The 49,802-nt window shown below is 45.5% G+C and carries 37 protein-coding genes and 1 pseudogene (1 of these 38 cut by a window edge); 22 read left to right on the forward strand and 16 right to left on the reverse strand.

Features of this window, described 5'->3' with window-relative positions:
• A protein-coding gene (locus tag L4C44_RS09045) for an arginine deiminase-related protein (protein ID WP_372385534.1) crosses the window boundary here: on the forward strand, positions 1-546 show its 3' portion. Its footprint begins 429 nt before the window's first position; only the last 546 of its 975 coding nucleotides appear in the window; the start codon falls outside the window, past its left edge; it ends in the stop codon at positions 544-546.
• 166 nt (positions 547-712) lie between these two features.
• Here the strand turns inward: L4C44_RS09045 and L4C44_RS09050 are convergent, their stop codons facing one another.
• From L4C44_RS09050 to L4C44_RS09060, 3 genes are all read right to left on the reverse strand, one after another.
• Positions 713-1,345, reverse strand: a complete 633-nt coding sequence (locus tag L4C44_RS09050) for an esterase/lipase family protein (RefSeq protein WP_327784637.1) — start codon at positions 1,343-1,345, stop codon at positions 713-715.
• 182 nt (positions 1,346-1,527) lie between these two features.
• Positions 1,528-3,150 carry a phosphoethanolamine transferase gene (locus tag L4C44_RS09055; protein WP_372385536.1) on the reverse strand — a complete coding sequence of 541 codons (1,623 nt, stop codon included), beginning with the start codon at positions 3,148-3,150 and terminating at the stop codon, positions 1,528-1,530.
• 226 nt (positions 3,151-3,376) lie between these two features.
• Entirely contained in the window at positions 3,377-3,949 is a 573-nt protein-coding gene (locus tag L4C44_RS09060; RefSeq protein ID WP_171732682.1) for a porin family protein, read from the reverse strand.
• 189 nt (positions 3,950-4,138) lie between these two features.
• Here L4C44_RS09060 and L4C44_RS09065 point away from each other — a divergent pair, with 189 nt between their 5' ends.
• Positions 4,139-4,678 carry an isochorismatase family protein gene (locus L4C44_RS09065; protein WP_171732683.1) on the forward strand — a complete coding sequence of 180 codons (540 nt, stop codon included), beginning with the start codon at positions 4,139-4,141 and terminating at the stop codon, positions 4,676-4,678.
• Here L4C44_RS09065 and L4C44_RS09070 read toward each other — a convergent pair.
• Together L4C44_RS09070 and L4C44_RS09075 are read right to left on the reverse strand one after the other, a co-directional pair.
• A complete protein-coding gene (locus tag L4C44_RS09070; protein ID WP_017062019.1) occupies positions 4,675-5,538 on the reverse strand; it encodes a MurR/RpiR family transcriptional regulator in 864 nt (287 codons plus the stop codon). The two genes, L4C44_RS09065 and L4C44_RS09070, sit on opposite strands and share 4 nt — an antisense overlap.
• A gap of 192 nt (positions 5,539-5,730) precedes the next feature.
• A complete protein-coding gene (locus L4C44_RS09075) occupies positions 5,731-7,005 on the reverse strand; it encodes an amino acid deaminase (protein ID WP_428804915.1) in 1,275 nt (424 codons plus the stop codon).
• 176 nt (positions 7,006-7,181) lie between these two features.
• On the opposite strand from L4C44_RS09075, the gene L4C44_RS09080 reads away from it, so the two are divergent.
• From L4C44_RS09080 to L4C44_RS09110, 7 genes are all read left to right on the forward strand, one after another.
• The gene (locus L4C44_RS09080; RefSeq protein ID WP_428804916.1) at positions 7,182-8,615 is read left to right on the forward strand and encodes an N-acyl-D-amino-acid deacylase family protein; all 1,434 of its coding nucleotides are present in this window, start codon (positions 7,182-7,184) and stop codon (positions 8,613-8,615) included.
• 104 nt (positions 8,616-8,719) lie between these two features.
• Positions 8,720-9,112, forward strand: coding sequence for a RidA family protein (locus L4C44_RS09085; RefSeq protein WP_061016111.1), 393 nt, complete (start codon positions 8,720-8,722; stop codon positions 9,110-9,112).
• Between the two features lie 206 nt (positions 9,113-9,318).
• On the forward strand, positions 9,319-10,833 hold the full coding sequence (locus L4C44_RS09090; protein ID WP_146491172.1) for a sodium:solute symporter family protein: 1,515 nt from the start codon (positions 9,319-9,321) through the stop codon (positions 10,831-10,833).
• Between the two features lie 92 nt (positions 10,834-10,925).
• A complete protein-coding gene (locus tag L4C44_RS09095; protein ID WP_372385544.1) occupies positions 10,926-11,873 on the forward strand; it encodes a sugar kinase in 948 nt (315 codons plus the stop codon).
• Between the two features lie 19 nt (positions 11,874-11,892).
• On the forward strand, positions 11,893-12,522 hold the full coding sequence (locus tag L4C44_RS09100; protein WP_146491170.1) for a bifunctional 4-hydroxy-2-oxoglutarate aldolase/2-dehydro-3-deoxy-phosphogluconate aldolase: 630 nt from the start codon (positions 11,893-11,895) through the stop codon (positions 12,520-12,522).
• Positions 12,523-12,696: 174 nt separating this feature from the next.
• Positions 12,697-13,392: an oligogalacturonate-specific porin KdgM family protein gene (locus tag L4C44_RS09105; RefSeq protein WP_428804917.1), complete on the forward strand. Its 696-nt coding sequence runs from the start codon at positions 12,697-12,699 to the stop codon at positions 13,390-13,392.
• 77 nt (positions 13,393-13,469) lie between these two features.
• Positions 13,470-15,920, forward strand: coding sequence for a family 20 glycosylhydrolase (locus L4C44_RS09110; protein ID WP_428804918.1), 2,451 nt, complete (start codon positions 13,470-13,472; stop codon positions 15,918-15,920).
• 119 nt (positions 15,921-16,039) lie between these two features.
• Here the strand turns inward: L4C44_RS09110 and L4C44_RS09115 are convergent, their stop codons facing one another.
• The gene (locus tag L4C44_RS09115; RefSeq protein ID WP_428804919.1) at positions 16,040-18,103 is read right to left on the reverse strand and encodes an ATP-binding protein; all 2,064 of its coding nucleotides are present in this window, start codon (positions 18,101-18,103) and stop codon (positions 16,040-16,042) included.
• Positions 18,104-18,311: 208 nt separating this feature from the next.
• Between L4C44_RS09115 and L4C44_RS09120 the strand changes: the two genes are divergently transcribed.
• The 4 genes from L4C44_RS09120 to lhgO all read left to right on the forward strand — a co-directional run bounded on the left by L4C44_RS09120 (position 18,312) and on the right by lhgO (position 24,536).
• Positions 18,312-19,652: a sigma-54-dependent transcriptional regulator gene (locus L4C44_RS09120; RefSeq protein ID WP_428804920.1), complete on the forward strand. Its 1,341-nt coding sequence runs from the start codon at positions 18,312-18,314 to the stop codon at positions 19,650-19,652.
• Between the two features lie 321 nt (positions 19,653-19,973).
• Positions 19,974-20,987, forward strand: coding sequence for a TAXI family TRAP transporter solute-binding subunit (locus L4C44_RS09125; protein WP_372385549.1), 1,014 nt, complete (start codon positions 19,974-19,976; stop codon positions 20,985-20,987).
• A gap of 127 nt (positions 20,988-21,114) precedes the next feature.
• Positions 21,115-23,292 (forward strand): TRAP transporter permease, encoded by a 2,178-nt coding sequence (locus L4C44_RS09130; protein ID WP_428804921.1) that lies wholly within the window; start codon positions 21,115-21,117, stop codon positions 23,290-23,292.
• A 26-nt stretch (positions 23,293-23,318) separates the two neighbouring features.
• Positions 23,319-24,536: an L-2-hydroxyglutarate oxidase gene (gene lhgO / locus L4C44_RS09135; protein ID WP_428804922.1), complete on the forward strand. Its 1,218-nt coding sequence runs from the start codon at positions 23,319-23,321 to the stop codon at positions 24,534-24,536.
• Between the two features lie 88 nt (positions 24,537-24,624).
• On the opposite strand, the gene L4C44_RS09140 is transcribed toward lhgO, so the two are convergent.
• From L4C44_RS09140 to L4C44_RS09180, 9 genes are all read right to left on the reverse strand, one after another.
• On the reverse strand, positions 24,625-25,398 hold the full coding sequence (locus L4C44_RS09140) for an ADP-ribosyltransferase (RefSeq protein ID WP_428804923.1): 774 nt from the start codon (positions 25,396-25,398) through the stop codon (positions 24,625-24,627).
• 15 nt (positions 25,399-25,413) lie between these two features.
• Positions 25,414-26,163, reverse strand: a complete 750-nt coding sequence (locus tag L4C44_RS09145) for an ADP-ribosyltransferase (protein ID WP_146491163.1) — start codon at positions 26,161-26,163, stop codon at positions 25,414-25,416.
• A gap of 12 nt (positions 26,164-26,175) precedes the next feature.
• Positions 26,176-28,773, reverse strand: a complete 2,598-nt coding sequence (locus L4C44_RS09150; RefSeq protein WP_428804924.1) for a hypothetical protein — start codon at positions 28,771-28,773, stop codon at positions 26,176-26,178.
• 217 nt (positions 28,774-28,990) lie between these two features.
• Positions 28,991-30,883 (reverse strand): methyl-accepting chemotaxis protein, encoded by a 1,893-nt coding sequence (locus L4C44_RS09155; protein ID WP_285953093.1) that lies wholly within the window; start codon positions 30,881-30,883, stop codon positions 28,991-28,993.
• A gap of 692 nt (positions 30,884-31,575) precedes the next feature.
• Positions 31,576-33,132 (reverse strand): M28 family metallopeptidase, encoded by a 1,557-nt coding sequence (locus L4C44_RS09160; protein WP_428804925.1) that lies wholly within the window; start codon positions 33,130-33,132, stop codon positions 31,576-31,578.
• Between the two features lie 143 nt (positions 33,133-33,275).
• The gene (locus L4C44_RS09165) at positions 33,276-35,660 is read right to left on the reverse strand and encodes a M4 family metallopeptidase (protein ID WP_146491159.1); all 2,385 of its coding nucleotides are present in this window, start codon (positions 35,658-35,660) and stop codon (positions 33,276-33,278) included.
• Between the two features lie 562 nt (positions 35,661-36,222).
• The gene (locus L4C44_RS09170) at positions 36,223-36,498 is read right to left on the reverse strand and encodes a hypothetical protein (RefSeq protein ID WP_146491158.1); all 276 of its coding nucleotides are present in this window, start codon (positions 36,496-36,498) and stop codon (positions 36,223-36,225) included.
• Between the two features lie 91 nt (positions 36,499-36,589).
• The gene (locus L4C44_RS09175) at positions 36,590-37,909 is read right to left on the reverse strand and encodes a sensor histidine kinase (RefSeq protein ID WP_285953089.1); all 1,320 of its coding nucleotides are present in this window, start codon (positions 37,907-37,909) and stop codon (positions 36,590-36,592) included.
• A gap of 37 nt (positions 37,910-37,946) precedes the next feature.
• Positions 37,947-38,651, reverse strand: coding sequence for a response regulator (locus L4C44_RS09180; protein WP_146491156.1), 705 nt, complete (start codon positions 38,649-38,651; stop codon positions 37,947-37,949).
• A 279-nt stretch (positions 38,652-38,930) separates the two neighbouring features.
• Here L4C44_RS09180 and L4C44_RS09185 point away from each other — a divergent pair, with 279 nt between their 5' ends.
• Both L4C44_RS09185 and L4C44_RS09190 read left to right on the forward strand, forming a co-directional pair.
• Positions 38,931-40,025 (forward strand): alpha/beta hydrolase, encoded by a 1,095-nt coding sequence (locus tag L4C44_RS09185; protein WP_428804926.1) that lies wholly within the window; start codon positions 38,931-38,933, stop codon positions 40,023-40,025.
• Positions 40,026-40,340: 315 nt separating this feature from the next.
• Positions 40,341-41,540, forward strand: coding sequence for a diaminopropionate ammonia-lyase (locus L4C44_RS09190; protein ID WP_428804927.1), 1,200 nt, complete (start codon positions 40,341-40,343; stop codon positions 41,538-41,540).
• A gap of 184 nt (positions 41,541-41,724) precedes the next feature.
• Here L4C44_RS09190 and L4C44_RS09195 read toward each other — a convergent pair whose 3' ends face one another.
• Positions 41,725-42,216 (reverse strand): Lrp/AsnC family transcriptional regulator, encoded by a 492-nt coding sequence (locus tag L4C44_RS09195; RefSeq protein WP_086714699.1) that lies wholly within the window; start codon positions 42,214-42,216, stop codon positions 41,725-41,727.
• A gap of 295 nt (positions 42,217-42,511) precedes the next feature.
• Here L4C44_RS09195 and L4C44_RS09200 point away from each other — a divergent pair, with 295 nt between their 5' ends.
• From L4C44_RS09200 to L4C44_RS09230, 7 genes and pseudogenes are all read left to right on the forward strand, one after another.
• A complete protein-coding gene (locus L4C44_RS09200; protein ID WP_428804928.1) occupies positions 42,512-43,306 on the forward strand; it encodes a maleate cis-trans isomerase family protein in 795 nt (264 codons plus the stop codon).
• A 101-nt stretch (positions 43,307-43,407) separates the two neighbouring features.
• On the forward strand, positions 43,408-44,619 hold the full coding sequence (locus L4C44_RS09205; protein ID WP_428804929.1) for a M20 aminoacylase family protein: 1,212 nt from the start codon (positions 43,408-43,410) through the stop codon (positions 44,617-44,619).
• A gap of 171 nt (positions 44,620-44,790) precedes the next feature.
• Complete coding sequence (locus L4C44_RS09210) at positions 44,791-45,834, forward strand: TRAP transporter substrate-binding protein (protein ID WP_428804930.1); 1,044 nt, start codon at positions 44,791-44,793, stop codon at positions 45,832-45,834.
• Between the two features lie 121 nt (positions 45,835-45,955).
• Positions 45,956-46,498 (forward strand): TRAP transporter small permease, encoded by a 543-nt coding sequence (locus tag L4C44_RS09215; RefSeq protein ID WP_332409120.1) that lies wholly within the window; start codon positions 45,956-45,958, stop codon positions 46,496-46,498.
• Positions 46,495-47,838 (forward strand): TRAP transporter large permease, encoded by a 1,344-nt coding sequence (locus tag L4C44_RS09220; RefSeq protein WP_146491149.1) that lies wholly within the window; start codon positions 46,495-46,497, stop codon positions 47,836-47,838. The genes L4C44_RS09215 and L4C44_RS09220 overlap by 4 nt, the downstream gene beginning before the upstream one ends.
• Positions 47,839-47,875: 37 nt before the next feature.
• Positions 47,876-49,060, forward strand: coding sequence for a M24 family metallopeptidase (locus tag L4C44_RS09225; RefSeq protein WP_428804931.1), 1,185 nt, complete (start codon positions 47,876-47,878; stop codon positions 49,058-49,060).
• Positions 49,061-49,307: 247 nt separating this feature from the next.
• Positions 49,308-49,802: pseudogene (locus L4C44_RS09230) on the forward strand (LruC domain-containing protein); the annotation flags it as partial.

A 49,802-nucleotide genomic window follows, 5' to 3' on the forward strand; every position in this document is an offset into this window, starting at 1 on the left:
GCTCAAGGTTCTTACCTAGAGAGCACTGGCGTGATGGTGATCGACCATATCAATAAGACCATTTACGCAGCGCTTTCTCAGCGTTGTGATCGTGAAGTGTTAGAAGACTATGCGAAGCGTATTGGTTATTCACGCGTGGTTTCCTTCCAAACAGCATTACCGTCGGGTCAGCCGATTTACCATACCAATGTGATGATGGCGATTGGTGATAACTTCTGCGTGATTTGTGATGAAGTGATTCCAGAATTTGAGCGCCGCTTTGTGGTGAAATCACTTGCTAAAGACAAGCAGGTTATCTCTATCTCGATCGATCAGATGAACCGATTCTGTGGCAACATCCTACAACTTGAAACCGTAAATGGTGACAAGGTGATTGCCATGTCTCAGTCGGCTTACGATGCGTTTTCTCCCGCTCAGTTAGCTCAGCTTTCGACACACGGAAAGCTACTACCGTTTAACGTGAAAACGATCGAAGACATCGGTGGTGGTTCGGTGAGATGCATGTTGGGTGAGGTGTTCTTGCCAACGCGAGTTAATCTCCTGTAGCAAGTATAGAAAGTGTAGCAAGCGACTGACTTCAGTCATGAATTTCTGAATACCACTCTCATAGCAGAGTGGTATTTTTGTATTTATCTATCACAAATAAGAAAACAGAAATAACAAAACCAAAGCTTGATACAGGAACTAGCGCGCAAAAGCTAACGGAAAAAAGCTATGAAGCGCTCTTAAAAGCCCTGTGTTCGATGAACTGAGTTGAGAGTGCCACCACTTCCTTAGAGTACACAAGCGCGGTGTGATTAAGCTTGAGGGCGCAAGTATCTGTCGCGCCTCTTAAGTTGGCGTCTTCGAGCGTAACGGTACCATCCCCTGGGTTTCGGCCCAATACGATACGTCCAACACCAGCGTCGTAGGTACCCGTAATTACGCCAATTGGCACATCAATATCGTAGTCACCCAAACCATCACTTAAGATCATTTTGCTCGAACCAAATATAAAACCAAGACCATGATTCGACAGTGTTTTCGCGATAGTCGCGCCATTGTGTGGAGTCCCCGCGGTAATGATGCAGGTGTCGGCAAAGTCGGGTTGGTAGAACTTAAAGTAATGACGAATCAGCAAGCCACCGAGCGAGTGACCAAAGAAGTAGACCTCATCGTGTTCATCAAAACGTGCATTCACGAAGCGGTTGAGGCGTTTAGCAGCAGAAGGGAAACGCAGCGAGTTGTAAGCGAACTTGTGCGTTGTAAAGCCACGTTTTTTGAAATTTCTATCCAGATATTGCATGATCAACGCAGGCATATACAGACCATGAATTAACACTATGTGTTTGTTTTTATTATTCATTATTGCCCTCCGTCTGATGATGTTTCCAGTATATGGAGTCGCAATTCTAAACTCAACAAAACTTGCTGCGAACGGGATGTAACAGACAGAGATATTTTCAATAAAAACGACAGTTTTGGCTAGAAAAAGGGGCTCATAAATGAGCCCCATTGGTTGGAATATGTATGAGTCACTCTTTCAAGCTAGCGGCAGGAAGCGAAGATATCTTGGTTCTCTCGGTATTCTTTGGTTTGCACGTCCATCAAGCCGAGCAAAGAGTCGAACAGGTTGTCTTGCGAGAAACTCTGCTCTTTGCCTGCCTTTCTCAAGCAGGTTTGGTTTATTCCTTTTTGTTCTGCAAAGCCATCAGACATCCACATGATCATAGGAACGTGGGTTTGCTCTTTCGGTGCCAATGAATAAGGCATGCCGTGCAAGTAGACGCCGTTTTCCCCTAAAGATTCACCGTGGTCGGAAATGTACATCAGTGCAACGTTGTACTTATCGGTGAGTTTCTCTAGCTTCTGAATCGCCTGTGAGAGAAAGAAATCTGTGTACAAAATCGTGTTGTCGTAGGTGTTAACCACTTGCTCTTTGGTGCAGTTTTCAATATCTGCACGAGCGCAGTCAGGCGTAAACTTCTTATGTTCTTCTGGGTAACGCTCAAAGTACGTTGGGCCGTGAGAACCCGAAATATGATAGAAAATGATGCTATCTTGTTTAAGATCTTGAGTATCTTGCTCGAAGTTCTCTAGCATCGCCGTGTCGTAACACACATCGTTATTACACAATGGATCGCTGTTTTTGGCGACGAGCGTCATCTCTTTGATTCGATGCGCGACAGCTTTATCCCCACCATCATGCTCTCGCCAGATAGAGTGGATGCCCGCGCGGTTCATAATGTCGACTACGTTATCTTGGTTGTAGGCTTTGTCCCGATCGTAGTTGCTGCGATTCATGTTCGAGAACATGCACGGTACAGAAACCGCGGTGGCTGTTCCGCACGACTGAACATCAGAGAAAAATATCGGGTTGTAAGGCTTGGTATGAGCGTTGGTTTCTCTCTCATAGCCATAATACTGGTAGTTATACACGCGAGCAGTCTCGCCAAGTACAAACACCAATAAGGTCGGCTTGCTTGCCGTTTTTGCTTGTGGTTTGAGTTGAGCATCTAAGCCCAGTTCTTGATATGGGATGGGCTGTTTGATGTAGGTGTTATTGATGTATTTCACCGTTGATGCCACATACTCAGTCGGAATGATCATCTTTTTGATGTGCGAGTTATTGCGGCCAAACGAGACGTAATCTTTGTAAAACAGTCCTGCAATAATCGCGATGACAATCAATGAAGAGAGCAATCCAATCGACTTCCAGACAAAGAAATCTTTCCATGATTCTCGCTTAAGCTTGGTAAAGAGTAGCAGCAGTGACGGGACAATCCCCATCGCAAATAACCACAAGATGGAGTGGGTACTTACATAGCTTGCTGCTTCGCCACTATTGGTTTCGAAGACGTTCTCTATCATCCCATAGTCTACATAAATGCCGTAATTGAACATGCTGTAGCTGACGAGTGTTGAGGTGATCAGCAAGAAGATAAAAAATGGCTTGGAGAATATCGGCCAGTTGAAGACTTGGAAGATAAAATTGAAGGCAGCAAGGAAGAAGATAGGGATGGATATAAGAAAGGCAACGCTTTCAGACTTGGATGCCTGAACAATACTAAACAGCTCTTGGGTGAGAGGTAGGTTGATTACAAGCAGGTAATACACGGCCAACACAAAAGGCAGCTTGTTTATCGACATGTTTAAGCTTGGTAGATTCATAGGTCTTATTTTCCTGCGTCTCTTATCCCTTTATTTTAGTCGGGCTACCAAGAAAGCTCTAATATCAACGCATAAAGCTCAGATAGGCGGCGATAAACCGACTAAAGTGAAATGACGCGATAGGTGTGTAGAAACAAAAAATTCACTTTACTGAGTGACCTTCATGACAAGGTGGAACAGCAAAGTGAATTATTTACGTTAGGGTGTTCTACGTAGGCTCGCTACATTAGAAGTTGTAAGAACCACCTAGGCTAACACTGCTGAATGCTAGTGTCTTATCTTCGGTTTTGAATGGACCGTAGTAGTTTTCTACGCTCACAGCATCAGCTTGTGAAATTAGGCGAAGTGTTAGGTTTTCGATTGGCGTGTATTCAACACCCAGACCAAAGTGGAAACCTGTACCGCTGTCATCAGCGTAACCAGCACTCTTATTTGCGTTTAGGTCAACAGAGCTAAGACCAGCCAATACGAACGGACGAATTGTGTTGTCGAACGTGTAACCTAGGTTTGCAGATACAGAAACAGACGTCGGAGACATTTTTTCTGCACCTTTTTTGTAGTCAGCGTAATCGTTGTAGCCAAGTTCAACACCAACAATACGATTGAACTGGTAGCCACCATATAGGTTGTAACCCATGCCGTCTGAGTCTAGGTTGCCTTGACCGTCTGTATCAGAATCTTGGTACACACCAAGGCCACCACCGATGTACGCACCGCCGTTAGTGCCTGCTGCTAATGCTGGAAGAGAAACCGCGCCGATTAAGCCCAGTGCTAATGCTGATTTCGCGAATTTGTTCATTGTTCTTACTCACTCTTTAATGTCATGCAGTATCAATTATTTTTGTTTTCGGCCTTTCGACCGTTGGTGAGTATTATTCCGTAGTCTTATACGTATTACTGTATGGCTTTGTAAGCTAAATCGTTACATAGTAGAAAACATACTCATCAGATTGCTTAGTAAGTTAGGCTGCCAAAACAAGGAATACACATGCTAATGAGACAAAAGACAGGCTTGGTGGTTGTGGACGTTCAGGGCAAGCTCGCACGCCTTGTTGATGAGAGTGAGACACTTATTTCTAACTGTCGGAAGCTGATTAAGGGCGCGCAGGTTTTGGGGTTGCCCATCATTTACTTGGAACAGAATCCAGATAAATTGGGAGCAACAGTCAGCGAACTGAATGACTTATTGAGCGATGTTGAGCCAGTAACTAAATTCACGTTCAACGCGTGTGATGAGCCCAAGTTTGTTGAGGCGGTGCAAGCCAAGGATGTCGAGACTTGGCTGGTGTGTGGTATTGAAGCTCATATTTGCGTGTATCAAACCGCAATGGGGTTGTTAGAACTTGGGTGCAAGGTTCAGGTAGTTGGCGACTGTATTAGCTCGCGAACGGCACTCAACAAGGATCTGGCAATCCGTCGACTAGTAGCTGTAGGCGTGCAAATTACAGGGTTAGAAATGAGCTTATACGAGCTGGTAAAGGACTGCCGCTCGCCAGAATTTAAGCTCATTTTGTCCTTAATTCGTTAGTCACCTAGGGGCTGTCTATCGCCTCCGCCTCGGTAGGAATCAAGCGCAACCTTCAAGCGGCGTAGTTTGTCGCGAGATCGGTTCTTGTGATTGACTGCTATCCCCATAGAAAGCACATCCACTAAGGCTAACATTGCGTAGCGAGACGCCGACGGTTTGTAGATGAAGTCTGTTTCCATGTGTTTGATGGGTAGCAATATATCGGCAATCTTTGCCAGCGGTGTATCTTGTGGGGTAATTGCGATGATCTTAAGGCCATACTGCTTGGCCAGTTCTGCCGTTTCAGTGATTACTGGCGTAAAACCGGTTGCTGAGATCATCACCATCACATCATTGGCATCGGCTGTTGCGGCAACCATACGTGACATCAATCCATCGTTGTAAGAGACCACTGGGTAGCCCAGTCGGAACAGTCGATGTTGCAACTCTTGAGAAGCGATGGTCGAGCCACCACCCATGCCGATAGCAATGATTTGTCTCGCGTTATGCAGCCAGCTGACAGCGGTTTCAACGTCTTGCTCTTTGAACAAGGTGCGGTTGATGTCTAGGCTCTGCTTGATCGATTCGTAGATACCTTGATAACCCGTTTGGTCAACCGGTTCGAGAATAAAACGCTGGCCGACTGTCAGTGTTTGAGCAAGCTTTATCTTCATATCACGTACGTTGCTGCAGCCGATAGCCTTAGCAAAACGCGTAATGGTGGCTTCACTCACTTGAGCACTTTCAGCAAGCTCTGTGATGCTGGCATTGGCAGCAAAATCAATGTCGTCCATGATTAGCTTAGCCACTTTCTTCTCTGCATCACGAAGAGCGGGAAAACGCTCTGTTATCTGTGAAATGATATCTACTTCTAAACTCAAGAATCCTGATCCTTTGTTGATGGGGCTAACCGTTATGGCTTAGTTTTTAAGAACCTAGCTCGTAAGAACCAAGCTATTTAGAACTAGGCTATTTGGCATTAAGCCATTTAGCGCTAACCTATATAAAACTCAGCCTTAGCCCCGTTAGTATATCTGATTGCTTCGCTGATTCTAGCTTATCGAAAAATCGAACTAGAAGCAGGTTTCCACCCAATTAGTCACCTGATGTTCATCATCGCTGATCGCAATGTAGCGCCATTTATCGAAGGTTAAACATGGGTGTGATGTCGAGAAAGCAATCATGTCACCGACTTCAATCTCAGAAGAACCGTCTGTTTCAACAAAGGTATGCTGATCCATTACCGCGGTAGCAGTGAGCCCTTTTACTGAGATAGCTTCGCCGTTACGATAGCCGCGCTCTGCAATTGGTAAACCGGCATCGAAGGCAACATCACGCTTACCTAATCCAATCACTAACTTGGTCGGCTCTGGGCGAGAGATAACATATGCCCACACTTCAAGTGCCGACTCTAAATCACCACCCAATTCACACGCATAGCCTTGATTGGCTTGAGCTCGTTGCAACACCTTGCTTTGGGCATCTAGGTAGATCCCAGTATCGTGAATGGCATAGCAACCTGGGCGGATGATCGCCAAAGAATCGGTTAAATTTGCTAAACACTCTGCAACCACATCATACCAAGCAGAACCCGCGCCAGTGATGATAGGTTGCCCTGTAATTAGGCCATCTGATGCGAGGCTTTCTACAGAGGTTAGAGCTTGATTTAGGAAGGTACGAATGTCTTGCTCAGCATTGTCGCCATGAATCACACCTTCGTACACCTCAATACCTGCCAGCAAAAGGGCAGGTGTGTCTTGGATGATTTGCGCCAGTTCTAAAACTTCTTGAGGTGAACGACAACCACAGCGACCGCCCGGTACACCAAATTCGATCAGTACTTTTAGTGTCTGTTTGGTGTTGGCGAAATATTGGCTAAGTCGCAGCACGTTTGCCGATGAATCAACACAACAGTAAAAGTCGACATCAAACTCACTGATCAGCTGTTCAACGATCGCCATGTTGGTTTTACCCACCAATTGGTTGGCCATGATGATTCGTTTTGCACCCGCCATAGCGGCAACTTCTGCCTGTGCAGGCGTCGCTACTGTAATACCCCAAGCGCCATTTTCTAGTTGTTGGCGGAAAAATGCAGGGGTCATTGATGTTTTACCATGCGGCGACAATTTAACCTGATGGTGATCGGCGAATGATTGCATCCAATTTAGGTTATTGGTCAACGCTGATTGTTTGATAATTGCTACCGGAAGCGAAATATCTTCATCAACCAGTCGATAAACGCCGTTCTCAGTTTGTGATATTGCTCTCCCTTTTTGGCCTCTTTCAGTCAAGACGAAACAATCTTCTTGATACTTTATAACATATTTTTGTGCAGGGTTATGTTTCATTGCTGATTCCTAACATGATTTAAGTGGTTGTTATTTAATATTTAAATCTATCTTGTGTTTGTTTTGTGGTAGAAACTATCAAACAAATTAAAATATTATGTGTGTTTTGTCACTGAAAATAATCGGCTGGATTCTTAATATAGCTCCATCAACACAGTGGATTGAGAGAGTGAAAAATGTTGTTCGATACGATAATCAAAAATGTAGAGGTGTTTGACGGCACCGGCGAACAATCGTTTTGTGCCGATGTAGCAATCCGCGATGGAAAAATCGCCGAAATTGGTCAGATCGATCACGAAGATTGTGGCCAATTGGTTGAGGGAGCAGGCTTAGCATTGGCTCCTGGATTTATCGATGTACATACACATGACGATACCAACGTAATTCGTTACCCAGACTGCCTACCTAAGATCAGCCAAGGTGTCACAACCGTGATTGTTGGCAACTGCGGTATCAGTGCATCGCCAACGGTTTTGGCTGGCGACCCGCCTGATCCTATGAACCTTTTAGGCGCACAGGCTGATTTTAAATACCCAACCTTTGCGGCGTATGCGCAAGCGGTAGAGCAAGCTCAACCCGCAGTAAACGTAGCAGCGTTAGTGGGTCACACCACACTGCGTAACCAAGTGATGGACGATCTGCAACGCACTGCAAGCGAAGAAGAAATTGCAGAGATGCAAACCAACCTTGATTTAGCAATGGAGCAAGGCGCATTAGGTTTGAGTTCAGGCCTGGCTTACGCAAGCGCTAAACAAGCGAACGCTAACGAAGTGATGCAGTTAGCGAAAGTGCTGTCTAGCCATGGCGGCATCTATACCACGCATATGCGTACCGAATTTGAAGAGATCTTAAGCGCGATGGAAGAAGCGTTTGAGACAGGGCAATATGCGAAAGTTCCAGTGGTTATCTCCCACCTTAAATGTGCAGGTGCGGGCAACTGGGGAAGAACGGTTGAAGTACTCGATTTGATGGACAAGGTTTCTGAGCATCAAGATGTGTCTTGCGACTGCTACCCATACTCTGCGAGCTCTTCGACATTAGATTTGAAACAAGTGACCGATGATTTCGACATCTTCATTACTTGGTCTGAAGCAAAACCAGAACATGCAGGCAAAACGCTGAAGCAGATTGCTGATGAAATGAACCTACCCCTGATGGACGCAGCAAAAGCGCTTCAACCTGCGGGTGCGGTTTACCACTGCATGGATGAGAACGACGTAAAGCGCGTATTGAAATATAAACTAACTATGGTCGGTTCAGACGGTTTACCTAATGACCCGCATCCACACCCAAGGTTGTGGGGCACTTTCCCGAAAGTGTTAGGTCACTACTGCCGAGATGAAAAACTGTTCTCGTTGCCAGAAGCGATTCACAAGATGACTGGAATGTCGGCTCAGAGATACAACTTAGCGGGCCGAGGCGAAGTTCGCTGTGGTGCTTTTGCTGATTTAGTTTTATTTGATCCAAAGAATATTAAAGATACAGCAACATTTGAAAATCCTATTTCAGTTGCTGCGGGAATAGAAAGCGTATTTGTAAATGGTGAGTTAACTTACCAGCAAGGAAAAGTAAAAGATAATCGTTCAGGCATTTTTATTTACCGAAACTAAAGTTTAATTATCAAATTAAATTTGCGGTAAATATAAAAATGACGAATTAATTTAAATATGTTGGAACAGAACCAATATTATCTATAAAGAAGTGGAGCTAAAAAATGACTATTAAACGTTACGGTGTTGAAGGCGGTACAGGTACAGGCGGACAACATTTACCATTTGCACGCGCAACTGAAGCGGGTGGTTTCCTGTACGTTTCTGGCCAGACACCGATGACAGATGGTGAAGTGGTTGAGGGCGGTATTGTTGACCAGTCTCGCTTAGCGATCCAAAACTGTGTCGATATCATGACTGAAGCGGGCTACGGCCTAGAAGACGTAGTACACGTAAAGGTTGTGCTAACGGATTCTCGTTACTTCCAATCTTTTAATAAGGTATTCAAAGAGTTCTTCGGTGCTAACCCACCGGCACGTATCTGCATGGTCTGTGACTTAGTAGTAGACGTGAAAGTTGAAGTAGATGTGACTTGCTACCGCGCTGATCGCGTTTAGTTATAACCTAATCACAATAACCTACTTAGAGAGTATTAGAGGGTAGTCATCCCTGTTATTATCTTTTAATACTCTCACCCTACATTTATAAAAATTACTTTAATTAAAATATACAAAACAAATAAAGTAATTATATGAAATATAAAATGAATGAATCATAAATAAAAGTTCAGGAATGATCTTAATATTTCACTGAGAGGTGTCAAATGAACAGCACACTTTTTCTTACAGGCTTCGGCGTGTACGTATGTTTTTTAATTTGGTTAGGCTGGTTTGTCTCGCGTAATCAAAAATCTGGCGAAGATTTCTTATTAGGCGGCCGTGGCCTACCATTATTCTTAGTACTTGGTACAACCGTCGCGACAATGGTCGGTACGGGTTCAAGTATGGGTGCGGTTGGTTTCGGCTATGCGAATGGTTGGGCAGGCGCTCTGTACGGCATTGGTGGTGCTATAGGCATCCTATTGCTAGCTCTTTGGTTTGCTCCGGTTCGTAAGTTGAACTTCATGACCATGAGTGAAGAGCTGGCTTACTATGTAGGCGCTAACCGCATCGTGAAAAACGTGGTTGGTCTGCTTATCTTTATCGCGTCAATCGGTTGGTTGGGTGCGCACATTCTAGGCGGTGGCATGTACCTAGCGTGGATTGCTGACATCGACCTTAACCTTGCGAAAATCATTATTGCTGCGGCATTCACTATCTACGTAGTGATCGGTGGTTACACAGCGGTTGTGTGGACCGATACTATCCAAGCTATCATCCTTTTTGCTGGCTTCATCTTGATGGCGGTAATGTCTGTGGATCACATCGGTGGCATGGATAACCTTTATGCTGCGATGGACCCTGCTGCTACGAGCTTTTTAGCAATCGATAAACTGGGTCTTCTGCCTGCTGTTTCTCTGGCTGTGGTTATCGGTGTGGGTGTACTTGCAACGCCTTCATTCCGCCAACGTATCTATTCAGGCAAAGACGTTAAAACCATTCGTCGCTCATTTGTAGCCTCGGGTGTGTTGTACCTATTCTTCTCAATCATCCCTGCAATCATTGGTATGGCTGCGCACGCAATCGACCCATCATTGGATAACCCGAACTACTCATTCCCTTACGTAGCTGCAACGGTGCTTCCGGTTGGCGTTGGCATGATTGTTCTTATCGCCGGTCTTTCTGCAACGATGTCGAGTGCAAGCTCTGATGCGATTGCGGGCGTGTCTATCCTACTGCGTGATGTTTACGTGATGTTCACGGGCCGTGTACCAAATAAAGAGTCGATGCTGAACTACTCTCGCTTAGCTCTGGTTGTGGTCATTGGTTTTGCATTGCTGTTCGCCCTTACGTCAAACGACATCATTGGCTACATTACTAAGATGATTTCAACGGTAATGTCGGGCATGTTCGTGTGCGGTATGTTGGGTAAATTCTGGAAACGCTACAACTGGCAAGGTGCTCTTGCGACGCTAGCGGGTGCTTCTGTGGCTTCATTCGTAGTAATGCTAAACGCTGACTACACAGCATTCTGGGGCAACCCTGTGATTCCTTCATGTCTGTTTGCTCTAGCAGCAGGTGTCGCAGTGAGCCTATGTACTCCGGCTAACCAAGTAACACCAGAAATGGCAAAAGCGATTCTTGATGATGAGCGTGCTCTTATGGAGATGGAAATGTCTGAATCAGGTGTACTTGAAGAAGAAGCGGCACCACAACGTCCTGCAAATCAAACAAGCTAAACCTAGTCTCCACAACTGGTTTGCTTAATTCAGGCCCTGCTTAGCGGTTGGGCCTTTTCTAAAGTTAATTACCTCTATTTTTAGGAGCGGCTATGTCGGCATCTTCTCTGTTCAATATTGCTTTCTTCGGCGAATGTATGGTCGAAATAAGCGGCTCTCCATTAACCAAAAAGTTTGGCGGTGACACGCTTAATACCGCGCTTTACCTTTCTCGTTTAACTCAACATCAAAATCTATCGGTTCATTACGCGACGGGTCTGGGTAGCGATGAGTTGTCTCAGAACATGATTGATAACTGGCAGTTAGAGGGTATTCAAACCAATTTCGTTGAACGCATCCCAAACAAGCTGCCGGGCTTATACATGGTAGAAACCGACGAAACGGGTGAGCGACATTTTCATTACTGGCGTAACGATGCGGCAGTAAAATCTTACTTTCACGCTAATGATTTGAATAAGCTTGAAATCGCACTGACAGAGAAGCAAGTTGATGCGGTTTATATCAGCGGTATTAGTATCGCGATTCTGGATAACGCTTCTCGTGAGCGCTTGCTTAAAGCTATTAGCGTTTTCTCAAACCAAGGTGGCAAGGTTATTTTTGATAATAACTATCGCCCACAGCTTTGGAGCACCGAACAAGCACAACATTGGTATGCCAAGTTACTGCCGCTGGTGGATATCGCGCTGATAACCGAAGACGACGACTTGCTTGTATGGGGCAACTTAGAGAGCGTTCAGCAACGCTGCCTTCGTTTGGGTTGCCAAGAGATCGTTATCAAGCGTGGCTGTGAGCCATGCAAAATCGTTCAGCTAGAAAGCGGCAAGGTAGTAGAGTACTACGTATCAGCTACAGCTGTAGCGAACGTTGTCGATACTTGCGCAGCTGGCGATTCATTTGCAGCGGGCTATTTAGCGGCACGCCTAACGGGCGAGAGCGCTACTGAAGCGGCTGAACTCGGCCACAAACTGGCTTCAATCGTTATTCAATACTCAGGCGCAATCATCCCTATGAGCGCTATGAGCCAACTGATTAAAAAATAAAATAAAAAGCGGAACTATTATGTCTCAAGAAATGATCAACACACTTAAGCAATTCAAAGTTATCCCTGTTATCCAAATCAACAAGGTTGAGCACGCGGTTCCACTAGCCAAAGTGTTGGTAGAAAACGGCCTGCCAGTCGCTGAAGTGACATTCCGCACTGAAGCAGCAGCAGATGCTATTCGTGCGATGCGTGACGCCTACCCAGAGATGTGTATTGGTGCCGGAACGGTATTAACATCAGAACAGATCGACCTTGCAAAAGAAGCGGGCAGTGAGTTTATCGTAGCGCCGGGCCTAAACCCAAACACGGTTAAGCGTTGCCAAGAGATCGGTATGCCAATCGTTCCTGGCGTAAACAACCCAAGCCAAGTTGAGCAAGCGCTGGAACTGGGCCTTAACTTCTTGAAGTTCTTCCCAGCGGAAGCCTCTGGTGGCATCAACATGGTGAAATCTTTGTTAGCGCCATATGTTGACGTGTCACTAATGCCTACAGGTGGTATCGGCAAGCATAACGTGAATGATTACTTAGCGGTGGATCGCGTGGTGTGTTGTGGTGGCACTTGGATGGTTTCTCCGAAGATGATTGAGAACGAGCAATGGGATGAGATCGCAGTGTTGGTTCGTGAAGCCGTTGAATTGGTGAAATAGTCAAATTAAGCATTTATAAAAATAAATAATAGCTACTGAATATGAGCAGTAGCTATAAATACACTTCATACAATCAAAATAATTAATAAGAAATAAAAAGGTAGTCTCCGAATTTACATCTTTCTGCATATATCAATGTGCGATGGGTTTTTATAATCATAATATCGGTGAACTATGAAAAAATTACTTCCTTTAACACTACTAGCATTATTACCAATGACCTCAACTGCCGGGGGTTATGTCGATTTAAGGGCAGAGTATCGAAGTACGACAGATCAGTATCGAAGTCGTTTTATTGTTGGTCACCATTTTGATAATGGGTATGGTTTAGAAACACTGACGAATGTTCGACATGCAGCGGGAGCGTATGACGAAACGAAGGTGATTAATACCGAGTTTACCCATTATTACACCTATGCCATCAATGACAATTTTATGCTGAACCCTGGCCTAGTGATGAATTTTCAAGGCTCAAATACCTTCTTGATGCCTTATCTAAAGCTTAATTACAACTTTGACAATGGGCTCTTTGTACATGGTCGTTATCGTTATGACTTTTCGACCGAAGCTTTAGTGAATGACTATGGCAATGAAGAGACAGCAAAGCGAAACCGTTATGATATTTGGACGGGATACAATACAGACAAATACATGATTTCGTATGCCTTTACGTATTTCGATCAGATTACGCATCATACGACAGAGCTTGCAACCGGCGATCTAAATGCCCGCGAGCATACCGTCAAAGCAGTTTACAAATGGAAACCAACAGTGAGGCCATACGCTGAAGTGGTTGATGCGGATACGGTGCAATCTGAAAATGATAAAACGGATTGGCGTTTCCGAGTTGGTGTTAATTTCTCATTCTAAAACAACATAGCCTAGTTATTTTTGTGAATAGGCTCTGATAAATAAAATACAATGAAAGTTATATAGGAAAATTAATAATGAAAAAAACTATATTGTCACTATTGATATCCGGTTCAGTAGTTTCTCCAATGGCTTTAGCAATGGCTCCAAATACAGACTTGAATTTAATGCCTTATCCACAAACTGTGGAATTAAAATCAGGCCAAGTGAAAGTAGATGGTAATTTTAAAGTTTACATCAAAGGCTTTAATTCTGATCGCGTTGAATACACGGCGAAACGCTTTATTGATCGCCTTGAGCGTCAGACGGGTGTGCCGATTTTAAATTGGCAGGTGGATAGTGCAGACGAAGCGAACCTGATCATTGATATCGATGCGGCGCCAAAGTCTGAAGTACAGAACATCGATTCTGTTGAGTCCTACAAAATTACCACTCAGGGTGAGCAAATCACGCTGAGCGCACCAAGCCCTTATGGTGCAATTCACGGCATCGAAACCCTTTTACAGCTCGTTGAAACTACGGCGACTGGCTACCATATTCCTGCCGTAACAATTGTCGATGAGCCTCGCTTCCGCTGGCGTGGTGTTTCTTACGATACTTCACGTCACTTTATTGAATTCGATGTGCTAATTCGTCAGTTAGATGCGATGGCTTCCGCGAAGATGAATGTGTTCCATTGGCACTTCTGGGACGACCAAGGCATTCGCATTCAAACCGAATCATGGCCGCGTCTGTGGTCTGAAACCGCTGATGGTAATTACTACACCAAAGACCAAGTTCGCTACCTAGTTGAATACGCCCGTAATCTTGGTATCCGTGTTATCCCTGAGGTCTCTCTACCGGGTCACTCTTCTGCCGTGGCTCATGCTTACCCGCGCCTGATGTCTGGCGCAGAAGGTCAAAGCTATGATCAAGAGCGTGGCTGGGGCGTGTTTGAACCACTGATGGATCCGTTGAATCCAGAGCTATATGACATGCTAGGTGATGTGTTTGACGAAGTGACCGAGTTGTTCCCTGATGAGTATTTCCATATCGGCGGCGATGAGCCGAACTATGCGCAATGGAAAAACAGCGAAAAGCACCAACAGTTTATCGAAGAGAACAATATCGATGGTGAACGCGGTCTACAGTCTTACCTCAATGTAAAAGTTGAGAAGATGCTTGAAGAACGCGGTAAGAAGATGACTGGTTGGGATGAAATTTGGCACAAAGATTTGCCAACTTCGATCGTGATTCAAAGCTGGCAAGGCCATGACAGCATTGGCCGTGCGGCCAAAGAGGGCTACCCAGGGATTCTTTCTACCGGCTACTACTTAGATCAGCCTCAGCCAACCAGTTACCACTACCGCAATGACCCAATGCCAAGCGGCATTACTGTCGACGATAAGCTACACAGCGGCGAGAAGTTTGTGACTTACCAATGGCAAAAGCCTCGCTCTAAGGGCAGCCCACGTAAGGGAACACTAACTATCATTGAAGCGAAAGACGGTACTTTCCGAGCGTTCAGTGATTACAACGGCAAGTCTCGCGAAGAGATCTACATTCTTGATTATGTGCCGGGTAAAACTTTTGTCGGCCACTTTGATAACTTCATGTCTTACACGGAATTTAACTTGAACCTGAATCCGAATGGCTTTGCTGAAGGCAGTTATCAGTTGATTGGTAACGTGCGTTGGCCAACCACAGGTGAAGTGATTGCGAGCAGCGATGTAGAAGGCAGCGTGATTCCTGAGCCTAATGGCGGCTACCCTGCGGAATTAACAGATAAAGAAAAAGAGCTTATCTTAGGTGGCGAGATCACTATGTGGCTAGAGAACAAAGATAGCCTCACAGTAGAAAACTACCTATGGCCGCGTAGTTATGCGATTGCAGAGCGTTTCTGGTCTGATGCGGAACTAACGGATGAGCGCAGCATGTACAAACGTATGAAGGCTATGGATACATGGTCTGAAGTGTCGGTTGGCTTACGTCATCATGCGGACGCCGATATGCTGTTAAAACGCATTGCTAAAGGTCAAGATATTCACGATCTGCGCGTGTTAGCGAGATACACCGAACCAGCACAGTACTACGCACGTAACTGGGAGAAGTGGAACTCTACTGAACCTAAAGGCACTTTGTACAGCCAATACGAGCGCCTAAACCGATTTGTTGATGCGCTGCCAGTGGAAAGCTACGCGGTGTATGAGATGCAAGATTTGGTCAATGAAGTAGCGACAGGCAATCAACAGGCATTGGAGCAACTTGCTGAGCATTATCAGCAAGCAAAATCGGCAGCTCTCGCCGCAGAGACTGTCTTCGCAGGTAATGTGTCTTCGGTCGAGACTGTGGTTGTTGCAGAGAAAACGGCGGAAGTTGCAGACTTGGCGTTAACCTTGATTGCGAAAGCACAAGCGGGTGAAAAAGTTCGAGCAGCAGACGTGAATGCCTACCAAGCGATATTGTCTGAATCAGCGAAAATTTATGATGAATCGATCATCGCGATTGTTCGCCCGACAGAGCTACTGTTGAAGCAGTTAGCGGAGTAAGTCGTTAACGGATTAGCTAATAAGGCATACGCCAATACGCGAATTAAAACCGCCCTCATGTGGGCGGTTTTTTAGTTGTAGCACTCAAATGAAATGTGGTGTCTAAGTTATATGAGTGATTACTCACTATCGACATTTTTCAGTGTTAACGTAAATGTCATACCTTGGTCTGAATTGTTCTTCGCTATTAAGGTGCCTTGCATATCACGCACGTTGTTTGCTGTGATGGCTAATCCTAGCCCCAAGCCTTCGCCCATTTTTTTGTTGGTGTGGAAGGGTTCGAAAATGGTTTCTAGTTGGTCTTCGGATACGCCACAACCGTTATCTTGCACCTTGATGATCACACGCTCTTGTTCGGTATGAGCACTGATCACAATGGTTGCTGGTTTCTGATTTTGCGTGGCATCGATGGAATTTTTTAAGAGATTACCAAGTACCTGTCTTAGTCGCGCTTCTTCTCCTATTACTATCGAAATACTAGAGGCGACACGCACGCGGATATCGACGTTTTCTAATGCTGCTTGGTGAATACGCAGGGTTTCTTGAAGCGCGTCTGTTAGCGAAACTGGGTAAGGTTTTTCTAGTCTTTGGAAGGCGAACGACTTTAACTGGCTGGTCATGTTAGCCATTCTGTCGATGAGGCTCATTACCAAGTCCATGTTCGCTTTCAACATCTTAGTCTCGCCTCTTTCCATCAGTAACTGGTTACTTGAAAGCAGGGTTTTTAGGCCAGTAAGAGGCTGATTAAGTTCGTGAGTAATCGCACTCGACATGCGACCTAGTGCGGCAAGCTTGCTTGATTCCACCAATTCTTGCTGCGCATCTTTGAGGTCTTGTGTTCGCTCTTCTACTCGCAGTTGCAGCGTTTTATTGGCTTCCTGAACCGCGATTTCCGCTTTCTTACGTTTACTGATATCAATCACGGTACACAAGTAATAGGTCGTGGCATGCCAAGGAAAGGCGCTAATAGAGAACAACACCGGGAAGTAGCTGCCATCGCTGCGTCTTGCCATGGTTTCGACGCTGGTGATCTCGGCCAGCTCTTGGTGTTGATCTAAGTTCTTGAGCAACTGCAAGGTGGTTGAATTCGGGTTACCTGCCTCAAATAACTGCCATGCCTTAATGTTGCTGATCATCGAATCAGAAAGGCAAAAGTAGTTCTTCGCCATCAGGTTAATATCGTGGATATGACCATGTTTATCGATCAGCACCAGCCCAACGTGGGTTTTATTGATCATTCCAGACAGTCGTTTTTCTGACTCTTCGATGAGTTTTTGGATTCGCAGATTACTGAGCTTTTTCTGACGTCTTTGATAAAGAATAACCAGCAACAGCAGAATGAAAAGACAGCCAACCGCCACACTCCAGCTGATCCAGTTAGTTGTCTGGTTGAGGCTGGTTAATGGCGTCAGGTAGGTTAAACGCCAATTAAGGTCATCTAACTTAATGGATTGGATAAGGTAGTCTTTATCTTGCAGTCGCCACACGCGAATATGAGTTTGGTCATACAGCTCGCGTTTTGTTGTGCTTGGTTGTGAGTTGAACGTGTCGTTGAACCAGTCTGCGCTCAGTCGTTTATCACTCGACAGAAAAAACTGCTCGCGAGGGTTTTGAAATAAGATGGCTTCACCATCGGCGAACCATTGATCGGTCAGTAACGACAAGTCGATTTGTACCGCGACAATACCTACTATATCTGACGCTCGATAAACAGGCGCGGCAATGAAGTAATCGGGTGTCACCCCTTTATTTTTTGTCACTACAGAGATAGCACCACCTTGCTGGTAGATTTTAGACACAATCGTGCTGGCGTTCTTTTTACTCAGTTTGCTTCTTTCGACACTCGATACCAACAAATCACCTTCGCCAGAAAGTAGATACCAACCCTTGGTATTGGCGGCTTTATCCAATTGAATCAGCTGTTTCTTGATGCGTTTTTCGAGTCGTTGTTCACCATCAATGAAACGGACACTGGTCTCATCGTTGGTTACCAGATAGGGCAAATAATAGAAACGTTTAAGGGTTCGCCTTGCTTCAGCAATGTATCCGAGGAAGCGCTGTTCTGCATAGCGTTGGGCTTGTTCGAGCTTCCATTGGCTTATACCACTTTTGGTGGTTACCTGAACCAAACCAATTAATAAACAGGCACATAGGAATAACCAATATCGATTGTTATTCATCATTGGTGATTAAATCCTTTTAAAACTAGTGACTTGAGAAGGTTTTCTGTTTGCTTTTTAAGCGAATGGAGAGTGAGACAAGTTGAAGCTAACAAACATTATAAAACTGTTAAAGGAGTGTTATTCAAAGTGGGAGCTAGCTCCTTTTCGTCTGCGGATTTTTTACATACCGTGGGCGACATTATTCAGAGGTAAGTGGCGGAACCAAACCATGCAGCGTATAGCTTTGATTGAAGATGATGCAATTGTGCGTCAAGCAACTAGCCAATGGTTGCAATTAGCGGGCTTCGATGTCACCGCATTTGAGGTTGGGCAAGGTGCGTTAAACGCGGTAGAGCAGGGTGATTTCCAAACCATCATCACCGACGTTCGTTTACCTGATATAGACGGCGTTGAGTTGCTTGCGCGATTTAAGCAGTTAGTACCTGAGGTGCCTGTCATCTTGATCACTGGGCACGGTGATGTCGATATGGCCGTGAAAGCGTTACAGCAAGGCGCGTATGACTTTATTGAGAAGCCATTCGACCCCGAGCGTCTGTCTCAAACAGTATCTGAAGCGGTCGACAAACATCAAAGTGGCCAAGACAGGAACAGTCGTCAGAACTATCTGGATAACCTGAAAGGCATTGAACAGGTCCTGATTGGGCGCAGTAAAGTGATGTGTGAATTGCGAGAACAGATACAAAAAGTCGCTTCAATTGATACCAATGTGATCATCTATGGTGAAACCGGCTGTGGTAAAGAACTGGTTGCCTCTTGTCTGCATGAGTTTAGCGAGCGAAAAAGTCACCCTTTTGTACCGCTGAACTGTGGCGCGATCCCAGAAAACCTGTTTGAAAGTGAGCTGTTTGGACACGAAGCTGGTGCGTTTACTGGTGCCGCCAAGCGACGGATTGGTAAGCTTGAATTTGCCGACAAAGGCACGGTGTTTCTTGATGAAATCGAGAGTATGCCGCTGTCGATGCAGGTCAAAGTGCTGCGTACCTTGCAAGATAATGTTGTCGAACGCGTAGGTGGTAATCAGCAACAACATGTTGATCTACGAGTGGTCTCTGCCTCGAAAAGCGATCTACTTAATCACCCCGATTTTCGCCAAGACCTTTTCTATCGTTTGAACGTTGCCCAACTGCATTTACCTCCCCTTAGCGAACGAGAAGACGATGCTTTGATCCTTTTTGAACACTTTACTCAAGAAGCGAACAGCGAAACTCGAGTTGCCAGTGAGGCTGATCGTTATGCCTTGTTGTCGTATGCATGGCCGGGTAATGTGCGCGAACTGCGTAACGTGGCGATTCGTTTTGCGTTGGATGAAAGCCTGACCGTCGGCGATATTTTGGCGTGTCGCCCCAATTCTGTCACAGAGTCCACAACGGCAGGCATCCCGTTGGCGGTTCAAGTGCAGAGCTTTGAGCGAAAAGTGATTCATGATGCGCTAGTGCGTTATCAGGGGCGCATCAATGATGTGATGCAAGACTTGGATTTACCTCGTCGAACATTGAACCAAAAGATGGTGCGTTATGCGTTGAACCGAAGCGATTATGTCGATTCGTAATTGATGATGAGATTAGAAGTGTTGTCTGGAATCAATGAGCAAAAAATGGCTCATCAGATATTTATCATTTTATAAACATTGATCACGCAAATGTAACACAGTGTGACTTGGCTACCTTTAAACCGATGTTATTCGCTGCTTGGGATAAGCAAAAAATAGCTCATTGATTCGTAGTCAAATAAGCAAGAAATGGCTTGCTTCAGGTAGGTTTTTAAATAAATATCAATAAAAACAGCAACTTAAAAACTGGCATTGTGCTTGCTATCTAGCAATTGTTGTTAACAAAAATATAACGTGAATAACTCTACATGGAGAGTAATAATGAAATACAACAAGCTAGTTAAAACTTTAGCAATCGCAATGGCCTCTATTGGCCTTATCAGTAACGCCTCCGCTCAAGAAGAGCGTAGCTACATTTTAGCGACGGCCTCAACGGGTGGTACTTACTATCCAGTGGGTGTGGCTTTAGCGACATTGAGTAAAGTTAAGCTTGCGCCAAAGCAGCACTTTTCTTTGGCGGCTATCAGCTCAGCAGGATCGGGCGAGAACGTGAAACTTCTCAATGAGAACGAAGCACAGTTTGCCATTCTTCAGGGTTTGTATGGCGCGTGGGCGTGGCAAGGGCTTGGTCCATATGAGAAGTCAGGCAGTCAAAAACAACTGCGTTCAGTCTCTATGCTATGGCAAAACGTTGAGCACTTTATTGTGCGTTCTGACCTTACTGAAACGGGCACCATGAGTGATTTAGAAAATCTAAACGGCAAAAAATTCTCTATTGGTAAGAAGAACTCAGGTACAGAGAATTCAGGACGCCAGATCATGCAGGGCCTGTCGGTTAACCCAGAACAATTTAAACTCGCCTTTATGGGTTACGGCGGCAGTGCCAGCGCACTACAAAATGGCACGATTGATGGCATGAACACACCTGCTGGCGTGCCTGTTGGTGCGGTAACTCAAGCGTTTGCAGCCTTGGGTGAAGACATTCAAATCCTGTCGTTTACCGATGCGCAAATCAAACAAGCGAACGGCGATTACAATATCTGGACTAAATATGAGATCCCTGCAAACACTTACCCAGGTGTTGATAAGCCGATCACCACTATCGCTCAACCCAACTTCCTAGCGGTTCGTGAAGACATTTCTGAAGAAGACGTGTATCAGCTGACCAAAGCTATCTATGAAAACCTACCTTTCCTACAAGGTATCCACAAAGCAACCAAAGCAATGGCACTCGAGAAAGGGATCGCAGGTCTGCCTGTTCCACTTCACCCGGGCGCTGCACGTTACTACCAAGAAGTGGGCATCGATATCCCTTCTGAGTTGATCGTTAACTAGCTGTTTGCCATCAACTACCCCTTCGTGACTTAATTGCTTGGTGCACGTTCGCTTAAGAATGTGTTCGTGCCCCTCTTCACTTTATGGATTTTCTCTTCGTGTTTGCTGCGGAGAGCAGGAGTTTTCTATGAGCGATTCGCTGCAGCAGGAACTGAAAAAATTTGAACTGCCGACCCGAACGGATTTTCCGTGGGTGGGCAAAGCGATAACAACCATGGGAGTGATTCTCTCCCTATTACATATTTGGTTTAATACCTTATCGACCTTGCCAGAGCTTTGGATCTCGGCGACCCACTTCGCCGGTTTTGCGATCATTTGTGCGCTTTGGTATCCCGCCCATATCTCACTGAAAAAGAGCAAAATTGCTCTGGCGGTCGATATCGGAATTGCCTTGGCGGCTTTGGCTTGTCTTATCTACATTCCCTTTGCAGAAGATGCTTTGTATGAGCGAGGGGTTAAGTTCATCGCCAGTGATTGGTTCTTCTCTATCTTGGCGATTGCCATCGTTATTGAACTGATTCGTCGTACCATGGGTTGGTTTATTCCGGTGCTTATCTTGGTGTGTTTGAGCTATGTAGTGCTGTGGGGGCAATGGACTAGTGGCATCTTTCACTTTCCGGGTTTGAGCCTTGAAACACTGCTTTATCGAAGCTTTTATTCATCAGAAGGGATGTTCGGTTCTATCTCTAGAATCAGCTGGACCTTCGTGTTTATGTTCATCCTATTTGGCGCATTCTTAGTGCGTTCGGGTGTCGGTGATTACATCATTGATGTGTCTCGCGCAGCAGCTGGCAAAGTGATTGGTGGCCCGGGCTTTATCGCGGTAATTGGCTCAGGCTTGATGGGATCGGTGTCTGGTTCGAGCGTAGCAAATACCGTATCGACGGGTGTGATCAGTATTCCGTTAATGCAAAAGGCAGGCTTCCCTTCGCGTTTCGCGGCCGGTGTTGAAGCGGCGGCATCGACGGGCGGGCAGTTGATGCCACCAGTGATGGGTGCGGGTGCGTTTATCATGGCGTCTTACACCCAGATCCCTTATGTCGACATCATTGCGGTTTCCTTCTTACCTGCGCTTATCTACTTTTTGTCTGTGGCATTTTTCGTACGTATTGAAGCAAAACGCAGTGGCGTGCAAAAAGTTACTTCTGGCTGTGCACCTCTATTGAAGGTATTGCTGTCGGGCTGGCACAACCTGATCCCATTAGCGGTGTTGGTGACTCTGTTGGTGAAGGGCTTCACGCCGACTTACGCAGCGGGTATCTCGATTCTGTCTGTCGTAGTGGCTTCATGGTTCTCTAAAAATCACAAAATGGGTCCAAAGGCGATCATTGAAGCGCTTTCTCAAGGCGCAAAAAATATGGCGACCACGGCGGTGTTGTTGGTAGGCATTGGATTAGTTATCAACGTGATCAGCACGACCGGAATTGGTAATACCTTCTCATTGATGATCAACAGCTGGGCGAACGGCGACTTGTTGGTGATGATAGCCTTAATCGCGCTGGCATCTTTGATTCTGGGCATGGGCTTACCGGTAACCGCGGCTTACATCGTGTTGGGTACTCTGTCGGCTCCTGCCTTATACAAACTGATTGCTGAAAGTCAGTTGCTAGACTTGTTGGTTTCGGGCCAGTTACCTGAACAGGCGAAAGCTATCTTCATGTTGGCGGCGCCAGAAAAATTAGATTTACTGAATGCGCCAATGGCACTCGAAACCGCCAAAGAGATGATTGCGTTAGTCCCTGCTGATTTTGTGGAAACGCTGCTTGAGCAAAGCTTAGGCTTGGAAGCGATTAGCCTTGCTCTATTGTCTGCACACTTAATCATTTTCTGGTTATCGCAAGACAGCAACGTGACGCCACCGGTTTGTTTGACCGCTTTTGCGGCAGCGACAATTGCTAAAACGCCACCAATGAGAACGGGCTTAATGGCATGGAAGATCGCTAAAGGCTTGTACTTGGTGCCACTGCTTATCGCTTACACCAACTTGGTAAGTTGGGATGTGACCTCGGTTTTAGTGACTGGCGGCTTTGCTATTATTGGTACTTATGCATTTATTGCAGCGATTGAAGGTTACCTCGAGAGCGAAATCAATCTTGTGTTGCGCGCGGTATTGATTGCCTTAGGTGTGGCTTTAGTTTGGCCTGATGTGTCAATCGTGATTCGCCTGGTCGGTGTAGCACTGTTTGTTGCTATCTTCATCTACAGCGGTCGTAAGTACGATATCAATCAAGTGAAAAAGCCGTCGGATGAAGAGCAAGAGTCGTTGCCTCAAACCGAGCCTGATACTGTCGCTTCTTCCCTATAATTTAAAGGACTGAATGTAGGAACATTATGAACTCAATATACGACTATATTATCGTTGGTGGTGGCATTGTTGGCGTGTCGACGGCATGGCAACTGCAACAAGCTCACCCTGATAAAAGTATCCTTTTAGTCGAAAAGGAGCGTGGCTTTGCGCAGCATCAAACGGGTCACAACAGTGGTGTGATTCACGCTGGTGTTTACTACGCTCCGGGTAGCTTGAAAGCGGATTTCTGTAAGCGAGGCGTAGAGCGTACTATCGCGTTTTGTCGTCAACATGATATCCCCGTCGAAAACTGCGGTAAGTTATTGGTTGCGACCAATGAGCAAGAGGTCGAGCGCATGAATGCACTTTATCAGCGCTGCCATGATAACGATATTGATGTCGATTTGTTGGACCAAGCGCAGCTCAAACTCGCCGAGCCGAACATCACGGGCTTGGGCGCGATTTACGTCAAAACCACCAGTATCGTTGACTACAAAAAAGTCACTGAAGTGATGGCTCAGCAGTTTGTTGAGGCGGGTGGGGAGTTGAGCTTGGGCACAGAAGTTATATTGGCTGATGAGCAAGACGATGAGGTTCAGTTAACCTGCAAAGTGGATGGACAGACCTTGCAGTTGAACAGTCGATTCTTGATCACTTGCTCAGGCTTAATGGCGGACAGAATGACTAAGATGCTTGGCATTGAAACTGACTTCCAAATCGTCCCTTATCGCGGTGAATACTATCAGCTTGATGCTAAACATAACCAAGTGGTGAATCACCTTATCTATCCGATCCCTGACCCAGAACTGCCTTTCTTGGGCGTGCATTTAACACGCATGATTGATGGCTCCGTAACAGTAGGGCCAAATGCAGTTCAAGGCTGGAAGCGAGAAGGTTATGGCAAGCTTAACTTTAGTTTCAAGGACACTTGGCAGATGCTGAGCTTTGCGGGCTTTTGGAAAGTGACTGCGAATAATCTAAAAACCGGTTTGGTCGAGTTTAAAAACTCGTGGTGGAAGCCGGGTTATCTTAAATTGGTTAATAAGTACTGCCCAAGTATCACTGTGTCTGACTTCAAGCCATACCCTGCAGGTATTCGTGCTCAAGCGGTACTCAAAGATGGTACCTTGGTTCATGACTTCCTGTTTGCGGAGAGTCCAAGAAGCTTGCATGTGTGCAATGCACCATCGCCAGCGGCGACCTCAGCGATGCCTATTGGCGAATATATTTGTGGCAAGATAATGCGTAAAACAGCCAGTTAATAAATAGCCCTAGCCTCAGCAATAAAAAAGACCATCTTGATGATGGTCTTTTTTTATCAGCCGCTTACTAAATAGCAAGCACGCTACACTATAGGCAATAGAGTGAGCTACGGCTGCGAAGTGCTACTTCTTCACCGCTGTAACTGTCATAAATGTGGATATCAGGTTCCGCTTTCAGGTACCGAGCGGGGTTCTTTACTTCTCGCATCTTGATGTAGTTTTTGTTGGGTGATACTCGCTCAATCGCTTCTACTCGATAGTAAGTGTTGGGTTTAGCGAGTATTTCAGCTTCATCCGGTTTAAACGTGTAAGCATTGATCGCTCGACCTGCTGACTTTAACTCAATTTTGAATTGAGCTGCAGAGGCGCCTTCGTAAACGCCAGCTGACGAAAAGTTCTTGGCAACACTAGGCAGTGTCGATGTCGATAAAAAAGCTTTCTCATGCAGAATGTCACCGATGTTGAGCTTTTCCAGTAGCGAGTTCTTGATTGATGATCCACGGTAAACCGTACCCTTGTAGTTAGGTAGTTTATTCATCACATTCCGCATATGAAAGACTCGCGACTTTAATGTACGACCAAACATTTCCGACAGATACCCTTCAGGCTCTCCAGCTCGCATGTATTCATTGACCACGTCGTGATCCACTCGGCCGTAATTCTTGATAGCAGAGTACTCTTCACTGATCATCTTTTTTTCAGCTTTTACATGGTGCGTCGTTGCCCAATCCATCAGGTCATCCGCAATTTGTTGTTGCGCCTGATAGGAGAGTGAACGCCCTTTAAACTCAGGAAACTCCTCACTCTGTGCCGAAAAACTTGTCATTAAAGAGAGGCAAAGCACTCCAATAAATTTTTTCATTGCTTGATCCTTAGCTTATGTACAAACGAGAGAGTGCCAAAATGATGCTTCTACTTCTTCGCCTGAATAGAGGTTATATTTCTGAGTGTTTTTGACGGCAGATGCCTTCACCGTTTCCACGCCGATGTAGGTATGGGTAGAGGTTCGCTCTATCTGGGTGATTCGAAAGTGTGCATTTGGCGCAAACAGAACCTCTGCTTCTTTGCTGTATTCCGAAAGCCCTGCAATGGTGTGACCCCCTTGATTGATCTTGACTTCAAAAAGCACTCGCTTGAGCCTTTGTGGGGAGTTGGGATGCACTACCGAAAAGCGCTTAGCGACTTCTGGGAGAGTAGAGGTTGAAGTAAATGCTGGCTCGACCAACACGTCCCCCTCTTCGAGCTTGTTAAGCAGAGATAGTTTTACCCAAGTCCCTCGGTATGCGGTCCCTTTGTATTTTGGCAGCTTGTTGAGAGCCGATTTAACCGTGCGAATGTACTGCCTCGCATCCGCCCCCGCGACACCCCATGTTGAGGTGTCAGTTGCTCTTAGGTAGTCATTAGCGGTCTGATAGCCGGAAATGGAAAAGTCTTCTACTGCTTCCTTTTCATTGGCAGTTATGAAGGAGTAGCGCCAACCATTGGAAGCCTTTGACCAGTCTTTGAAGTCTTCTGCTAGCTGGGTGACCTCTTCCTCTAAACGGTTTGGCTGTTTGAGCGCATCAAACGGTTGAGAGAAGGCAGTAAAACTCAGACAACAGAGCAGCAATAAAAATCGAGTATTCATAGTGTCCGCCCTTTATTGGTATTGGTAGCTGTTAGGGCTTAAATCACATGGAATGCCGAAAGTGTTCTGATTGATCACGGCATACTTCAGAGCACCAAACATATTGAGTTGTTGTCGAGTGACTGCGTCGTACCATTCAGAGAGCGGTGAAAGCCAGTACAGGTGCTCATCTGCCGCAACATCAAGTAGTGCGCTCTTAAGGTGCGGATAGTAGATCATGCAGCTACGGCCGGGTTGATTGGTAAAGTTTTCGTTGGTGTTACTTAATTTATCGAGCTGTTGATTGAGTTCAGACGTTGGGTTAAAGATGGCGTCAATAGAGCGCTCGATACGGGCATCATAGCTATCAGGGATGATGTCTGAAATCAGGTAACGCATCAGGTGCGCAGGCAGCATCTCTGAAAACAGAGCGGTGACTTCCCCTTCCCCAGAGGCGTAATGTCCCGTAGAGATATGTTGAGAGTGGATGATCGACGTATAGCGCTGGAATTGGCCCACTTGCGAATGTAGCCACTCAATACCGTTGCTGTCTGAGACGCTTATCGCCTCGGCAAGTCGAGTTTTCACTATCCCTTTCGCTAGCTGTAGCGTATTACCTTGCAGGTTAGTAATGTCTAGCGATGAAGACTTGAGTGCTGAGTAAATTAATGGCGCGTTAGTTTCGAGATCGGCACTGCCTGGATAAGTAAAACTAAAAAACTCTACCGCTTGTTTGGCCTGCCATTCACTTGCCAGTGCGACAGCTATGAGGCTTTCAAGTTTTTGATAACGCTTTGAGTGCACATAGGCGCTTTTGCCGGAGTAGTTAGCGTGCCAATTATTGATGTAATGCAGCGACGCTTGTCGTGAAAGATTCTCTTTTTGAAGGTAAGACAAGCTCCACCCAGCACACGCGCTACCGCCACCACATTCACCTTCAAGCATTGCGCTGGAGTCCAGTAACCAGTGATAAACCTGCTGTTTATCGAATTCGGCTTGTTGTTTTAGGCGCTGCTGCGCAGAAAAGTTCAAGATCTGTTGCTCTAACCAATACTCCTCGTCTTCTGAGTTCCAGCCATCGGCAATTAAGGTGCTTAACGTATCGAAAAGAACTCGCTTCACCGCTTCTTTATTCGGCGGATAGATTTGCGCAATAACCGTATCTTCAGATGGATTAAACGGGCGAGTTTCCGCTGGTATCCAAGCATATTCGACACAGCCACGAAAATTCGGGTCTCCTCCGAGAATCCCAATACGAACGCACTTTCTGTAACCGCTTTGGAGAACAATCTCTTTGTTGCGTATTTCTTGTGACGTTGCTGGACGTCCTAGAATACTGCGTGTCATTTCGTCAATGGCATTGCGCTCAGCTTGCGCCTTAAAGAAGTTATGCATGGTCTCTACAGAGCCTGAACGGAATAGTCGTTCAACGGCAATTTCGCCTTGTGTAAACATCTCTTTTTGCAACTTACTCTTGAGCAAATTGACATGGTTGTCCGCGGTTTCAATGATCTGCGTCTTTGCTGCTAGCGTTCGGGTATAAAGTTGTTCCACAGCGGCTTGGTCAAGCCCTGGAATTTGTCCCGCTCGTAAGGCATCAAGTTTGGCAATAGCTTCATCCAGTAGTTGTTGCTGGCAGTGTTGGAGTTTGGCAAGAGCTCGATTGGCTTGGCGCTTTGACGGCACCGCTGGTGGGCGGTTATTGTTTTCTTCAACATCTTGTTGAGGGTAAAGCTCTGCCAATGCTTGGGTTTCTTCATTACAGCTCAAGGCAATGTCTGATGCGAAAAGGCGAGAGCCTTGATGGTCGATTGCAAGCTGGCTAAAGAGAGTTTTGCGCAGTTCATGCTCGACACCTGTAATCAGCTCTTCTGCCATGATGGTTTGAGCTTGAACGACTTCTTGATAATGCTGTTGGTATTTGAGTGCAAGATCGGTCGCGAAGCCTTGTGCTACTGCGTTTAACATGGCCTGCTGTTTGGATGCGAGTTCAGCCCAATGGTTTTTGTCTCTTAGATCTTGCTGAGTAATCAGGTCATCATGAACGCGATAACTATAATGGTCACCCGCCGCAATCCTATCCCAACGGCTACTCAATATTTGACGATCTATTTCTCTAGCTGGAAGCTTTAATACGCCAAACCAATCGACTAACTCCATAACGGTGGCAAACCTATCATAAGAGGTGCGCGATTCGTCTTGAAAGCTATTGGCAACGCTTTTTGCCCAAAGGCCGACAGCAACCGCATCACCAATTGGCCCCAAAGCTTCTAACGCGCCTTTTGCCATGCCACTGGTCGAGCGTCCCAAGGTTTCCATTAATCGTGTCGCTTCTACCGGTTCAATCGCAATCGCCGGGGCTGGCCCTGTCTCCAGTAATGTGGCGGTTTCTGGCAAAATATCACTGGCTTCGGATAGAGATGGTTTTAAGTCGATAATGTGTTCCGGCGCCGATGGGAAAAGGTTTTCAGGGGTAATGCCATCACTAAATGAATCGTAATTTTTTTGGCGGATTTGGTGGAAGCTCTCGCTATCTAAGACGTTATATTCGTCCCCAATCTTACAGATTTCAAAAGCATTGACGCTGGATGAAATCATGGTCGTAATGAGCACTAATCTTTTTAACTTCATAGAGTTATCCTTGTTTTTTGCAAAGTTGTTTGCTTATTTTAGAAAGCAAAAAGCCTCTCCTTGCCGATATGGCAAAGAGAAAACTAGATGTTGTTGTGTGGGGTACTTCGAAAAATCGTTTACTCAAATCACCCAGTTGGTGATTGGAGGTTTAGCTATGGTGTTGTGATTAGGGGAGCCGTTTCCCCTAATCAGTCTTTATTGAATCTTGTTGAGGTTAACGGTTTAGCTTAAAGGTACTGACTGCTTGCGTGAGCTTCTCAGACAGTGCAATAAGCTCCGACGCTTTCTCTTGGTTCGATGCAGACAAGCTGTGTGTCTCACGGGCTTTGTCATTGACGTCAACGATACTCTGGTTGATTTCGCCTGCGACAAGGGTTTGCTCTTCCGTCGCAGTGGCTATCTGAGTATTCATATCTTCAATAACGGTGATTGAATTCGATATTTCGTGGAGTGATGCCTGGGCTTTTTTCGCATTTTGCATTGTGAGGTCTGAAGCTTCTCGGTTAGTCAGCATCATTTCCATTGAGTTATTGGCTTCGTGCTGAAGTGAGACGATAACTTCTTGAATCTGGTTGGTACTTTGTTGAGTGCGGTTTGCGAGATTACGAACCTCATCAGCGACAACGGCAAAGCCTCGCCCTTGTTCACCTGCACGTGCAGCTTCAATCGCAGCATTAAGCGCGAGTAGGTTGGTTTGGTCAGCAATATCCTTGATGACATCCAGTACGGTGCCGATACTCGAGGTTTTTTCGCCAACGGTATTAATGACATCTGAGACTTCCTCAATACCGCGTGAAAGGTTCACAATACTGATACTCACAGTATCGAAGGTTTGGTTGCCCGATTGTGCCTCTTGAGCAGCTTGCATCGCAGCTTCTGAAGCTCGGTGAGCGTTCTGTGCAACTTCATCGACGGCGACCGACATTTCATTCATTGCCGTTGAGGTTTGTTCTAATTGCTCCATTTGGGAAGCGGAACTCGAATTCACACTGTCTGCGGCGGTCGTGATACCTTCTGCAAACTTAAACAAGTCGTTTGATGAACTACGAATCATGTCGATCGTGGTGCTCAGCTCATTGACCATATCGTTAACTGCAGCATTAATACCAATCGCTTTCCCTTGTTGCTGGTTAATCGCAGTAAAATCACCTGAAGCTACCTTGGCAACCGTTGCTTCTATCTCGCTTGGCTCTCCCCCTAATGGGCGGTAAACCAATACTTCGACAACGTAGTACACGCAGCCTGCGCAAATAAGCAATAGCGTCAAAGAGGTGATCAGCGTTTCAGTAAGGTTATCTTGTGAGTCTTGATTGACGCTAGACTCTTTGTCCCATGCCCATACACTCCAACCAAGGTCTTTAATGTTAGCGGCTGATGCCAAGAACTCAGTGTTTTGATAAACATATTCAAAGCTTTCTTCACGAGAGGTATCTCGATTTTTGAAAGATGGAATTTCGTTGAAGATGTTTTTACCTACCACGGATGAGCTTTGTGCAGCCAAGATAAAACCATCTTCACGAGTGACAAAGATCTTGTTGTTCGTGGTGAGGTGTTGTGTGAACTTGCTGAGATCTTCAACCAAGATGTTAAGCGCGACAACACCCACAATTTTGCCTTGTTTGTAGATCGGCATGGCGAGGGACATCACCTGATCACCTGTTGTCGCTAGATAAGGGCGAGTAATGATCTTGTCTTGGCCGCTCATACCTTTCAAAAACCATTCACGTTGTTTGGTTTTGGCATTAAAGTTTTCGATGATGCCATTGGTTTTTGATGAGTAAGAGGTTCCGTCTGCTAATGAAAAGTAGACGTTGATGACATTTGTTGAGTGCATTGCGCTTTGGAGTGTTTTGACTGCACGCAAAGTATCGACTTGACCATCCTCAGTGAACGAAAGTTCATTGCTTACCAAAGTTAGAACATCAAAGTAACGATTGATTTTCTGTCCAATAGTGTCTGCGATAAGTTGAGACTTGTACCCTAACTGTTTTTTGTAACTTATGGTCGATGATGTTTCGAAGTTCTTCCAGCTTAAGAAACTTGTCGCCATGATTAAAATGACAGTCAGCCCCATAATAGAAAGAATGATTTTTAGTTTAGCACTCATAACTAGTTCCAATATAAGCAGTGTTTGATTATTTTTATAATTCAGGGTTATTCCTGAATGTAAATAATATAACACTTATAAAATGCGCATATAACTCTGGATTATTTATAGATAATATACATCTAGTTAATATATGCAATATTTATTAATTGCATTGAGGTCCTATTTATTTGGTGTATGGAGTGCTTATTTTAATTGGACTGGTGTCTCGTAATTGAACTGGTCTTACTTGTTGTTTGTATTGGTTATTTCGTTGTTGTCTTGAGTTCGCTTCTTGGTTTTACCCTTATTTATAATAGGTATATAGCGTTGGCTTACTTTAAATAAATCATTAAATGAAAGTTTGTGTAATTATATTTAAATTATTTAGAGACTTAGGTGGCGGGTATTATGTTCTCGTGGTTAGAGAGTAATAGAATAAGCATTAACTAATTAAGTGAACGCTTTATTATTCGTGTTGGTTATTTATAGAATTGAATATAAGGTGGGTGTATTGGGGTAAGGTAGTCAAATTACTTAATTAAAATATAACTTTTTATTTATATTCTGGGATGCTTAATTAGTTTTTGGTGAAGTAACTATTTTCATCTACATCTATGTTGCCACTGACAAAAAACGCAGCCAGTCAGCTGCGTTATGTTTTTTGCCTAAGTGGTTAGCCAATTGGTTGGCCGAGTAAACCTAGTGATTAGTTACAGCCAATCCGGCACAAAGTTAGCGACGATGGTGACATCGTTAAAGTTACGGTAGCCGCGCACCATGATACTGAATTCACCCGCAGGTTTGTTCAATACACATTGTTCGTTGCTGCTGTTCTGGTATGGGCGGCAATCGTAGCTTGCTTTCGATACGGTACCATTATGTTTCACGTAAAGGTCGGCATCGCCACTACGAGGGCCTGTCATGGTTACGGTTAACTGACCAGAGTACTCTGTTGTTACGGTAAAGAATTGCTCTTCACCGTAACCAGCGGATAGCCCTTCTACAGGGACGTCATATTGAAGCTCTGTTGGCCCTGCAACGGGCGAATCAAGGCTGGTTTCGACAAGGTAAGCAATGGCCAGTTTGGCGAACTTGGTCGCATGTGTCGCGGTTGGATCGGAGTTCTCAAGCGTGTCGTGCTCTGTATGAATACTTGGATTGTAGTCGTTAAACATGCTCTCGAATGGCATGGCAGCTGGGTAGCCAACATTGTGCCAAGAGGCGTGGTCAGAACAGGCATAGCCACAATCATCGAAACCGTAACTGATCTCACTAGCGTAAGTGTCGATCAGCTCGCTCAAGTAGGCGGTTAAGTTACTGTCGGTATAGTCTGTGATGAAGGTGATATCGTGCGCTGAACCGTTGTAGTTGGTCATGTCTAATTGCAGTACTGACACAACGTTAGCTTGCTTATCCCTTAATGCATTGGCGACATCTTGTGAACCGCGCAGCCCCACTTCTTCCGCAGCATAGCCGTAGAATTTGATAGTTTTGTCTGGCTGAATACCGCTGGCGATCATCAGGCGAAGCGACTCTGTTACCGTTGCAATGCCAGACGCATCATCATCGGCTCCCGGTGAGATGGTGCCTTCGCTTGTCCAAGATCCAACGGTCGAATCAAGGTGTCCGCCAACAACGACGATCTCTTCAGGATATTTAGCGCCAAGCAGTGTCACTTCAACGGATTTCTGCGGATATTCGGCATGCGTGATTTGGCGTGCAGACGCATACGGCACATCTTTAATCTCGGTTTCCCAACGCTCTAAAAGCCAATCTGAAGCAGCGACACCAGTAGAAGTCGTATAAAAACGGTTGGTGAAGTTGGTTAGATTTTCAATGGTTGTGACCATGTTGCTCGGTTCGACCTGTGCGAGTAGGTCGTTCACTGTGTCTTGATGGCTGATCACCGGCTTTTCGAAGCTGCTCATTGTCAGTGGCATCGCTGCGGCTTTGAGTGCGCTAGCTTTGTCTTCGTGCACCATGTAGCCACCACAACGGTGAGTCTCTTCGTGCATGTGGCTGGATAGTTTCGCGAGCTCTTTCTGGTTGATTTTCGCGACGATGGAATGCTTGTTTCCCGTCACGCTTGGGTAAACCGTTGCGCCATGCTGAGTCATTATATGCTGTGCGTCAGCATCGGTGGTGATCCAAACCTCTTCGTTCGCTGGTGGTGTGATGCCTAGGGATGCGTAAGCCGAAGTACTGTTGATTAAGGCTAGAGAACCTCCGAGTACAGCCAAAGCTAGCATGCTTTTTTGAATAGCCATTTGTCGTCCTTTTTATGGTGAGTATTGTTATGTTAATGGGTGTGATTTTTGTGTAATGCGTGGATGTTTTTGTGTAGATGTTTCATGCGCTAAACATACAATAGAGAAAAGGGCCCCTTTCGGAGCCCTGAATTTGCTATTGATTACTGTGCTTTAATGAAACGGTAGTGCTTGGTTTCTGAACAGATATCGCTTGAGGTACATACTTGGTACTCCACATCTACTGTGCCGTTGTGACGGAACTTGTCGACGTATGAGTTGAAGTCTGTCGCACCAACATTCTTGCCGTTACGCTTAATCACGAAGTAGTCGTTGGTGTCGTAATCCCACGCCAGCTTAACGCGTGCCTTGCCGTTCGGGTTTTTGTTACCAAACTTCAGTTTTAGTGGGAAGCCTTCCGCTGAATCACCTTCAATCGTGATCGACTTGCTTGTTGATGTCGCAACACCTGCATCGTCAGTCACGGTTAGGGTAACCACGTAGTCGCCAGCTTCAGCATAGGTATAACTAGTCACTTCACCTGTTTGCGTATTGCCATCGCCTAGGTTCCATTGGTAAGAAACGATTTGGCCATCGCTATCCGAACTTGTGCTGCGCAGCTCTACTTCTTTGCCTACAACCGTATGCTCGAAAGAAGAAATTGGCGGTACGTTAGCGTTGCCTGATTCGTACGATGCTTTTAGGTTTGCACCTGCGTAATCTGAGTAGCCTAGAATGTTCACTGTGTAGCGACCTGAGGTTGGGTTCTCAATCACACACACTTCGTCAGTCACGCTTTCACTCTTACAGATGTTGTCTTGAGGGCTTGGTGCGTAATCTAGGCCGACATACATATCTGGGTCACCCGTAGAAACAGCAAGATCAATCGTCAGCTTGTCTTGGCCTTCTGGTACTTCGATATCGAAGTAAGTTTTTGAGCCTGTTTCACCAGCAACTGCAGCTTCAACACCATTTTCAAGACGTTGGTATTCCGGTTCTGGCGGAAGTGGTGGCTCGCCACAAGGTGATACGCCCACTAAGTTGAACGCAGAAACAACGTCATCGGCACTGTAACCAAGGTCGGTTGCTGAGTTCTTCACGCCACAAGCGCCCTGCCAGAAATCACTGTTTTCAGACCAGTAGATTTGGTTGGCTAGCACGAACAGTTCGAACGCTTTCTTGGTGTCCCAACCTTGCGTGGTTGCTAGGTGGTAGAACGCTTTGTTGAATACACCCGAGCTGTAGTGCACGTTCAAGCCATCGTAGTATTCAGATGCGTTGTTGATTGAAGAGCCATCACGTGATGGATCGTCCATGTAACGTAGAGCGCCTTCGCCTTTGAAGATATTGCGTCCTACCATCCAGTCGTTGGTGCCCTTCATGTAGTATTCAGCCGCTTCACCAGCCATGTCAGAGAAAGCCTCGTTCATGCCGCCCGATTGGTTTGCGTAGATCAAACCTGAGTTTTGCTCTGTGAAACCGTGGCTTACTTCGTGCGCTGATACATCCAGGCTTACAAGTGGGTAGAAGAAGCTTTCACCATCACCAAAGGTCATGGCTCTGCCGTCCCAAAATGCATTCTCGTAGTTGTTACCGTAGTGGACACGCATCATGAGTTTGAAGGAGAGTGGTGCTGTGTCGAACCAATTTTTATACATGTCGAACACGATGTTACCGAAGTAGTGGGCATCGTTGAGTGGTGAGAATGCGCCATTCACGGCTTTGTGTTCGTTGCGAGGACATTCATAGCTGTAAGTGGTGTCGCCGTCTGTTGCACCATTCAGGTCAACCGTGACCACGTTTTCCGATTCCATCACACACTCTGTGCCCACTTCTTGAACATCAAGGTAGTGGTAGTCGGTGCCGTATTCGTACATGCCTGTTTTTTCGTTACCGCCAGGGCCTGTACCGATCTGAGCGTGGGCAATACCTTCCCAGCGGTCGATGACTTCGCCTGTGTGCGCGTCTAGCATGGTGAACGGTCGGGTCGGCTGTTCACTGCCTTCAACGAGATAAGAGATAACGTAGACTAGGCGTGTTTTATCTGCACCTTGTTTGCCAATGCCTTGTTTATCGGCTCCTTGGTTAGAGGTGCCCTGATAAATAAACAGCTCATGTTGTACGTTGTCTAGAGATTTGCTGGTTAAGCCTTGAGTCTTAAGATCTTTACTCGCCAGTTCAATCGCTTGAGCGCTGTTGATGGATGGCTTAACAAAAGAACGCTCAAGGGTTGTTGTTTTGAGGTAACTGCCTTGAACGGATTTAAGTGCGCCACCTTGTACACTTTGAGTGGCGTTTAGGTAATGCCCCCAAACGGGTGTTCCCCAGATGTTCTGCTGGATCTTAACTTTGTAGATACCACGCTTTTTGAGGTTAACTTCCTTCACCATCTTAAAGCTAGAGGCGTTACTGACACCTAACTGAGTGTTCAACCCAGAAAAGCTAGTAAAGTTGATCGGTTGATCGATGTTAACGGATTCACTTGCATGCACTGATAAAGACATAGCACTCGCTATAGCAACGGCAACTAAACGCTTTTTCATTTTCATTGTTATTTTCTCTTTCCATGTAAAATCCATGAAAAAATAACAAAATTATCACAACGAATTTACATCATTCGATCCGATTAATTAGTAGCATGGCAATGATCTCTTTTATTCATGAAACTTATATTTCTCGTATTTACAGATAGTTATCGTTTCTGTTTATTTTTGAACGCACTCATAGGTTTTATTTATAAAATCATGACACTTTTATTAAGTGTTATTTTTTTATGGAAATTAAGATTTTCGAGTAAATTGATCTGTGCCTCAGTTAAGGTGTTCCGAGCTGATAGAAGGATCAACGATTTGAAAGTATCATTTTAACCTGAAGGTTATTAAGCGAATTTAAGGGCAGTTTTGATAAGAGTTTGAAGATTTTTAGGCTTATTTTTCGAATTGTTAGTTACAAGAGTGAAGGGGAATTGGGCACTTCTTTGGCACAGAGCACAAAATCTGCTGGATGAAAAAAGCCAGCGACGGGTCACTGGCTTAGATTAACTTAGTTTGTACAGGCTATTGATAAGGTACGTAACGAAGACACTTAACTATGGTTTGTAACTAAAGCGAATTACTGCTTCTTACCGCCAACTTGAACGTAGTCGATACCGATAATACGGTTGATGATACCCAGAACAGAGCTCGTATCAGAGTTTGTTGAGTGAATAGTCTCAACCGTAGCGCCTTCAGGTACTAATTCCATTGCACGATCTTGTGTGTTACCTGGAACTTGGAAACCGACAATGTTGAAGCTCTCAGCGTGCGCTGTGTAAACTTCATCGTTGTGGCTAATACCTGAACAACCTGCAAGAGAGACAATACCCAAAATAACTAATAACTTTTTCATAAACACACCTTAAGAATGGTTGGAGTTTAGGTTCATAGGGAGACAGCATCTCCCGGCCGATGTTGAACATTATTCCAGAGGTGTTTTGTCGTTACTGTATGGGTTTGTCATCTGAATCATTACATAGCTGAATGGTTATAGTGAATACTGCACCATTTAAGGTTTGGCTTTGACCTACTTCCACGGTAGCGCCGTGTTGAGCGCAGATCTTATCGACGATAGAGAGCCCTAAACCATGGCCGCTCTTAGCTTTATTGCGCGCTTTGTCGCCAACGTAAAAGGGTTCAAATAGGCGCGCTTGATGTTCTTGTGCTACGCCATCACCATCGTCATGTACAGCAATCTGCAGCTGCTCTTGATGCGCGGTTGCTTCAATTAGCACTTGAGAGCGTGCGAATTTCATAGCGTTGCGTACTAGATTATCTAGAGCGCGGTTTAGCAGTATTTCATCCGCAAGAATTTCATAAGGTTGCTCTGGCAGTGATAGGTTTATGTCGAGCTCTGTATCTTTGTTCCAGCGCGTCATTGCGTGGTCGAGAAGGTCTCTTATCTCTAATGGTTGTTGCAAGTTTTCTAGGTCACAGCTGTCAAGTTTGGCGTAATACAATAGCTCATCAACCATCTTTTCCATCTCTTCAGTGTCTTCGACAATACTCTCAATCGTACTTTCTTGCTCTTCGTTTAGCAGGGTGTCTTTCAACATTTCAGCTTGCCACTGAATACGAAATATTGGCGTGCGCAGTTCATGAGCGACAGCATTAGTGAGTGAGCGATTGCTTTCAATTAAGCGATGAATTCGGTCGGCCATTAGGTTGAAGGATTTGTTCAGTGAACCGATCGCAATGCCACTTGAAGTCTCAGCTCGCGAGGAGAGATCCCCTTCTGCAAAACTCAGAGTGGCTGATTCCAGTTTTTTTACTCGGCGGAAGATGATCAGTACATGGCATAAACCATATAAGATAAAGCTCGCTAAAAAGAACAACCAAATGAGGTCATCTTCTAACTCGATTTTTTGCCTAACGAATGCTTCACTGTTGGGCAGGTAGTGATAGGTGTTATCACTGTTTGCTAAGCGAAACCAAAGATCCCGCTCTTCATCATGAAAGATAAAGGTACTTGGGTTGGTACTGAAAAACTTAGAAACGGGGCCTGGAATTTCATCTTCAGGGCTGAACGTAACCAGTTTATTTCGTGTGGTCTCTACAAACTGGTTTATCGCTTGATGAGCCGCTTCAAGGCCTTGATTCTTGGCGATGTTTTCTATCAGTTGTTGGTGGGCTGTTGCTTCATAATCTTGCAGTACATATTCGTAGTCGGTATTGAGTTGATAAACACAAATTTCGTAGGCGACAATACCGCTAATAAAACAAATCAATAGCCCTAGTAGGGACTCCAAATAGATACGTCGCATAATCGCTCTCTTTCATTACGCTCGTATTGAGCGAGGTTTAATGCCAGGCGGTGGAAACAAATAAGTAGCCTTTTCCGCGAATCGTCTGAATTTTCTCTGCTGGCGCATGGTCGTCGCCCAATATTTTTCTTAGACGTACCACCTTGTTATCAATTGTTCGGTCGATTCCGTCGTACTCAATACCACGCAGCGTTTTCGTCAAGTAGTCACGTGATAGTGGAGTATCGGGGTTGCTTGCCAATAACCAAAGTAGGTCAAACTCACTGTCTGTGAGTGACAAAACCTCACCCGAAAGTTCGCATTTCTTATAGGTGTTTTTCAGGACCAGTTTATCAAACTGTAGGTTGTCTGAACCGTCGGCTGAAGCAGTATTGGTATCTTGGCGACGTAATAGTGAACGAACTCTTGCCAGCAGAACTCTTGGTTTGATTGGCTTGGTGACATAGTCATCAGCCCCTGTCTCTAGACCAGCGACATGATCGAAGTCGTCATCACTAGCGGTGAGCATCAGGATTTTACCTTTGTAGTGTGTACGCGTCTGTCGGCAGATTGTAAGTCCGTCACTTACAGGAAGCATTAGATCTAAGAGTACGATATCAGGTTGCTCAGATAGGATAGTATGTGCGGCATCACCGCCATCATCTAACGTGGAGACATCAAAATCTTGCGTGACAAAGTAATCCTGCAACATTTTCTGAAGTTTTAAATCGTCTTCCACGATGATCATTTTAGGTTTTGTCATTCCACTCCCAGCCTTATCATGCATTTCACTTATCGAGATGACGTGAGCGATTCTCATCTTATGCAAGTCGATATCGCATATTAAATTTAAACGCTTCACGAAAAATACCTAACGTGAATGATTAAACACTTTCCACGTCAGTTCAATGATGATTTTGACTTTTGGGGAAAATAAAAAACAACGTTCAAAAAGAATTACACTCTCATACATTCACAGGACAGATGCTTGCGGGTTTAAATAATAGAATCACTTCCATCAAAACATTATGGGAATGATTTTATGAACGACTATCGAAAGGCATTACTGGCGTTACCTTTGATTTTTTTAGCTGGCTGTAATTCAAGCTCAAGCAAGGCTGACACCAAGGCGCAAACGAAGCCTAAAGCTGATTACGTATTTTCATCGGCTAAGCTTGGTGAGTTGTATCAAGAGCGACAAGAGCTCCAAGAAGCAATGAAGCTTACTTATGATGGTGTTCAGTATGAAAAAATTCAGTTTGCTGAAGATATTAGTGATAAGCAAAAAGTAGTTAGGCTTGTAGATCGCTTAGGCCAAAGCGTTGACCTGTACTTTCCAGATGCAGGAGTCGATGACTGTGCAATTTACAGCGAGGGTAATTTTTTTGATTCATTTGATTGTGGTACGGCTCTACGTTCAATTAGTAATGATACAACGTTAATCCAAACGACAACGGGCAATAGAAAGCTTGCAGTTGAGCTTGAATACCAAAACGAGCTGTCGCAATACGTGACTAGTCTCGGGTCTACGGTTTTGAGTAACACCAAAACTGGCAACAAGGTAACCATTACCACATCGTTTGCTTTCAACGCTTTTTACCGCGATGTGCTCAACGAGACAGGTGCTGTTGATCGAATTCGGTCTACTCTGGGGGCATCAACCTATTCTCAGCTTTTTGATATCGTGAAATTGTATCAAGGCAGTGAGATGACATTGAAGTTCACTAACCATATCGGTGGCAGTGCTGACGACGATATCAATATGTACACCGGGCGGGTGATCAACAACAACCATATGACGACGGTGGTTACCCCAACAGGCTCGGTGTTCTCTGGCGGCACGGATCTGTTCGCAGCGGGTAATCCACGAGTTTTGCAACGCGCTGATACCACCAAAGCTATTGAGCTTAATAAGCAGGTTGGTGTGCACAGTTGGGCTGAGGGTGATAAAACAGCCAAAGAATTCCCATACACCAATGAAAGCCATCGTAAGCAAGCGACCTACTTTAAAAAGGTGATGGGAGACAAAGGAATCGATTTTTATATCTTCACTTTAGATTCAGCTCCTGCCTCTGGTGAACACTGGGTGACTAAGGCCGATTCAGATAAATACGGTTTCATCACTCGTATTGAGTAGCTTTGACTCGCATTAAAAATTAGGTGTGTATGTTGAAAGGTTGGTTGTGCTTTGTCATCACCAGCCTTTTTTGTTTTGGAATTGAAGGCGGTACCGCTTGTAATGCTCATGAATTCAACGTGAGATCATGAATGTGAGTAAAAACCGCATTTATTCGCTAAGTAACAACTAATTTCTGCAGATTTGGTTTTTAGAAAGCACAATCACAGCACTTTGATGCCGATAAACTTTAATATCCGCAAGCCTTACAAGCCGAAGACGATTATGCTTGGTGATGTAAGGAGCAATGTGAATGACTAATAAGGACGATCATTTATGCAGTTACTGGCAGGCACTCTGACACACTATGCTAACCCTCAAGCACACCCTGAATTGGAGTACTCAAGTGAGCAACTTGATATTCTGAGTGTTGCGAGTTCTGAGCAGGCAATTAAGGACATTTCACAATGGCCGGGTTATTCCGTCACTCCCTTGCATGAATTGAATCGTATTTCTGCTGAGATCGGCGTAAACAAGTTTTGGTATAAAGATGAATCGCAGCGTTTTGGCCTAAAGAGTTTTAAAGCACTGGGCGGCGCGTATGCTGTTGCCCGTCAGCTTCAGATTGAGATCGCCAACCGTTATGGGAAGAATCCAACCATCAGTGAGCTGCTCAACGGGGAATGGAAATCAGAAGTCGCTGAAATCGTTGTCAGCTGTGCGACAGACGGAAACCATGGTCGCTCCGTCGCATGGGGTGCACAAATGTTTGGTTGTGGTTGTGTTATCTACATTCACCGTGACGTATCGGAAGGCCGCAAGCAAGCGATGGAAGCGTTCGGTGCAGAAGTGGTACGCATTACCGGTAACTACGATGAATCTGTTCGTTTGGCCGACTCAGAAGCTAAAGCGCAAAATCGCGTGATTGTATCGGATACCTCTTATGAAGGTTACATGGAAATTCCGAAAGATGTGGCACTTGGCTACACTGTTATGTTGGCTGAAATTGTCGAGCAACTTGATGGTGAAATCCCAACCCATGTCTTTGTTCAAGGGGGAGTGGGTGGTCTAGCTTCAGCAGTTTGCGGCTACTTCTGGGATCTGTGGGGCTCCGATCGCCCACGCTTTGTAATTGTCGAACCTGAGCAGGCTAACTGCTTACAGAAGAGTGCTCAAGCGGGCAAGCCCGTGGTAGTTAAAGGCGATCTAGAGACACTGATGGCAGGGCTCGCATGCGGTGAGGTTTCAAGCTTGGCGTGGACAATTCTACAAAATGGTGCGGATGACTTTATGACGCTGAGCGAAGAGGCCATTCCGCAAGCGATGCGTATGTTGGCGAGTGGGGAATATACGGAAGTGGCGATAGAAGGAGGCGAATCTGCAGTTCCAGGGTTTGCTGCTGCTATCATCGCTAAAAAAGAACCGAAATTCGCTGAAAAATTGAATTTAACTGAAAACAGTCGAGTGTTGGTTATTGGTACTGAAGGAGCAACTGACGCGGATCTCTACCAACAAATCATCGACAACAAAATCTAATAGCTAGAAGTACATAGTTAGCTGTTAGTGGTTAGTGGTTAGTGGTTAAGAGCTAATCGCGAACAACTCATAATAATGTAAGCCCCAAAGTTGGCGGTATGTAAGGTTTCTTCATACCGTCTTTTTTATTTCTGTATTTCTGTATTTCTGTATTTCTGTTTCGTTTTCCGACGTATTGCGTTGTCTAATCACGTTGCTCATCAATCGGAATTGTCAGGCCGACTTTGACGTTATCCATCACCACATTGGTTTGAAAGCTTTTGATGTTGGCATTATCGAAGAAAGCCTCACGAGTAAAATTGTCGTACCCCTCCATATCTGCTGCAGTGACGATCAAGATAAAGTCAGAACTGCCCGTCACGTAGTAGCACTGCTGTACAGAACGATTGGCACTCATCTCTTTTTTGAAGTTATGCATCAAATCAACGCGTTCACGCTCCAAGGTCACTTGGACGATAAAAGTCATCGCATGCCCTACCGCTTTTGGATTGATGACCGAGACATCCGCTTGAATGACCCCTTGAGTTCGCATGCGTTTTAAACGCCGTTGAACGGCCGCGGGAGAGAGCCCCACTTTTTCTGCGATGTTGTCCGAAGTTGCTCGATTTGAGTCTTGTACGATGTTGAGGATCTTTCTGTCAAAACTGTCGACCGTCATTTCCGGTTGCTGTGCCATACCAACGCTTCCCAATATTTGCTTGTAAGTGAATTGTTACTTTTAGGTCATTGTGTGATCAAGATTAAGGTATTTTTCCTTAGCAACGAGTGAGCCACCTATGAGAACAAAAAATCACTATAACGTAATAAAAATGCGGAATTTCTGCACAATAAAGACGTTATTTGATGATAATCCTTAAACTTATCGGGGCATTATTAACCTTGTAAACAAAATGTAAAGAGTCAATTGGCAAAGATGTTAGTCGTGAGTGCACATTTTATTAACACTTAATGAGTTCAAGGAATCGGTAAGTATGAGATCTGGAATCGCTACTTTACAGTCTGAATTAGAAGCATTAGCACCAGCAGGACGCGTCGGTGTGATCGCGTTAGCAACCGACTTTAATATTGAGCGAGATCTCGCCCAACTGTACCCAAGTGATGTGCAATCTTTTACTAGCCGTGTTCGAAATTACAATCCTTTGACCATAGATAATTTACGTAGAATGGAGCCGGGAATTGCCGATTGTGCCGATACTATCTTACCGGGCACAGAGTTGGATGTTGTGATTTATGCATGTACCTCTGGCACGGTGGCGATCGGAAGCGAGCGAATTACCCAGCTCATTCATCAGTCTCGCCCAAACGCTGCGGTAACGAATCCTGTGACCGCTGCCTTAGCGGCTTTCGACAGCTTTAAAGCTAAGCGCATCTCGGTATTAACGCCTTATACCGAAGCTGTGAATCAAGACGTGGCCGCATTTTTTGAGTCGCAAGGCATTGAGGTGTTGAGCATTGCTGGCTTCGGCTTTGAAGATGACACCGCGATGACGTTCATTTCACCACAGGACATTAAACAAGCCGCGATTGAAGTCTGTGATCCGAATGCCGATTTACTGTTTATCTCTTGTACTGCATTACGTGCTGCATCAGTCATCGAATCCATTGAAGCGCAATTAGATAAACCTGTTGTGAGCAGCAATCAGGTGCTGGCTTGGCACTCACTTCAGTTGATGAACTACCCCATACCCATTAAAGGCTTTGGTGCACTACTAGCGCACCATCTTAAGCCATCCTCAGATAATTGCCGAAGGTCGCAGTCGTTGTAACGACCTTTGATTAAGGCTGCTCGCTTCACGTTTACATTCAGCAGCCAAGCTAACTCTACATTTAACGTTAATACAAAGAATTACACTTTGGGATCACTACTATGTCGTCTACTTTCTCGATAAAACCAGACCAATTGTCTTCGCAACTTATTCAAAGCATGACGGAATGGCGTCAACACTTACATCGCTTTCCTGAATGCGGCTTTGACGTGAATCTCACCTCTGATTTCATCGCCAATCAACTACACAGTTTTGGTATAGAGGTGGTGCGTAACATCGGTAAAACAGGATTAGTGGGGATACTTCGTTCGGGATCAAGTGAAGCGAGTATTGGCCTAAGAGCTGATATGGATGCTCTGCATATTCATGAACAAAACAGCTTCGCACATTGCTCACAACACGATGGAAAGATGCACGCTTGTGGCCACGATGGACACTCTGCAATGCTGCTTGGCGCAGCAAGTTATTTAGCCGAAAACCTATTGGCAGGGAACCCAACCTTCGATGGCACGGTGTATTTCATTTTTCAACCCGATGAAGAGCATGGCTGTGGCGCGCAAGCGATGATTGATGATGGCTTGTTTGAGCGATTCTCGATTGATGAAGTGTATGGCGTGCATAACTTTCCCGGTTTAGCGGAAGGTGAATTGATGGTTCGTCCTGGATCATTAATGGCCAGTGAGAGCAGCTTTGAGATCACGATCAACGGTGTGGGTGGGCATGCCGCTCTGCCGCATCAAGGGGTCGATCCTCTAGTTGTTGGCTCGCAAGTAATCCTTGGCCTGCAAACCATCGTCTCTCGCAATCTTAGTGCGATCCACGATACGGCTGTAGTCTCTGCGACCGAGTTTATTACAGACGGCACGGTTAACGTCATCCCGACTCAAGTGATTATTAAGGGAGATTGCCGTTGTTTTACTGAATCTTCTCTCGACCGAATCAAGCAAAGTATGGAGCGAATCGTGGCGGGCATTTGTCAGGCTGCAGGTGCGACCTACGAATTTGAGTTTATTAATACCTTCTATCCAACCATCAACAGTGAGCTACAAACCCAATATTCGGTTGCCGCCGCGCAGAAGGTGCTTGGTGTCGAGAACGTTAATGACGCCTGCGATCCACTGACAATTTCGGAAGATTTCTCAAGCATGTTGCGCGTTAAGCCGGGCTGCTATGTGCTGCTGGGTAATGGCACGGAATCGGTCGGTGGCTGCGCATTGCATAACCCAAAATACGACTTTAACGACGGCATCTTAAAGCTCGGTGCGAGCTACTGGATTCAGTTGGTGAACGACCGTTTAGCAAGATCAATTTAGAAACGGCTCAGCGAGAAGTAACAAGTAGAGAAAAAGATTCAGCAGTGACGCATTTGGCACTGCAAGATGGCCGACTTTAAACGGAGTTTATTGTCGATACAGCCAATACTGAAGCGCGTGAATTGACCAAAGTCATCAGCGTGAAATTAGGATAATAAAAGGAAAGACAGGATGAAACGATTAGGCGTAGCACTGCTAAGTTTGAGCATGGTTTTTGGCGTTCATGCCGAAACATGGAAGTTTGCTTCAGAAGAGGACAAAACAGACGTTCAAGACATCTATGCGCAAAAATTTGCGGAAGTGATTAAGAAGGAATCTGATGGCGACATTCGTGTTCGAATCTATTACTACGGACAATTGGGTACAGAGAACGACATCGTAGAATTGGCTGCTAAAGGCACCATTCAATTCGTGTCTGTAGGCGCGGGTCACTTAGGGTCTTATGTTCCTGAAGTACAAGCGGTGAGCTTACCGTATGTTCTGGGTACTAACGAAGCGATTACGCATAAGGTGTTAACGGAAAGCCCAACCATCTACAACAAGCTGGCACCTAAGTTTGAGAGCGTAAACCTCAAGCTGTTGTCGATGATGTCTGAAGGCGAAATGGTATGGGGTGGTAACAAACCTATCCGCACGCCTGAAGATTTTGCGAACCAGAAAATCCGTACTTTCACTTCAACCATTCCTGTTGAAACCTACAAAGCGTTTGGTGCAACACCTACCCCTCTTTCTTGGGGTGAAGTGTACGGTTCACTGCAACTTAAGACTATCGATAGCATGGTTAACCCTATCTACTTCATCTACAACGCGAAGTGGCATGAGGTTCAAGATTACCTAATGTTCCCGGGTCAGCAACCTTATGTGAGCACCGTTTCGACCAACAGCAAATGGTACAACGGTTTGTCAGAGGAGAAGCAAGCGATGGTCGACAAAGCGATCAAAGCCGCCGACCAAGCTGCTTATGACTACCAGATTCGCATCAACAAAGAGAACATGGACAAGATCCTGAAAGAGCGTCCAAACATGCAAGTGGTTGTGTTGACGGATGAAGAGCGTGAGCGCTTTAAAAGACTCAGCCAAAAACTGCACACTACTTACTATGACGTAGTGGCAAATGCCTACCCAGCAGGTCAGCAGAGTGAAGCGCGTGAGGGGGCGAAAAACATTCTCGAAGAAATCCTAGATGAAGTGAAGGCTGCTTCAGCAACGCAATAAAAAGCGTTAGTAAGGATGAATGCTATCCGCTGTTCATTGGCGGCGGGTAGCTTATTCCCACCTTCTCCAATTTGTGGCAATGGACCCCTGTCACTGAACGAAGTATGGAGCACTGCCTGTTATGAAAGAACTGCTACATAAAATCAGTGTTGTGACGGAAAAGCTAGAGCGCTTTTTGATCATGACCGCCATTCTCACGATGATGATTAATTCTACGGCCAATGCGATTGGTCGGTATGCTTTTAACAAAAGCCTGTTTTTTTCAGAAGAGCTCAATCAATTTCTGATTGTGTCTGTGACCTTTATTGGCTTCGCTTATGCAGTGCGCCAAGGGCGAAATATACGCATGACTGCGGTCTACGATTCGCTAAGCACGAAAGCTCAAAAAGTTCTCACAACCATCATTGCGCTACTCACTGCCATGTTGATGTTTTACCTCACCTACCATGCGTTCTTCTACGTCAAAGAGTTGAAAGACATCAATCGATTAAGCCCAGCTCTTCAATTCCCTGTGTTTTGGGTATACGCGATCATTCCGATTGGTTTTTTCATTGCCGGATTGCAATACAGCATGAGTTTCTTAATGAACTTACTGCACAAAGAGATCTACGTGTCATTTGACGTGATTGAAAATAGAAACACAAAAGTAGGTGAGTTCGAATGAGCGATGTTGCACAGTTTTTCTCGGACATTATTGCCGGCGAATTAGATATTTATGTCATCACATTTACTCTTGTTTCTGTGATGGTGATTTTGCTGTTTTTGAGCTTCCCGATGATTGTACCGTTAGCGGTTGGGGCCTTAATTGGCTTGATTCATTTCTCTCAGGTTGAGCCGGGAGTGCTGATCCAACAGATGGTCACGGGCATCTCACCCAACGCATTGATTGCGGTGCCGATGTTCATCTTGGCGGCCGATATTATGACGCGTGGGCATACGGCCTATAATCTACTTGGCCTGATTCAAGCGTTTGTTGGACACCTGCGTGGCGGGTTACCTATTACTACGTGTATCAGCTGTACCTTGTTTGGTTCTGTTTCCGGTTCGACCCAAGCGACCGTGGTGTCGGTTGGGCAAATCATGCGCCCGAAGTTGTTGCAAGCAGGGTACAAAGACAGTTTTGTGATGGCTCTGATCATCAATGCCAGTGACATCGCGTTTCTTATCCCACCGAGTATCGGTCTGATTCTTTACGGCACCTTAGCCAATGCCAGTGTGGGTGAGCTATTCATTGCTGGTATTGGCCCAGGTTTAGTGCTCGCGAGTCTGTTCTCGTTATACAGCTATGCCTACAGCGTAAAACACAGCGACACCATCACTTTGGTTGAAAAAGCCAACACAGCAGAACGTATTGAAGCGATCAAGAAAGCGATTCTTCCTCTTGGTTTCCCTGCTTTGATCATCGGTGGTATTTATTCTGGCGTAGTCACACCTACCGAAGCAGCCTCATTTGCCGTGTTGTATGCAATCATCGTTGAGTGCATTTTTTATCGCAAACTTGGCGTAAAAGACATCTGTGATGCAGCGTTAAATACCGGCTTGATTACGGCGGTTGTGTTTGTGCTGGTGGGTGTCGGTCAGGCGTTTTCTTGGTACATCTCGTTTGAACAAATCCCTCAAGAGTTGTTAGCTCCTCTCAATCTAGAAGACGCTTCGCCTGAATTCATACTGTTTGTTATCGCACTGACTTTCTTTGTCGGTTGTATGTTCGTGGATTCATTGGTGGTTCTTCTTATCTTGACGCCGATTTTCATGCCGATTGTTGATGCAGCGGGCATCGACCCAATCTTGGTCGGCGTGATGGTGACGCTACAAATGGCGATTGGGTCGGCCACGCCTCCATTCGGTTGTGACATCTTCACCGCGATTGCGATTTTCGAACGCCCTTATATGGAAGTTATCCGCGGAACACTGCCGTTTTTCCTCATCTTGATATTGATGTCTGCTTTGCTGATTTTCTTCCCAAGTATCGCTCTGTTACCAAGAGATGTTTTATTCAATTAATTCGCCGAGTTACCCTAATTCAATCAAGGATAGAGATATGAGTATATTGCCGTTAACACCTCCGCAGAGAGGGTTTGAATCAGCAGAACTAGAGCAACGTACTGTCGAGTTACAACAACGTCTACGTGCTCAAAACATCGATGCTGCGTTTTTTACGACCGAACCTGAGTTTCGCTATTTCAGTGGCTTTAAATCGCAGTTCTGGGAAAGTCCAACTCGACCTTGGTTTTTGGTGGTGCCTGCGGTTGGCAAGCCTATCGCTGTGGTGCCAGAGATTGGTGTCGCTGGCTTTGATGATACATGGATTGACGACGTGCGCAGTTGGCCATCACCAAGGCCAGAAGACGACGGTATCTCTTTGCTAGCGGCTACGTTGTCTGAAGTATCGAGAGGATCTCGTCGAATCGGTTCGATGGTCGGCCCAGAAACACATCTGCGTATGCCAGCCATTAACTATGCATTGTTACAGCAGAAACTAAGCCAACATAGTGTGGTGGATGTATCGCTGATGATTCGCGATCTGCGCAGTGTTAAGTCTCAAGCAGAAATCGATAAAGTGCGCTTTGCGTGCCAAGTCACGGCGGCGGGTTTTGAGTATCTTCGCCATCATCTTGCGATAGGGATGACAGAGCGACAGGCGTGTAAAGCCATGCACTTGGAGATGCTGCGTTTGGGGGCGGATGCGTGTCCTTACTTGATCTCGGCATCCGGCCAAGGTGGTTATGACAACATCATCATGGGACCAACCGATCGTGTGCTTTCTGAAGGAGATGTTTTGATCATCGATACGGGTGCTAACTTTGATGGCTACTTCAGTGACTTTGACCGGAACTATGCGTTTGGATATGCGCAGCCAGATACAATAGCGGCTTATGACGCGGTGTATCAGTCGACAGAAGCAGGGTTAGCGATTGCTGAACCGGGACGAACAACCGGAGACGTGTGGCAAGCCATGTGGTCGGTGCTCGAAAAGAACGGTGCACTCGGCAACGATGTGGGTCGCATGGGGCACGGCTTAGGCATGCAGCTAACCGAGTGGCCATCACATGTGCCTAACGGTGATGTGATCTTAAAACCCGGTATGGTGCTAACGCTTGAGCCGGGCATGGCATTTGCGAAAAATCGCATGATGGTGCACGAGGAGAACATTGTTATCACAGAATCTGGCTGTGAGATACTGCATCAAAGAGCCTGGCAATCGATGCCGATTATTACTCAATAATCGGGTACTCATTGCTTTCTAGTCTCACCCCCCATACTAAAATTAAGGTCGCGAATAAATCTGCGGCCTTTTTCAAATCAACTTCATTCTCAAAATGAGAAAAACGAAAACTTAAACTCTAACACACTGTTAAATAATAGGTTAATTTCCGGCACCATCTTTGCTCCTTATCTCTTTACACGTTTAAGGCTAGTGAAGAGGGAACATAATGAGAAATTGGAATTCAGTCATACTGCCTAGTTGCTTGATGCCATGTGTTGCGTTGGCGTTGACCACTGCGGACTTAACGTTTGAGTCTGGAGCGGATGCGTCCAACTATTCGGCCAAAGGTAAACCCAATAATACTTACTCGATCGCGGAGTCACTTCCTCAAGACGTTTTAACTAATGTCTATTCGATGTTGCCAGAGGGTACTACTGTGAACAGTGCCTTTATTGCACCGGAGCGTTATTCAAGTATTGATATTGACGATGAACTCAATGGTGCGGAGTATGCCACAGCAACAATCACTTTCTTGAATGAAGGGGCTGGTTACCGCAACACCCTTGGTTACTTCGTTTTTGATACCAACAACCCTCCAGCAACTAAAGACGATATCAACGCACACATAGTGGTGTTTCCAAATACGTCCGTTGCTGACGTAGGGGAAATGCAAGAAGGTGACTCCATTGACCTAAGTGTCCAACTTACGGCGGGTCAAACATTAGCCTTTTTCATCATTTCTAATGGGTGGGGTTGGGAG

The sequence above is a fragment of the Vibrio satsumensis genome (genome assembly GCF_050337435.1).
Classification (GTDB): domain Bacteria; phylum Pseudomonadota; class Gammaproteobacteria; order Enterobacterales; family Vibrionaceae; genus Vibrio; species Vibrio satsumensis.

Coding starts and splice junctions, on each gene's coding strand:
- lhgO (WP_428804922.1), top strand. CDS start 23,319: ATGAACTCAATATACGACTATATTATCGTTGGTGGTGGCATTGTTGGC.
- L4C44_RS09115 (WP_428804919.1), bottom strand. CDS start 18,103: ATGATGAATAACAATCGATATTGGTTATTCCTATGTGCCTGTTTATTA.
- L4C44_RS09175 (WP_285953089.1), bottom strand. CDS start 37,909: ATGCGACGTATCTATTTGGAGTCCCTACTAGGGCTATTGATTTGTTTT.
- L4C44_RS09120 (WP_428804920.1), top strand. CDS start 18,312: ATGCAGCGTATAGCTTTGATTGAAGATGATGCAATTGTGCGTCAAGCA.
- L4C44_RS09065 (WP_171732683.1), top strand. CDS start 4,139: ATGCTAATGAGACAAAAGACAGGCTTGGTGGTTGTGGACGTTCAGGGC.
- L4C44_RS09220 (WP_146491149.1), top strand. CDS start 46,495: ATGAGCGATGTTGCACAGTTTTTCTCGGACATTATTGCCGGCGAATTA.
- L4C44_RS09080 (WP_428804916.1), top strand. CDS start 7,182: ATGTTGTTCGATACGATAATCAAAAATGTAGAGGTGTTTGACGGCACC.
- L4C44_RS09060 (WP_171732682.1), bottom strand. CDS start 3,949: ATGAACAAATTCGCGAAATCAGCATTAGCACTGGGCTTAATCGGCGCG.
- L4C44_RS09130 (WP_428804921.1), top strand. CDS start 21,115: ATGAGCGATTCGCTGCAGCAGGAACTGAAAAAATTTGAACTGCCGACC.
- L4C44_RS09205 (WP_428804929.1), top strand. CDS start 43,408: ATGTCGTCTACTTTCTCGATAAAACCAGACCAATTGTCTTCGCAACTT.
- L4C44_RS09190 (WP_428804927.1), top strand. CDS start 40,341: ATGCAGTTACTGGCAGGCACTCTGACACACTATGCTAACCCTCAAGCA.
- L4C44_RS09100 (WP_146491170.1), top strand. CDS start 11,893: ATGTCTCAAGAAATGATCAACACACTTAAGCAATTCAAAGTTATCCCT.
- L4C44_RS09085 (WP_061016111.1), top strand. CDS start 8,720: ATGACTATTAAACGTTACGGTGTTGAAGGCGGTACAGGTACAGGCGGA.
- L4C44_RS09160 (WP_428804925.1), bottom strand. CDS start 33,132: ATGGCTATTCAAAAAAGCATGCTAGCTTTGGCTGTACTCGGAGGTTCT.
- L4C44_RS09090 (WP_146491172.1), top strand. CDS start 9,319: ATGAACAGCACACTTTTTCTTACAGGCTTCGGCGTGTACGTATGTTTT.
- L4C44_RS09125 (WP_372385549.1), top strand. CDS start 19,974: ATGAAATACAACAAGCTAGTTAAAACTTTAGCAATCGCAATGGCCTCT.
- L4C44_RS09185 (WP_428804926.1), top strand. CDS start 38,931: ATGAACGACTATCGAAAGGCATTACTGGCGTTACCTTTGATTTTTTTA.
- L4C44_RS09075 (WP_428804915.1), bottom strand. CDS start 7,005: ATGAAACATAACCCTGCACAAAAATATGTTATAAAGTATCAAGAAGAT.
- L4C44_RS09055 (WP_372385536.1), bottom strand. CDS start 3,150: ATGAATCTACCAAGCTTAAACATGTCGATAAACAAGCTGCCTTTTGTG.
- L4C44_RS09110 (WP_428804918.1), top strand. CDS start 13,470: ATGAAAAAAACTATATTGTCACTATTGATATCCGGTTCAGTAGTTTCT.
- L4C44_RS09195 (WP_086714699.1), bottom strand. CDS start 42,216: ATGGCACAGCAACCGGAAATGACGGTCGACAGTTTTGACAGAAAGATC.
- L4C44_RS09155 (WP_285953093.1), bottom strand. CDS start 30,883: ATGAGTGCTAAACTAAAAATCATTCTTTCTATTATGGGGCTGACTGTC.
- L4C44_RS09210 (WP_428804930.1), top strand. CDS start 44,791: ATGAAACGATTAGGCGTAGCACTGCTAAGTTTGAGCATGGTTTTTGGC.
- L4C44_RS09150 (WP_428804924.1), bottom strand. CDS start 28,773: ATGAAGTTAAAAAGATTAGTGCTCATTACGACCATGATTTCATCCAGC.
- L4C44_RS09215 (WP_332409120.1), top strand. CDS start 45,956: ATGAAAGAACTGCTACATAAAATCAGTGTTGTGACGGAAAAGCTAGAG.
- L4C44_RS09095 (WP_372385544.1), top strand. CDS start 10,926: ATGTCGGCATCTTCTCTGTTCAATATTGCTTTCTTCGGCGAATGTATG.
- L4C44_RS09050 (WP_327784637.1), bottom strand. CDS start 1,345: ATGAATAATAAAAACAAACACATAGTGTTAATTCATGGTCTGTATATG.
- L4C44_RS09140 (WP_428804923.1), bottom strand. CDS start 25,398: ATGAAAAAATTTATTGGAGTGCTTTGCCTCTCTTTAATGACAAGTTTT.
- L4C44_RS09145 (WP_146491163.1), bottom strand. CDS start 26,163: ATGAATACTCGATTTTTATTGCTGCTCTGTTGTCTGAGTTTTACTGCC.
- L4C44_RS09170 (WP_146491158.1), bottom strand. CDS start 36,498: ATGAAAAAGTTATTAGTTATTTTGGGTATTGTCTCTCTTGCAGGTTGT.
- L4C44_RS09200 (WP_428804928.1), top strand. CDS start 42,512: ATGAGATCTGGAATCGCTACTTTACAGTCTGAATTAGAAGCATTAGCA.
- L4C44_RS09165 (WP_146491159.1), bottom strand. CDS start 35,660: ATGAAAATGAAAAAGCGTTTAGTTGCCGTTGCTATAGCGAGTGCTATG.
- L4C44_RS09225 (WP_428804931.1), top strand. CDS start 47,876: ATGAGTATATTGCCGTTAACACCTCCGCAGAGAGGGTTTGAATCAGCA.
- L4C44_RS09180 (WP_146491156.1), bottom strand. CDS start 38,651: ATGACAAAACCTAAAATGATCATCGTGGAAGACGATTTAAAACTTCAG.
- L4C44_RS09105 (WP_428804917.1), top strand. CDS start 12,697: ATGAAAAAATTACTTCCTTTAACACTACTAGCATTATTACCAATGACC.